The 57,635-nt window shown below is 62.4% G+C and carries 48 protein-coding genes and 3 pseudogenes; 14 read left to right on the forward strand and 37 right to left on the reverse strand.

The annotated features are described in order from the left end of the window. Positions 1–89 precede the first annotated feature (89 nt). Positions 90–746, forward strand: coding sequence for a hypothetical protein (locus ACGLHR_RS25260; protein WP_400096816.1), 657 nt, complete (start codon positions 90–92; stop codon positions 744–746). A 589-nt stretch (positions 747–1,335) separates the two neighbouring features. On the opposite strand, the gene ACGLHR_RS25265 is transcribed toward ACGLHR_RS25260, so the two are convergent. The 12 genes and pseudogenes from ACGLHR_RS25265 to ACGLHR_RS25320 all read right to left on the reverse strand — a co-directional run bounded on the left by ACGLHR_RS25265 (position 1,336) and on the right by ACGLHR_RS25320 (position 13,523). Continuing rightward, entirely contained in the window at positions 1,336–2,148 is an 813-nt protein-coding gene (locus ACGLHR_RS25265) for a c-type cytochrome (RefSeq protein WP_400096817.1), read from the reverse strand. Continuing rightward, positions 2,145–3,764 (reverse strand): cbb3-type cytochrome c oxidase subunit I, encoded by a 1,620-nt coding sequence (locus tag ACGLHR_RS25270; protein ID WP_400096818.1) that lies wholly within the window; start codon positions 3,762–3,764, stop codon positions 2,145–2,147. Before ACGLHR_RS25270 ends, ACGLHR_RS25265 begins: the two co-directional genes overlap by 4 nt. Next, the gene (locus ACGLHR_RS25275; RefSeq protein ID WP_400096819.1) at positions 3,751–4,335 is read right to left on the reverse strand and encodes a cytochrome C oxidase subunit II; all 585 of its coding nucleotides are present in this window, start codon (positions 4,333–4,335) and stop codon (positions 3,751–3,753) included. The genes ACGLHR_RS25270 and ACGLHR_RS25275 overlap by 14 nt, the downstream gene beginning before the upstream one ends. Continuing rightward, entirely contained in the window at positions 4,332–4,508 is a 177-nt protein-coding gene (locus ACGLHR_RS25280; RefSeq protein WP_400096820.1) for a hypothetical protein, read from the reverse strand. The genes ACGLHR_RS25275 and ACGLHR_RS25280 overlap by 4 nt, the downstream gene beginning before the upstream one ends. 8 nt (positions 4,509–4,516) lie before the next feature. After that, positions 4,517–5,836 carry a c-type cytochrome gene (locus ACGLHR_RS25285; protein WP_400096821.1) on the reverse strand — a complete coding sequence of 440 codons (1,320 nt, stop codon included), beginning with the start codon at positions 5,834–5,836 and terminating at the stop codon, positions 4,517–4,519. Next, positions 5,818–6,522 carry a cytochrome c gene (locus ACGLHR_RS25290; protein ID WP_267602593.1) on the reverse strand — a complete coding sequence of 235 codons (705 nt, stop codon included), beginning with the start codon at positions 6,520–6,522 and terminating at the stop codon, positions 5,818–5,820. The genes ACGLHR_RS25285 and ACGLHR_RS25290 overlap by 19 nt, the downstream gene beginning before the upstream one ends. Positions 6,523–6,788: 266 nt before the next feature. Then, on the reverse strand, positions 6,789–8,507 hold the full coding sequence (locus tag ACGLHR_RS25295) for a PHA/PHB synthase family protein (RefSeq protein ID WP_400096822.1): 1,719 nt from the start codon (positions 8,505–8,507) through the stop codon (positions 6,789–6,791). A 59-nt stretch (positions 8,508–8,566) separates the two neighbouring features. After that, positions 8,567–8,983 (reverse strand): phasin family protein, encoded by a 417-nt coding sequence (locus ACGLHR_RS25300; RefSeq protein WP_400096854.1) that lies wholly within the window; start codon positions 8,981–8,983, stop codon positions 8,567–8,569. A 54-nt stretch (positions 8,984–9,037) separates the two neighbouring features. After that, positions 9,038–9,257: pseudogene (locus tag ACGLHR_RS25305) on the reverse strand (MaoC/PaaZ C-terminal domain-containing protein); the annotation flags it as partial. A 10-nt stretch (positions 9,258–9,267) separates the two neighbouring features. After that, a complete protein-coding gene (locus ACGLHR_RS25310; protein WP_400096823.1) occupies positions 9,268–9,912 on the reverse strand; it encodes an acetate uptake transporter in 645 nt (214 codons plus the stop codon). 156 nt (positions 9,913–10,068) lie between these two features. Further along, positions 10,069–11,852: pseudogene (locus ACGLHR_RS25315) on the reverse strand (acyl-CoA dehydrogenase). Between the two features lie 30 nt (positions 11,853–11,882). Beyond that, positions 11,883–13,523: an acyl-CoA synthetase gene (locus ACGLHR_RS25320; protein ID WP_400096855.1), complete on the reverse strand. Its 1,641-nt coding sequence runs from the start codon at positions 13,521–13,523 to the stop codon at positions 11,883–11,885. A gap of 422 nt (positions 13,524–13,945) precedes the next feature. Here ACGLHR_RS25320 and ACGLHR_RS25325 point away from each other — a divergent pair, with 422 nt between their 5' ends. Beyond that, positions 13,946–14,992, forward strand: coding sequence for a zinc-dependent alcohol dehydrogenase family protein (locus ACGLHR_RS25325; protein WP_400096856.1), 1,047 nt, complete (start codon positions 13,946–13,948; stop codon positions 14,990–14,992). Here the strand turns inward: ACGLHR_RS25325 and ACGLHR_RS25330 are convergent. The 11 genes from ACGLHR_RS25330 to ACGLHR_RS25380 form a co-directional block, all read right to left on the reverse strand. Continuing rightward, entirely contained in the window at positions 14,923–15,459 is a 537-nt protein-coding gene (locus ACGLHR_RS25330) for a F0F1 ATP synthase subunit gamma (RefSeq protein ID WP_400096857.1), read from the reverse strand. The two genes, ACGLHR_RS25325 and ACGLHR_RS25330, sit on opposite strands and share 70 nt — an antisense overlap. Then, positions 15,365–16,486: a F0F1 ATP synthase subunit beta gene (locus ACGLHR_RS25335; RefSeq protein WP_400096824.1), complete on the reverse strand. Its 1,122-nt coding sequence runs from the start codon at positions 16,484–16,486 to the stop codon at positions 15,365–15,367. The genes ACGLHR_RS25330 and ACGLHR_RS25335 overlap by 95 nt, the downstream gene beginning before the upstream one ends. 364 nt (positions 16,487–16,850) lie before the next feature. Beyond that, positions 16,851–17,120: a chaperone modulator CbpM gene (locus ACGLHR_RS25340; RefSeq protein WP_400096825.1), complete on the reverse strand. Its 270-nt coding sequence runs from the start codon at positions 17,118–17,120 to the stop codon at positions 16,851–16,853. After that, positions 17,074–19,047 (reverse strand): acetate--CoA ligase, encoded by a 1,974-nt coding sequence (gene acs, locus ACGLHR_RS25345; protein ID WP_400096826.1) that lies wholly within the window; start codon positions 19,045–19,047, stop codon positions 17,074–17,076. Before acs ends, ACGLHR_RS25340 begins: the two co-directional genes overlap by 47 nt. Positions 19,048–19,201: 154 nt before the next feature. Then, positions 19,202–20,320 (reverse strand): DUF294 nucleotidyltransferase-like domain-containing protein, encoded by a 1,119-nt coding sequence (locus ACGLHR_RS25350; protein ID WP_400096827.1) that lies wholly within the window; start codon positions 20,318–20,320, stop codon positions 19,202–19,204. 10 nt (positions 20,321–20,330) lie between these two features. Further along, positions 20,331–22,493, reverse strand: coding sequence for an exonuclease domain-containing protein (locus ACGLHR_RS25355; RefSeq protein ID WP_400096828.1), 2,163 nt, complete (start codon positions 22,491–22,493; stop codon positions 20,331–20,333). Next, positions 22,490–22,876, reverse strand: a complete 387-nt coding sequence (locus ACGLHR_RS25360; protein ID WP_400096829.1) for a response regulator transcription factor — start codon at positions 22,874–22,876, stop codon at positions 22,490–22,492. The genes ACGLHR_RS25355 and ACGLHR_RS25360 overlap by 4 nt, the downstream gene beginning before the upstream one ends. Continuing rightward, entirely contained in the window at positions 22,873–25,626 is a 2,754-nt protein-coding gene (locus ACGLHR_RS25365) for an ATP-binding protein (protein ID WP_400096830.1), read from the reverse strand. Before ACGLHR_RS25365 ends, ACGLHR_RS25360 begins: the two co-directional genes overlap by 4 nt. Position 25,627: 1 nt before the next feature. Beyond that, complete coding sequence (locus ACGLHR_RS25370) at positions 25,628–25,876, reverse strand: hypothetical protein (protein WP_318236597.1); 249 nt, start codon at positions 25,874–25,876, stop codon at positions 25,628–25,630. A 46-nt stretch (positions 25,877–25,922) separates the two neighbouring features. Beyond that, the gene (locus ACGLHR_RS25375) at positions 25,923–27,587 is read right to left on the reverse strand and encodes a cation acetate symporter (protein WP_267602614.1); all 1,665 of its coding nucleotides are present in this window, start codon (positions 27,585–27,587) and stop codon (positions 25,923–25,925) included. Continuing rightward, positions 27,587–27,892, reverse strand: a complete 306-nt coding sequence (locus ACGLHR_RS25380; protein WP_267602615.1) for a DUF485 domain-containing protein — start codon at positions 27,890–27,892, stop codon at positions 27,587–27,589. The genes ACGLHR_RS25375 and ACGLHR_RS25380 overlap by 1 nt, the downstream gene beginning before the upstream one ends. 534 nt (positions 27,893–28,426) lie before the next feature. Between ACGLHR_RS25380 and ACGLHR_RS25385 the strand changes: the two are divergent. After that, positions 28,427–28,699, forward strand: a pseudogene (locus tag ACGLHR_RS25385) (MFS transporter); the annotation flags it as partial. Between the two features lie 650 nt (positions 28,700–29,349). On the opposite strand, the gene ACGLHR_RS25390 reads toward ACGLHR_RS25385, so the two are convergent. The 3 genes from ACGLHR_RS25390 to ACGLHR_RS25400 all read right to left on the reverse strand — a co-directional run bounded on the left by ACGLHR_RS25390 (position 29,350) and on the right by ACGLHR_RS25400 (position 34,088). Next, positions 29,350–30,420 carry a porin gene (locus tag ACGLHR_RS25390; RefSeq protein WP_400096831.1) on the reverse strand — a complete coding sequence of 357 codons (1,071 nt, stop codon included), beginning with the start codon at positions 30,418–30,420 and terminating at the stop codon, positions 29,350–29,352. A gap of 1,374 nt (positions 30,421–31,794) precedes the next feature. After that, positions 31,795–32,091, reverse strand: a complete 297-nt coding sequence (locus ACGLHR_RS25395) for a hypothetical protein (RefSeq protein ID WP_400096858.1) — start codon at positions 32,089–32,091, stop codon at positions 31,795–31,797. 665 nt (positions 32,092–32,756) lie between these two features. After that, positions 32,757–34,088 carry a PLP-dependent aminotransferase family protein gene (locus ACGLHR_RS25400; RefSeq protein ID WP_400096832.1) on the reverse strand — a complete coding sequence of 444 codons (1,332 nt, stop codon included), beginning with the start codon at positions 34,086–34,088 and terminating at the stop codon, positions 32,757–32,759. A 90-nt stretch (positions 34,089–34,178) separates the two neighbouring features. On the opposite strand from ACGLHR_RS25400, the gene ACGLHR_RS25405 reads away from it, so the two are divergent. From ACGLHR_RS25405 to ACGLHR_RS25435, 7 genes are all read left to right on the forward strand, one after another. Next, positions 34,179–34,784, forward strand: coding sequence for a DJ-1/PfpI family protein (locus ACGLHR_RS25405; protein ID WP_400096833.1), 606 nt, complete (start codon positions 34,179–34,181; stop codon positions 34,782–34,784). Between the two features lie 570 nt (positions 34,785–35,354). Beyond that, complete coding sequence (locus ACGLHR_RS25410; RefSeq protein ID WP_400096834.1) at positions 35,355–35,744, forward strand: MAPEG family protein; 390 nt, start codon at positions 35,355–35,357, stop codon at positions 35,742–35,744. Positions 35,745–36,008: 264 nt separating this feature from the next. Continuing rightward, positions 36,009–36,797, forward strand: a complete 789-nt coding sequence (locus ACGLHR_RS25415) for an alpha/beta fold hydrolase (protein WP_400096835.1) — start codon at positions 36,009–36,011, stop codon at positions 36,795–36,797. A 60-nt stretch (positions 36,798–36,857) separates the two neighbouring features. Next, positions 36,858–38,216, forward strand: a complete 1,359-nt coding sequence (locus ACGLHR_RS25420) for an epoxide hydrolase family protein (protein WP_400096836.1) — start codon at positions 36,858–36,860, stop codon at positions 38,214–38,216. A gap of 168 nt (positions 38,217–38,384) precedes the next feature. After that, complete coding sequence (locus ACGLHR_RS25425) at positions 38,385–38,570, forward strand: hypothetical protein (RefSeq protein WP_400096859.1); 186 nt, start codon at positions 38,385–38,387, stop codon at positions 38,568–38,570. A 79-nt stretch (positions 38,571–38,649) separates the two neighbouring features. Then, complete coding sequence (locus ACGLHR_RS25430; protein ID WP_400096837.1) at positions 38,650–39,774, forward strand: sterol desaturase family protein; 1,125 nt, start codon at positions 38,650–38,652, stop codon at positions 39,772–39,774. Positions 39,775–40,126: 352 nt separating this feature from the next. Next, on the forward strand, positions 40,127–40,591 hold the full coding sequence (locus ACGLHR_RS25435) for a cupin domain-containing protein (protein WP_400096838.1): 465 nt from the start codon (positions 40,127–40,129) through the stop codon (positions 40,589–40,591). Positions 40,592–40,781: 190 nt separating this feature from the next. Here the strand turns inward: ACGLHR_RS25435 and amrS are convergent, their stop codons facing one another. The 4 genes from amrS to ACGLHR_RS25455 form a co-directional block, all read right to left on the reverse strand. Further along, complete coding sequence (gene amrS, locus ACGLHR_RS25440) at positions 40,782–41,858, reverse strand: AmmeMemoRadiSam system radical SAM enzyme (RefSeq protein WP_400096839.1); 1,077 nt, start codon at positions 41,856–41,858, stop codon at positions 40,782–40,784. 192 nt (positions 41,859–42,050) lie between these two features. After that, positions 42,051–42,530: a YbhB/YbcL family Raf kinase inhibitor-like protein gene (locus ACGLHR_RS25445; RefSeq protein ID WP_400096840.1), complete on the reverse strand. Its 480-nt coding sequence runs from the start codon at positions 42,528–42,530 to the stop codon at positions 42,051–42,053. 243 nt (positions 42,531–42,773) lie between these two features. Then, complete coding sequence (locus ACGLHR_RS25450) at positions 42,774–43,343, reverse strand: SRPBCC family protein (RefSeq protein WP_400096841.1); 570 nt, start codon at positions 43,341–43,343, stop codon at positions 42,774–42,776. A gap of 165 nt (positions 43,344–43,508) precedes the next feature. Then, the gene (locus ACGLHR_RS25455; RefSeq protein WP_400096842.1) at positions 43,509–45,038 is read right to left on the reverse strand and encodes a PLP-dependent aminotransferase family protein; all 1,530 of its coding nucleotides are present in this window, start codon (positions 45,036–45,038) and stop codon (positions 43,509–43,511) included. Between the two features lie 189 nt (positions 45,039–45,227). Between ACGLHR_RS25455 and ACGLHR_RS25460 the strand changes: the two genes are divergently transcribed. From ACGLHR_RS25460 to ACGLHR_RS25470, 3 genes are all read left to right on the forward strand, one after another. After that, positions 45,228–45,980, forward strand: a complete 753-nt coding sequence (locus tag ACGLHR_RS25460) for an SDR family oxidoreductase (protein ID WP_400096843.1) — start codon at positions 45,228–45,230, stop codon at positions 45,978–45,980. Positions 45,981–46,168: 188 nt separating this feature from the next. Next, positions 46,169–46,648, forward strand: a complete 480-nt coding sequence (locus ACGLHR_RS25465; protein ID WP_400096844.1) for a carboxymuconolactone decarboxylase family protein — start codon at positions 46,169–46,171, stop codon at positions 46,646–46,648. 4 nt (positions 46,649–46,652) lie between these two features. Then, a complete protein-coding gene (locus tag ACGLHR_RS25470) occupies positions 46,653–47,057 on the forward strand; it encodes a cupin domain-containing protein (protein ID WP_400096845.1) in 405 nt (134 codons plus the stop codon). A gap of 249 nt (positions 47,058–47,306) precedes the next feature. Here the strand turns inward: ACGLHR_RS25470 and ACGLHR_RS25475 are convergent, their stop codons facing one another. The 7 genes from ACGLHR_RS25475 to ACGLHR_RS25505 form a co-directional block, all read right to left on the reverse strand. Next, complete coding sequence (locus ACGLHR_RS25475; protein ID WP_400096846.1) at positions 47,307–48,260, reverse strand: LysR family transcriptional regulator; 954 nt, start codon at positions 48,258–48,260, stop codon at positions 47,307–47,309. A gap of 45 nt (positions 48,261–48,305) precedes the next feature. After that, positions 48,306–48,497, reverse strand: coding sequence for a hypothetical protein (locus tag ACGLHR_RS25480; protein ID WP_400096847.1), 192 nt, complete (start codon positions 48,495–48,497; stop codon positions 48,306–48,308). Between the two features lies 1 nt (position 48,498). Continuing rightward, positions 48,499–49,965, reverse strand: a complete 1,467-nt coding sequence (locus ACGLHR_RS25485) for an amidohydrolase family protein (protein WP_400096848.1) — start codon at positions 49,963–49,965, stop codon at positions 48,499–48,501. 39 nt (positions 49,966–50,004) lie between these two features. Further along, entirely contained in the window at positions 50,005–51,120 is a 1,116-nt protein-coding gene (locus tag ACGLHR_RS25490; RefSeq protein WP_400096849.1) for a DSD1 family PLP-dependent enzyme, read from the reverse strand. Between the two features lie 11 nt (positions 51,121–51,131). Next, positions 51,132–52,103, reverse strand: coding sequence for a Bug family tripartite tricarboxylate transporter substrate binding protein (locus tag ACGLHR_RS25495; RefSeq protein ID WP_400096850.1), 972 nt, complete (start codon positions 52,101–52,103; stop codon positions 51,132–51,134). Positions 52,104–52,918: 815 nt separating this feature from the next. Next, positions 52,919–53,506, reverse strand: a complete 588-nt coding sequence (locus ACGLHR_RS25500; protein WP_400096851.1) for an SCO family protein — start codon at positions 53,504–53,506, stop codon at positions 52,919–52,921. 47 nt (positions 53,507–53,553) lie between these two features. Beyond that, a complete protein-coding gene (locus ACGLHR_RS25505; protein ID WP_400096852.1) occupies positions 53,554–55,254 on the reverse strand; it encodes a multicopper oxidase family protein in 1,701 nt (566 codons plus the stop codon). Positions 55,255–56,014: 760 nt separating this feature from the next. On the opposite strand from ACGLHR_RS25505, the gene ACGLHR_RS25510 reads away from it, so the two are divergent. Continuing rightward, positions 56,015–57,238: a hypothetical protein gene (locus ACGLHR_RS25510; RefSeq protein ID WP_400096853.1), complete on the forward strand. Its 1,224-nt coding sequence runs from the start codon at positions 56,015–56,017 to the stop codon at positions 57,236–57,238. The last annotated feature ends 397 nt before the right edge of the window (positions 57,239–57,635 follow it).

The raw sequence follows: 57,635 nt of genomic DNA on the forward strand, positions 1-57,635 counted from the left end.
ATGGAAGGGATGAGTAACCCGGAACGATTGCATCCCACCGGTCAGATCACGTGTAGTTGACTGCTTTTGAGAAGGGCCGCGTGGAACGGATGAATAGCACGCTGCAGGACCGTCTGGTCAAGGAACTGCGGCTGTGTGGTATCTCGTCTCAGGCGGACGCCAACGCCTTCGTACCAGCCTTCTTGGTCGACTTCAATGGGCGCTTTGTCAAGCCGCCCGGAAGCGACTTTGATGCGCATCGCGCAGTGCGAGCCGATGAGGACCTGGAGCGAATCTTTACCTGGCACAAGTGGCGCAAGGTGTCACAGAGCCTGACGCTGCAGTACGATAAGACGCTATATTTGCTGGCAGACCAGCCCGACCATCGCCGCCTGATTCATCGCTATATCGAAGTGGCAGAGTACCCGGATGGGCGCATCGAGATCTGGGCCGATGGCGCTACCCTGCCCTACACCACCTATGACCGTCTATCAGAGATTGACCAAGGCGCGATCGTCGAGAACAAGCGTCTCGGTCACGTACTGCGCGTGGCGCAGGAGATGCAGGCCAAGCGGGATAGCCGGCGCAGCGCCGGCGCCCCCGCCAGAATCAATGCAGGCAAGCCGCCGCGGCCTCACAAGGCCGCCCTGGGCAAGAAGCCTCAGCGACAGCTCAGCGCCACCGACTTTGCATGCTGTGCTCGGAACAGCCTTCAAAGCCGGATGGACGTGGGTGCAACATCGGTTTATCGCTCGATCCCCCCGTGATCACCTTGGAGGGCTGCGTTCCCTCCCCTTCAATGCATGCCTGGATCGCGACGCGCATGGAGATTCTCCCATAGTGTCAGTAATCCATCGCGCCCTGGCGAACTGACGCGGCGCCTTGATGTAGCCTGCAGCGCGACCGTTGGACCGCTCAACGGCGGTCGTCGAGAAGGGGCGGTCACCACTGAGTTTCCTGCTCCAGGCGCTGCCCGACGCTCCTCACATTGACCTTGACGCTGGAGTTCGGAAGTTTCCGCCCGCCCCGATACGCTTGGCGCAGAAAGATCTGCGCCAAGCGATAAGACATCACGCTGGCATACCGGCACTGGAGCCAGTCCACCGTCTGGAACTGTTGAAGCAGTTCGTGCCTCTCGCGTATGAACAAGCCCAAGCCGGATGCAGGTGCGAAATCGGCTTTGCGCTCGAGCACTCCGACCGTGATGACCTTGGAGGGCTGTCCCTGGTGACCTGCCCCGCCGTGCTTGATGATCGATAATCTATGCAATTTGCCATCGCCAGAAACACGGGCTGCCGATGGCGTTTGGGTTGCGCGAGCATGAGCGCTTCCATCAAGCCAGGTTCTCCCGCGGCTCTATCTGCCTTCCGCCGGACTGGCTTTGCGCGCGTAAAAGGCCGAGACCTCTTCCATTTCCTGCGCGGTCATCCCACGCACCATGTTGCGCATCTGCGCTTCTGGATCGTTGTGGCGATTGCCTTGCGCGAAGGCCTTGAGTTGCCCTACCAGGTACTCCTTTGGCATGCCTTCCAGCCAGGGGGCGCCCAGTTTCTGGTCAACGCCGCCGTGGCAGGAAATGCACGGGGCGATATTGCGCATCGGGTCGCCCACGCGCACCAACGGCGGGAGCGACTCGTCGTAGGTGGTCGGGGCGGTTCTTGCCTTGGGCAGGGACGCAAAGTAAGCCGCGAGGTCTTCGATATCCTTGTCGGGCAGACGCGTTGCCAGAGCCTCCATGATCGAACTTGCGCGCTTGCCGCTCTTGTAGTCATGCAATTGCTTGATGACCACCTCGGGATATTGCCCGGCAAGATTGGGCGCGTTCGAGATACTTATGCCTTGCGCGCCATGGCACATGGTGCAGTTAAGCGCGAGCGTTGCGCCCCGGCCAATCGAGTCGCTGGCGCCAGCCCGCGCCATGTCTCGCTCGAGTACGACATTGGATGAGCCGGGCCCGGCCTTCACGGCTGCCCCGCTGCTCCAGGAGGCGGGTACGCCCGCCGCGCGGCAAATGCTGGCCCAGATTCCCTGGGCGGTGAAATCGCCATGGACGGACGGCAGCCATACGAACCCTACGAGTATCGACAGTACGGTAAAGATTGAAAGGGACAACAGGCTCCAACGGAACCACGGGTTGCGCCATGCATACATGCCGCCTTCGTGCATCATCGGCTCCCGATTGGTACGACCGGCACGGATGCTTCCTTCAAGGACGCCAGTTGCACGATGGGGTATCCATAGTTGACGACGGTTAGACCAATCATCATTGCGACCCAAAGGCCAAGTCCATTCAATGCCACCGGTGCCGGAGCACCTGCATGGACAGGCTCGCTGAAGGTATATGGCGCGGGAACTGCCGTGCCCTTGCGCGCTCGCGCCAGAACGAAGACAAAGAGAAATACGGAAATGACAAGCAGCAAGCCGCCCGCTGCCGATGCTGTCACTGTCCACGCCTGCGGGTGGATAGCCGGATGCGTGTAGTCGTAGTAAGCCATGCGCCGCGGCATGCCAAGCAGCCCCACCAGGTGCCACGGCAGCGATAAAACCAGCATGCCAACGAACCATAGCCACAGTTGCAGCTTCATAATTCCTTTTGACAGCGGCTTGCATTGCATCAGTTGTGGCCATAGGTCGTACGCGACTACCATGTACATGATGACGATGGCCCCGGCAAAGATGAGGTGAAAGTGGCCGGTGACCCACTGCGTGTTGTGGATGGTCTCGTTGAGCTGGTAGCTCATGTTGATGAGTCCCCCTGCACCGCCGAAGCCCAGCATAATGAAGGAAAAGGTCACCGCCAGCATCACGGGGTTGTCCCAAGGCAGCGCCTTGACCCAACCGAACAACCCTTTGCCACCACGCAGCCGACCGGCAATCTCGACCGACGCGACGATGGTGAACACAGTCAGCAGCGTCGGCACGGACACCATGGCGGTCATCGCCGCGTGCACAAACTTGAACCCGGCACCCACCTGCGGGTCGGCGAACAGATGGTGGATGCCGATGGGCATCGAGAACACCAGAAAGAGGACGAATGCGACGCGCCCCATCGTATCGCTATACAGGCGTCCTCCAATCGCGCGCGGCACGATCGTATAGAACGCGATATACGCCGGCATCAGCCAGAAGTAGACGATGGCATGCAGCGTCCACGAAAAGAAGACTCGTGCCAGGCCCGCATTGATGGTGTCGGTCAGGCCCAGCGATGCGGGAAGGATAAGCACGAGCACTTCAATGGCGGCGCCCAACGAAGTCCAGGCCCAAAGGTAGGCACCCGCAACGTTACCAAACATCGCCAACGGAACGGTTGCGCCGGGATTGTCGTCTTTCCAAGACCTCAGGTTGATGGCCATCAGCGCCACCCAGATCCAGGAGCCTACGACCACCAGCACGACGCCAAGGTAGTAGAACGGGCTTCCGATCATGGGCGGGTAGAAGGTGTACAGGATCGACGCCTTGCCAATCGCCATGGTGACGGCTGCCATGGCGGTGCCGCCCACCACCAGCCAAAAGCCGCCCCAGGCCCATCGCACGCCGATCAACGGCCTTTTCAGCGCAAGTTCCGTGATGGCGTAGCCGAAGCCCATGGCTACCAGCGTGGGCAGCACGTAAGCCATCACGGTGCCGTGTGCCGTCACCGATCGATAGTAGTGCTCCGGGTTGTTGACCCACGCATGCAGCGGACTGCGAATGTACATCTGCCATTCGCCAAGCAGGATCGCGCCGAGGAAGGCGACGAAGGCGACCCAGAAATGGGCCAGCACGAGTCTTCTAGCGAGGAACACAGGTCAGCCTTTCTTCTGTACGCGTCTTGGCGAGAAACTCGTCGCGCGGTAGCACTTGCACGCGACCCCACATGGCTTCATGTCCGGTGCCGCAGTATTCATGGCACGGCATCAATTGCTCGCCCGTAGTGCGAAACCTGGTGGTGAACGTCGACACGAAACCCGGGATCAGCATTGTGTTGGCATTGGTTGTTCCGACGATAAAGCCGTGTACGACGTCGGTGCTGGTGGCGCGGAAGGTAATGGGCAGGTCCGCGGGTACGACGATGCATTGCGGCACGAAGGAGTACTGCTGGGCTACGACGCGGACAATCACCTTGCCGTCATTGTCCATCGCGGTGCCTAAGTTGCTTTCAACGAATTCGCCCCGGATGTGCAAGGTTTTCACGTCGATGGTCTCTACCCTGGACGGCGGCATGGCCGCCCAGTGAAGGCTGGTGATGATCATCATCACCACCAGGGAAGCGACGATGATCCCAACGATGATGGCCCAGCGGCGTTCTGCCGCGACGGCGACAAATTCCGCGTGGTGGCTGCCATCGGGCGCCGGGGAGTTGGTATCGGCGCTCACCGAACCGCGCCTCGTGGCAGATAGACAAACAGATAGAAGCCGAAATAGATAGCAATCACGATGGCGGTCGCGACGCCGGCTATCGCAAACGTTCCCGACGGGCCGCGGCTGACGATCCGGGCGACCTCCTCGTCCAGTCGTCTTGCTTCCTCACTCTCAATGGGATCGGCCATCTCTTTCCTCACTCAGGAAGCAGCGTACGAAGATCGTTGGCCTGGGCCGGTGTCACGGGCGTACCGCTATTGCCCCATGCAACACGGATATACGTGACTACGGCAGACACCTCTTGATCGTTCAGGATATGCGAGAAGGGGGGCATGCCATGAGGCCGCGGGTTCTTCGCGGTACCGGGCGCATAGCCGCCGTTGAGCACCATGCGAATGGAATTGACGGGCGACAACATGGTGAGGGACTGATTGGCCGCCAGTGGAGGAAATGCCGGCGGCTGCCCTTTGCCTTCCGCGCCGTGGCAGACAGCGCATTGCAGTGCGTACACCTTGCGGCCCAGTTCCATCACAGCCGGATCGACCAGGCGCGCCTGGCTGGTGGGAGGCGTTTCGGCATCCCTTTGCGGCAGTGCCTTGAGATAGACTGCCGTCGCCTCGACGTCGGCATCGCTAAGATACTGAAGGCTGTTGTAGACCACCTCGGCCATCGGGCCGTACACCGTCGCCCGGTGCGAAACGCCTATTTGCAGGAGATCCGAGATGTCCTTGATGGCCCAGTTTCCTAGCCCGGCCTCCTGGTTGGAGGTGAGTGAAGGCGCATACCAGTTCTGGTTGGGGATCATGCCGCCTTCGAACGCCTTCGACTCGCTCGAACCGCCCAACATGTTGATGGCCGTATGGCACATCGCGCAATGCCCCAGGCCCTGTACCAGGTACGCGCCGCGGTTCCATTGCGTGGATTGCTTGGGATCGGCGACGTACTCGCCCTCCTTGAAGTACAGCGTTCTCCAGCCGATCAACAGTTCGCGCTTGTTGAAGGGGAAACGCAGCTCGTGCGCGCGATTGGCCTGCTTTACCGGCGCAACGGACATGAGATAGGCAAAGATCACATCCGAGTCGGCCCGCGTCACTTTGGTATAGGAAGCGAACGGCATGGCGGGATACAACAGCGCCCCGTCACGCGAGACGCCGGTGTGCATCATTCGGTAGAAGTCGTCGGCGGTCCATTGGCCAATGCCGGTTTCATCGTCTGGCGTGATGTTAGGGACGAAGAGGCTGCCAAACGGCGTGGCCATCGCCCGGCCTCCCGCGAAGGGCTTGCCGTTCGGCGCCGTATGGCAGGCCACGCAGTCGCCGGCGCGGGCGAGATACTCTCCGCTGTCGATGATCTGTGTGGTCGCATTGACTGGCCGGACGCCCATTTTTTCAGGAAGCTTGCCGGGACGGAACCAGTACACGGCGACCACCGCGGCCACGGCTGCGGCCAGCAGGACGGCAATTCCGATCCCAATACGCGCGCTCGTTCGCATACGGCTTATCGCTGGCTGCCGCATGCCAGAGGCATGCGCACAAGGTTGGACGACTCGGGCGACAGGTCCTTCGGCGCGGGCTGCAGCGACAACCAAGCCGCTACCGCCGTGACGTCGCTATCGGAAAGCCGCGTAGCGATGCGCTTCATGCAATCGGGCTCGGCGGCATGGCGGTCGCCGACCCGCCAGCGCGTCAGCTGGGCCACGATATAGGTCGGACGTAGCCCGATCAAACCTGGAATGCCCGGCTCCATGCCGGTCAGCCCGGCCCCATGGCATGTCGCGCACGCGGGGACATTCTTGCTGGCATCGCCGGCGCGTACCAGGGCCTGGCCTCGTGCCACCGTGGCGGGATCCGTGGTTCCGGCCTCCTGGGCCGCGAACGGCGGCCTTTGTTTGGCGAAGTGGTCGGCGATTTCCCGCAGGTAGGCGTCGGGCAAGTAGGCGACCAGGTAGTTCATGGGCGGGTACTTGCGCGTGCCGTCCCGGAAGGCCACCAGTTGATTGTAGAGATAGCCCGCGGGCTTTCCGGCGATGCGCGGGTAGTAGCCGTTGCTCGTGCCTTGTCCGCTCTGGCCGTGACAGGTCACGCATCCCTGCACCCTGGCCTCCAGCGAGTCGACCTGCTTGAACGCGGGGACAGCCTCGGCCGTAGCCTGTGCCAGCGCCCATCCGGGAGCGCCAAGCAGGCATGCGAGGAAAGCCGCCATTCTTGGTCTTCGCATTGGATTGTGACGTCGTCACCCTTTGGCGAAACCTCTGCCGCTGGCAGAGGCGGACGCCGGACGCCGCCAATATGCCGCCTGAGAGTTGCGCTGCGTTGTGTTTGCTGCGCTATCAGCGTAGGCGGTCACGACGGTTAAAGTCAATGTACGCTTGGCGGCCCATCGCGTGGAGCGTAGGATCGCTGGCGTACGTCGTCCTGGAACCGGGCGGCCTTATGGACCTCCTTTGCCCCGGGAGATCCGCTCGTCACTCATTCAGCCCGCACCTTGACGTAGCGGCCGGGCGCCGGCTCGATCACGGCGTACTTCTTGCTTCCGAGCTGACTGCGCGCGTCGACGGGCTTGCCTGCCTTGGGCGCGAGCCACTTGATCCAGTGGGGCCACCAGCTACCCGGTGTCGCTTCGGCACTGGCAAGCCATTGATCGGCATCGTCGCCCAGCGTACCGCCGGTCCAGTAGCGGCGCTTGTTCTTGGACGCCGGATTGATAACGCCCGCGATGTGGCCGCTCGCGCCAAGCACAAACTGGGTCTTGCCCCCGACCAGTTGCGTCGTTCGGTAGGCGGACTTCCAGGGCACGATGTGGTCGTCCTGCGTCGCCAGCACATAGCTGGGCAGATCGATACGGCCCAGGTCCACGGGCGTGCCGCACATTGTCAGCCGGTCCGCCACGCACAGGTTGTTCTCGAGGTACATATTCCGCAGGTACCAGGCGTACATCGGCCCCGGCAGGTTGGTGCTGTCGGCGTTCCAGTAAAGCAGGTCGAATGCCTCGGGCGACTTGCCCTTCAGGTAGTGGTTGATGACGTTCGGCCAGATCAGGTCATTGGCGCGCAGCGTCTGGAACACGAAGCCGAGTTCGGCGCCGGGGTAGATGCCGCCCTGCCCGATCGCCTGCTCGCGCGATGCCACGCCTTGCTCGTCGATGAATACGCCGAGGTCGCCGGGGTCCTGGAAGTCGAGCATGGTGGTCAGCAGGGTCAGGCTGGCCACGGAGGTGTCTGCGCGCGCACGCAGCACCGCGAGCGCGCAGGAGAGGATCGTGCCACCCACGCACCAGCCGAGCGCGTTGAGTTTGTCGGCGCCGCTGATGGCCAGCGCCACCTCGATCGCTCTCATGACGCCCTGGCTCAGGTAATCATCCCAGGTAATGTGGCCACAAGTGGCGTCGGGGTTGCGCCACGACACCAGAAAGAGCGTGTGGCCTTGTTCGACGGCGAACCGCACAAACGAGTTCTCTGGCTGCAAGTCCAGGATGTAGAACTTGTTGATGGACGGCGGCACGATCAGCAGCGGGCGCGTTGCCACCCGTTCGGTCAGCGGCGCGTACTGGATCAGTTGAAAAAGCGCGTTCTCGAACACAACCGCGCCTTCGGACACTGCCACGTTCTTGCCGATCTCGAACGCAGTCTCGTCGGTGATCGACAGCCCGCCTTTGCGCATGTCCGCCAGGAGGTTCTTGAGGCCGGCCTGCAGGCTCTCGCCACGCGTCTCGAACGCGAGTTGCATCACCTCCGGATTGGTGGCGGCGAAGTTGGCCGGGCTCATCGAGTCGATGAACTGGCGCGTGTAGAAGCGCAGCCGTTGCTTGGTGGGCTCGTCAAGCGCCGCGGCCTCGACCATGTCGCCGGCTAGTCTGGCGTTGAGCAGGTAACTTTGCTTGAGCAGGCTGTAGGCGGGATTGTCGCGCCATTCGACGGCGCTGAAGCGGCGGTCGCCCCGCTCGGGCGCGACCACCGCGTCGGGCAGTTGACCGGCCATGTTGGCTATCATCCGCGTCCACAGCGCGAGCTGCTGCTGGAAATAGTTCAATTGCAGATCCGCGAACGGTCCGGCGCCGGACTGCGCAGATGGAGCGCCGGAGCCGGGGACCTGTGCGGCTGGGTTAAGCATCATGGCCTGCCACAGGCTCTGTCCCGACTTGATGAAACCCTGAATATATTCGTCAGGAACCTTGTGGGGCGATGCCATTGTTTTCTCCATGGTGTCGGGTGCCGTGGCGGCCCTCGGCCGGCGCGTCCATGCCTGGCCTACTTGGGCTGCATCAACTTCTTCATCTCCTCCATATGCTGCGTGGCCCGCTGCGTGATGGTAGCCAGCGCATCGACCTGCGACCTGCGTGCCATCTCCGCGAGATCCTTCATATCGGTCAGCGCTGTCTGGTAAGGCACGCCAATCATCTCCGCCTGCTTGGCAGGGTCGATCGAGCCAGCGCCGCCGGCCTGGGCCTTGGCAAAGTCCTGAATTCCCTGCATGGTCCGGGTCAGGATCTCGGTTTGCTTCTGTGCCATTGCCTGCATCGCCTCATAGGCGACCTTGTTGCTCTCGGCTAGCGCTTCCATGTCCTTGCGCCGCGACTCGATGATCGGCGACATATCAAGCCCGGGGATCTTGAATTGCTGAATCATCTTGGTCACGTCGGCGAAGGGGTTGGTTTCGGTAGTCATGTTTGTCTCCCGTTGAATGGGACCGTTGCGGGTTCGCAGGCTGGCAGCGGCGATGATCGCCGCCGAGATCACGCTGGCGGTCAGCATGCCATGGGCAATCCGCCCGCCCCTTGAACTGGGTGGTCCGGGCGAATTCCTCGTTGATGTGCACCGCGTTGTTGTCGCCCGAGACGGCGGCGAACAGGACGATGTCCGCCTCCGTGATCGTCCTGGGGAAGGTGGCGGTATGCCCGGTTCCAAAATCCTCATAGTCGTAGCCGTCGAGTACGTTCATGACTCCTGCGTTACGCGGCCTTGGGCAGGACGGGGATATCCGCCGCTTGCAACGCGCCCTTGCGTTGTCCCCCCGCGCCCTTCTTGATAAAGCCGAAAGGCTTCCCTAGCGGCAGGAGCACCCGGCCAAAGTAGGTGTTTAGGAACACGGCGCCGGCGCAATACAAGCCCAGGAACGAAATGAGCAGTTCGGAATAGGCGGCAAGCTGGGAGAACAAGCCTCGGTGGAGGTCCAGTATCGACAGCCCCAGCGACGGCAGCAGAATATTGATCAGCACCAGGATGGCCGCGAACACCTTGTTCGCCTCGAACGCGGCGACCATGATAAACAGCGAGAAGATCGTATAGCCGAAGCAGGCGAAGGCAAGCTGCCTGGGATCCGCCTTGTCGCCGACAGCGCCGAACCAACCTACGCTGATCGCCCAGTGCATTGCGACCGCAATCCAGAACAAACCGTACGCGCCCAGCACAATCGCGCCGAAATAGTTGTTCTTCTTGAAATCAACGAACGATGCCCAGATCTGCGCGACGGATCCCAGGAACAATGCCCAAGGGATGAGATAGGTAACGCCGGTAGTCCATCCCATCTTCTGGGACGCCGCCACGAAGGTCACCATGGCCAATCCGAAGACACCCAGCGCGGTGGGGTCGGACATCAGAATTTTCGTCTCTGTGACGTTTGGCGAGGCATGCATTTCAGATACTCCCCAGACACTTCTGCGGTCAGCGCGACCGGCCATCGATTGAGAGGCCTTCGGTGTCATAGCCGTTGACCTCGTTCCTTCCTTCTGCCTCCCGTGAACAGGTCGAGGTCAGAACAGCGTTTCGTCCAGCGCGAGTACCGAACTGGCACCGTTGACAATCGCCTCGCGGTAGGCCTGTGCCAGCGGCAATACGTGCTCCGCATAGAAATGTGCCGTGACCATCTTGGCCCGGTAGAATCCTGCGTCGGGCTCCGCCAGCTTCGCCTTGGCGATCAATGCGGCGCGGGCCATCAGCCAGCCTCCCACGACCGTGCCGAATAGCATCAGATAAGGCACCGCGCCGGCTGCCGCGCGGGCGGGCTCGCGATCGTAGGTCGCGAGCAGCCAGTCGGTTGCCTTCTCCAGCGCTACCGTGCCGCGCTGCAAGGATGCCGCGATGCCATGGAGTTCCTTGCCGCCCGCAGCTTCGAGCGCAGCCAAGGTCTCGTTCATCTCGCCGAGCAGGACGTTCAGCGTGGCACCCCGCTCGCGCGCCACCTTGCGCCCGATCAGGTCGTTGGCCTGAATGCCAGTCGTACCCTCGTAGATGGTAGTGATGCGCGCATCGCGCATATGCTGGCAGGCGCCGGTCTCTTCGATGAATCCGACCCCGCCGTGCACTTGAATGCCGAGCGACGTGATGTCGAGCGCGTTTTCCGTGCACCAGCCTTTGACCACGGGTGTCAGGAGATCCGTCAGCGCCTGGCACTTCTGGCGTTCGGTCGCATCCGGATGGGAATGCGCCTTATCCATCTGGGCGGCGGTGAAATAGGCCAGTGCCCGCATCGCCTCGATGCGGGCTTTCATGCTCATCAGCATGCGGCGCACATCGGGATGCCGGATGATGGGTACGGGCGGGCCGGATGTCGCCCCGATGGGGCGGCTTTGCACGCGTTCCCGTGCGTAGCCCAACGCCTGCTGGTAGGCACGCTCAGAAATGGCCACGCCTTCCAGGCCGACGTTGAGGCGGGCGTGGTTCATCATCGTGAACATGTATCCAATGCCGCGGTTCGCCTCTCCCACAAGGTAACCAATGGCGCCCTCGTTCTCCCCAAAAACCATGACCGCCGTGGGACTGGCGTGGATGCCCATCTTGTGCTCGATCGACGCACACGTCAGGTCATTGCGCTGGCCCAGGCTGCCATCCGGTTTCACCAGGAACTTGGGGACGACAAACAGCGAAATCCCCTTCGTGCCCTCGGGCGCGTCGGGCAGGCGTGCAAGCACCATGTGGATGATGTTCTCCGCCATGTCATGCTCGCCCCAGGTGATGAAGATCTTCGTGCCGGTGATGCGGTAGTGGTCGCCCTCGGGTTCGGCCTTGGTGCGGATCGCGGAGAGGTCCGAGCCAGCCTGCGGCTCGGTGAGATTCATGGTGCCGGTCCATTCGCCCGAGACCATCTTCGGCAGGTAGCGTTGCTGGTCCCGCGCCGAGCCATGATGCGCGATCGCCGCCACGGCGCCCAGCGTCAGCATCTGGCACAGAGAGAAGGCCATGTTGGAAGCCTTCCACATCTCAAGCACCGGGGTGGACACCAGCGAAGGAAGGCCCATGCCACCGAAGTCGGGACTCGCCGGCATGGCGTTCCAGCCGTTCTCGATGAACTGGCCGTAGGCCGCCTTGAATCCGTCCGCTGTCGTTCTCCATCCGTGCACGCACTGCCCTGGCGATCGCCCTGGGCGTTTATGGGCGCGAGCACCTCCGTCGCAAATTTCGCCGCCTCGAGGAGGATCGATTCTACAACCTCGGGTGTGGCTTCCTCGTTGCCCGGCAGCGCGGTGATCTCGGCCAGACCCGCCAATTCGTTCATCGCGAAAAGCATGTCGCGTATGGGTGCCACGTACGTGGTCATCTTGGTGTCCTTCATATGCCAGGTTCAACGCTAGAGTGCCTTTACCTGTTCGCGCAAAATGAACTTCTGAATCTTGCCGGTCGCGCTCTTTGCCAATGGGCCGAAGATAACCGTCTTCGGTACTTTGAAACGCGCCATCCGTTCGCGGCAGAAGTCGATGATCTCGCGCTCCGTGGCCTGTCCGCCCTCCTTGAGTTCGATAAAGGCGCACGCAACCTCTCCCCATTTCTCGTCGGGGCGCGCCACCACCGCAGCGCCTATCACGGCGGCATGGCGGTAGAGGACATCCTCCACTTCGAGCGAGGAAATGTTTTCACCGCCCGAAATGATCACATCCTTCGAGCGGTCCTTGATCTTGACGTAGCCATCGGCGTGGACCACCGCCAGATCGCCGCTATGGAACCAGCCGCTGGCAAACTCCTTCTCCGTCGCATGGGGGTTCTTGAGATAGCCCTTCATGGTCAAGTTGCCGCGGAACATGATCTCGCCCATGGTCTCGCCATCCCATGGTACGGGCTTCATGCTTGTCGGATCCATGACCGTCATGCCTTCCTGCATCGGCGCCCGCACGCCCTGGCGGCCATTGAGCTCGGCACGCTGCTCCAGAGGCAGTGCGTTCCAGCTTTCTTGCTTGGCGCATACGGAGGCGGGGCCGTAGGTCTCGGTCAACCCGTAGACGTGCGTAATGTCGAAGCCGATCCGCTCCATGCCCTCGATGACCGAGGCCGGTGGCGCGGCGCCGGCGATAAGGGCGTAAACCTTTTGCTCGATGCCGCTGCGCATCTCTTCCGGCGCATTGATCAGCATGCTGTGCACGATGGGCGCGGCACAGAAGTGCGTGACCTTGTGACGCTTGATCGCATCGAATATCGCCTTTGTATCCACCCGCCGCAGGCACACATTGACGCCGGCGTTGGCCGCCATGGTCCAGGGAAAGCACCAGCCATTGCAGTGGAACATGGGAAGCGTCCACAGATACACCGCATGGTGCGGCATGCCCCAGGACAGGATGTTCGATATCGCGTTGAGATAGGCGCCGCGATGGTGGTAGACCACACCTTTCGGGTTGCCGGTGGTGCCGGATGTGTAGTTCAGCGCTATGGCATCCCATTCATCCGCGGGGAGCGACCAGGCGAAGTCCGCGTCCCCTTCGAGGAGGAATGCTTCATAATCCATTTCGCCGAGTAGCTTCCCACCTTGATATTCAGGGTCATCGATGTCGATAACCAGCGGCCGCTCCTCGAGCATTGGAAGCACGTGCTCGATGGTTGCCGAGTACTCGCGGTCGGTGATCAGGACCTTCGCCTCGCCATGCTGCAGCATAAACGCAATGGCTTCCGCGTCGAGGCGAAGATTCAGGGTATTCAATACAGCACCGATCATCGGTACTGCGAAGTGCGCTTCGTACATGGCCGGCACGTTGGGTGCCATCAGCGCCACCGTATCGCCAACTCCGACACCGCGCTTGTTGAGCGCGGAGGCCAGGCGCCGGCAGCGGCGGTAGCATTCTTTCCACGTCATGCGCCATTCCCCGTGAATCATGGCGATGCGGTCCGGGTAAACGAAGGCAGCCCGTTCCAGGAAACTAAGGGGGGACAGCGGAACATAGTTCGCGCTGTTCTTCTCGAGTCCGAAGTTGAAAGGGTCGATGTGCGTCACAACGGTCTCCATTCGATTTCCGGCTGAGTCACCGTCCTGTACTTCTGCAAGTACATCCGAAATGATCAACCCTCGTTTCTGCAATTGGTCTGATTGATCCATCTCTATTTCCGGCTTGACGACTCTCTTGAATCACCTTAATCCATTTTCATCAAGGCGATTTCGCACGCCAGGACACAGAAACATCTTGCGTGAAACAGCCATGGAAATCGGTACGGTCGCGTACCTCGACCTAGAAGATCGCTGTGCCTGCCGTACCGGTTCTCATGAAAACCGGTACGGCAGCGTACCGACTTCCATCTCCGTTGCAGGCAAGTTGCAGGCACCGTGTCGGCTGTGCCCGAACCGTCGTTTCGCTGGTGCTCGCAAAGGTCGCGCGCGGAACCATCCCCGTCGGCCGTCCGCGCCAGGACCAACATGATCAGGATCGAAGAATGAAAGCGCTTGTCTATCTCGGCCCGGCGAAGAAAGCGCTGGAGGATCGGCCGAAGCCCACCATCATGGCGCCCACCGACGCGGTGGTCCGGATCAGCAAGATGACAATCTGCGGCACGGACTTGCACATTCTCAAGGGCGACGTTCCAAGCTGTCTGCCGGGCCGCGTCCTGGGTCATGAGGGCGTGGGCGTGGTCGAGGAGGCCGGCCCGGCCGTCGAAGCATTCAAGGTCGGAGACCGGGTCTTGATCTCCTGCATCAGCGCCTGCGGCAAGTGCACCTATTGCCGCAAGCTCATGTACTCGCATTGCACCAGCGGCGGCTGGATCCTCGGAAATACCATCGACGGCACGCAGGCTGAATTCGTCCGCATCCCCTATGCGGATACGAGCCTCTATCGCATCCCGGACAACGCGGACGAAGAGGCCCTGGTAATGCTGAGCGACATCCTGCCCACCGGCTTCGAATGCGGCGTTCTCAATGGGCAGGTCCAGCCCGGAAGTACCGTGGCCATCATTGGTGCCGGGCCAATCGGGTTGGCCGCCCTGCTCACCGCCCAGTTCTACTCGCCGGCCGAGATCATCATGATCGATCTCGACGAACACCGCCTGGGGGTGGCGAAGCGCTTCGGCGCGTCAGCCGTGGTCAACGGCACCGGCGGCAAGGCCAGGGAAATGGTGATGAAGCTAACGGGCGAGCGTGGCGTGGACACCGCTATCGAGGCTGTCGGCATTCCAGCGACCTTCGAACTGTGCGAAGACATAATCGCGCCGGGTGGCACCATCGCCAATATCGGCGTGCACGGGAAGAAGGTGGATCTCCATCTGGAACACTTGTGGGATCGCAACATCACCATCACTACGCGGCTTGTCGACACCATCAGCACGCCAATGCTGCTAAGCACCGTGCGGTCTCACAAGATTGACCCGAAACTCCTGATCACGCATCGCTTCAAGCTCGATCAAATCCTGGATGCCTACGAGACTTTCGGAAACGCCGCGGACACACGAGCGCTCAAGGTAATCATCGAGGCCTGGCGGCCGTGAACGGGCTCTCCATTCGACAATGCCTCGTACCCGGCCGTCACATCGAACAGTTTCTCGTCGATCGAACCTTGGCGCTGGCGTTGAAACCTGCCGTGAAGGCTGGCGAGCAGCTCGTCGATGTTCTTGTCGGCACGTTCCATCGCCGCCAGGCGGCTGGTGTTCTCGCTCGCCAGCGATTGGGCGCAAGCACGGAACAGGGAGATGAAGAGATGCTCGCGGATCAGTGCGCGCAGCGCCATGGTGCCGCGGCCCATCACTTCGGGCGGGTTCGGCGTTGGCCAGCGCTGCGCCACCAGGTCCGCTTCCCATTGCGCGTCAAGCGGCAGCAGGCGCTGGTCCCCCGGGTGGTAGAGGCCTCCTGGCTTCGGCCGGTTATAGAAGACGTGGATACGTGGTTGCGACTCCTGGCTTCGGTGCGTTTCCGTATCGACCTGGAGCCGGTCGACGAGCGGGGCGATGGTCTCGATCGAATTCGGTACCGCATAGGTGCCCGTCACGGCGACGCCCGCCTCCATCCGCCAGGCTGACGGTCTTGCCCTTGATGCCGGTGAACTGTTCGGTCGTGAAGAACGGCTGCGTCAGGAAGCGTTCCAGCCGGCGCGCGCGGGCGACCACGTTACGGTCGGCTGGCGAGAGTTGTTCGAGCCCCAGCATCGCGATGATGTCCTTGAGTTCCGCGTACTGCGCCAGCGTACGCCGGATGTCCTGCGCCAGCTGGTAGTGGTGCGTGCCGACGATGCCCGGCGTGGCCATCTTCGAGTTCGATTGGAGCGGATCCACGGCCGGGTAGAGGCCTTCGCTCGCGCGCTTGCGCGACAGGACGATGGACGCCGACAGGTGCGAGAAGGTGTGCACCGCCGCCGGGTCAGTGAAGTCATCCGCCGGCACATAGACAGCCTGGATCGACGTGATGGCACCGGTATCGGTGTTAGCGATCGTCAGCGCCGCGTGGCCAGCGCGGAAGCGCGCACCTGGCGGTTCGTTCATCTGGCCGAACACCATCACCATGTCCGGCAGGACGCCCGCTTCCTGCATGTCTTGGTAGAGCTCCTGCGCCTCGCGGCAACGCTCGCCGATGCCGCAGAAGAGGCTCAAGCCCTGGTGGTGCCCGACCATGTTGTGGATCAACTCGGTGAGCAGCACCGTCTTGCCGACACCCGCGCCACCGAACAGACCCGCCTTGCCTCCGGTTTCCAGCGGCAGCAGGACGTCGATGGCCTTGATGCCGGTCTCGAAGACCACCGACTGCGTGGAGCGCCGGGCTAGCGGCGGCGGCGCCCGGTGCACCGAGCGCCATTGAACATTGCGCGGCTCTGGCAGTTGGTCAATGGGATCGCCGAATACATCGAACATGCGCGACAAAATGCTCGCGCCGACTGGTGCTTGCAAGGGCGCGCCCGTGTCCTGCACGGCCATGCCTCGCGCCAGCCCCTGGGTGGAGGTCAGCGCAATACAGTGCACGTGTTGGCCATCGAGTTGCGCCAGGACTTCCATGGCGATCCGACCATCGGGCCCGGCACGGAGCAACGTGCGTATCGGCGGCAATCGTGCCGCGAACGACGACGCTGCCACGAACCGCGGCGACCGCGGCGACCGCGGCGACCGCGCCCCGGATCGTCGTCATCGGCAGCCCCTTCGTCAATCTGTGGATATCGCCCGCCCCACAATCCGGGGGTAGAAACTGGCGGGGCAACGCCGGACATCTTCCGAAAAATCCCGTGCCGACTTTGGTCTGTTGCGGCGTGCGCGCCTCCTACATCCGTTTTACAGCCTGTTCCGGGCACAAATGCTGTCCGCAAGCGTGCCGTCTGGCGGAATTATCTGAGCGACGCACCAGTTGTCCAGTCGAAGGCACCAATCAAGCCAGGTTCGCGCGCCGCAGTCTCGCCCGGAGCGAATCGATCTCGTCCAGCAGATCGAGTACCAAGGCAACGCCAACGGCGCCCAGTTCCAGGTCGCGTGTCAGCCGCTGTGCGGCCGTCGTGCTCGGCGCAGGACCGATACGAGCGGGAGACGCGGCTCCTAGTCCGCGAGTCCCGTCGTCAGGCGTCGCATGATACGGCATGCGGCTCCGCTTCGGCTCAGCGGAGCTGCTCGAGAATCGCTGGATTCTCAAGCGTCGACACATCTTGCGTGATCTCCTCGCCCTTCGCTAGCGAGCGCAGCAGCCGGCGCATGATCTTGCCCGAACGCGTCTTCGGCAAGTTGTCACCAAATCGAATGTCCTTCGGTTTCGCAATCGGTCCGATCTCCTTGCTCACCCACGCCCGCAACTCGTTTGCGATCTTCTCCGCTCCTTCGCCCTCGGGGCGCGCCCCCTTCAGCACCACGAACGCGATAACGGTTTCGCCGGTGACCTCGTCCGGCCGGCCGACCACGGCAGCCTCGGCCACAAGCACATTCGCAGCCAGCGCCGACTCGATCTCCATGGTGCCGAGCCGGTGGCCAGACACATTGAGCACATCGTCGATGCGCCCCATGATCGTGAAATAGCCCGTCTCAGGGTCACACACGGCGCCATCGCCGGCAAGGTACAGCTTGCCGCCAAGCTCATCCGGGAAGTAGCTCGACTTATAGCGCTCGGGGTCGCCCCAGATGGTGCGCAGCATCGCGGGCCACGGGCGCTTGATCACCAGGATCCCGCCCTGGCCGGCAGGCACGTCCTGCCCGGTTTCATCAACGACCGCCGCCATGATGCCCGGCAGCGGCAGCGTGCACGAGCCCGGCACAAGCGGCGTCGCGCCGGGCAGCGGCGAGATCATGTGCCCGCCCGTCTCGGTCTGCCACCAGGTATCGAGAATCGGGCAGCGCGCGCCGCCGATGTTCGTGTAGTACCACATCCACCCTTCCGGATTGATCGGCTCGCCGACGGTGCCAAGGATGCGCAGCGACGACAGGTCATAGTTCGACGGATGCACATTTTTGTCGACAGCTGCTGCCTTGATGAGCGAACGGATGGCGGTTGGCGCGGTATAGAAGACCGTGACCTTGTGCTTCGCGATCATGTCCCAGAAGCGGCCCGCGTTCGGGTAAGTCGGCACGCCCTCGAACATCAGCTGGGTGCCCCCGACCGCGAGCGGGCCATAGGCGATATAGCTGTGGCCGGTGATCCAACCGATGTCGGCGGTACACCAGAACACATCCGCCGGCTTCCAGTCGAAGGTCCATTTCATGGTCTGCGCGGCCCACAGCAAAAAGCCGCCGGTGCTGTGCTGGACCCCTTTCGGCCTGCCGGTCGAACCGGAGGTGTACAGGATAAAGAGCGGATGCTCGGCGCCAACCCATTCCGGTTCACAGGTGCCGGCCTCGGCTTGCGCCAGTTCATGCATCCACAGGTCGCGATCCGCGTTCCACTGTATCTTGCCGCCCGTGCGCTGGTACACGATCACGCTCTTCACGGCTTCGCAGCCGCCCAGCGCGAGGGCCTCGTCCGCGATGTTCTTCAGCGGCAGGGCCTTCCCGCCGCGCATCTGTTCATCCGCGGTGACAAGCGCAACGGCACCCACATCCACAAGCCGTTCGTGCAGCGATTTCGCCGAGAAGCCGCCGAACACAATCGAATGCGTCGCGCCGATTCGCGCGCACGCCTGCATGGCGACCACGCCCTCCACCGACATCGGCAGGTAGATCACGACGCGGTCGCCCTTCTTCACGCCACGCTTCCTGAGCGCGTTCGCGAAGCGGCACACGCGTTGCAGGAGATCCTGGTAGGTGACGGTGGCCACGGTGCCATCGTCGGCTTCGAAGACGATGGCAACGCGCTTGCCGTTGCCGGCCTCGACATGGCGATCGAGACAGTTGTACGAGGCGTTCAGCTCGCCATCCTCGAACCACGTGTAGAAGGGCGCGTTCGACTCGTCCAGGACTTTGGAGAAAGGCGCCTTCCATGTCAGCGTCTCGCGCGCGAGACGCCCCCAGAAGCCGTTGTAGTCGCCTTCAGCTTCGGCGACGAGCGTCTTGTACGCATCCATGCCGGAGATAGACGCATGTGCCGCAAGATCTGCGGGCGGCGGGAACAGGCGGTGTTCGTGGAGAACCGATTCAATGGATTGCATTTCTTACTCCTGCATGCATATTGCGCATGGGGCCACGCCGCGCCATCCGCTGCCTCACTCTTTGAGACAAGAGGCTCAAGGCATTCGCTAAACGGTGCACGCAATCGCCTTTGAAGTCGGTACGCTGCCGTACCCGGTGCCGGCTCCGGCGGGATCAGATGCCCTGGCGGGAGTCCAGGTAATCCAGTGCCAGGTGCTTTTGCAATGCACGGGCCTGGCGCAAGGCGTCGAGCAATGCGCGCCGCTCGCCCGCCTCCAGTTCGTTCGGGGCCACATGATTGTGCATGGCCATGCCGCGTTCGAAGCAGCGCTGCTGTGTCTTCAGGCGCAACATCTGGATGCAATCGAAAGCGAGGATCCACGCTTGCACATCCTGCGGCTCCAGGCGTCCCGCCTCGCCGGCCCGCCTGAGGCGATCGGCCGTATTGCTGGCGCGGGCGCCGCAAGCCAGACCGTAGATGCGGGCCGCATCGATGAACAGCGTGGCGGCGTCCAGCTTCAGATCGATCGTTCCGGCGAACTCGCCGCTCTTTGGCACCACGAAGTCGCGCAGCAAGCCAAGCGGTACTTTGCGCCGCAGTGCATTCGCGGTCATCTGGAACAGGAAGCGCGGGTTGTCCGGCGCCATCTGCGCGAGCCAACCCGTCAACGCCTGTGCCAGATCGTCGGCGCCGTAAAGCGGCCGCAAGTCGAAGAAGATAGTGGCGTTAAGCAACGCCAGCGGATCACCTTCTATGATCCAGCTCGCGAAGCGCTCCCGCCATTCATGAAGGTCGAGGCACCACTGCGGATTGCTCGCCATGATCTGGCCGGTGCACAGCGGGAACCCGCAAGCATCGAGCGCTTCGTTAATGCGCAGCGCCAGCGGCAGCATCCGGCCGCGCATTGCCTCTGCCCCGCCGCTGCCCGCCAGGATCATCCCGTTGTCCTGGTCGCTCGACAGCGTCTGTTCCTGGCGGCCTTCGCTGCCGAGGGCGATCCAGCACCAGCGCATGCTCTCCATATCCTCCCCGGCACAAGCGAGATCGATCACGCGCCGCGTCAACGCATCGTTGAGCGTCGAGATGAGCCGGGTAAGCGGCTCGGCTGCCGCCTGGCCCGCCACGCGATGCCATAGCGATCGAATCTCCACGGCTGCCCGCTGCAGGCCACCCTCGTCCTGCGCGTCGGCGATGCGGAGCCTGGCCCCCTCGATGTCGCGCGTGAACGCGCCGGCCTCGACGCCGGTCGGGTCGAATGCGGCATCGGGATGGATCGTGGGCGGATCACTCATGGACGATTCCTCAGTACCGGATCCGCGCATAGTGGGTCTGTTGCGCGGCATCGCGTGCCTCCTTCAGGGTGCAGATGCCTATTTCCGCGAGCAAGGGGGTCATCTTGAGAAAGACCTCGCCGGTGACGATCGCGTCGCCCAGCGCGGTATGGCGGCCGATTATCGCCACGCCGAGACGGCCGGCGATCGCCTCCAGCGTGTGCTCAGCCTGATGGGGGTGGATCACTTGCGATAGCAGCAGCGTATCGAGGACCGGCTGCGTGAAGGCCGTGCCGGTTCTTGCCTCCAGCATTTGCAGGAACTTCATGTCGAACGCGGCGTTATGCGCGACAAGCACGGTGTCAGCGGCGAAACGGTGGAACTGCGGCAGCACGGTTTCGATCGGTGGCTGGCCATTGAGCATGGCGTGCGTGATGCCGTGAATCGCAATCGACCCGGCGCTCAATGCGCCACGCGGCTGGATCAGCTGGTCGAAGCTCTCCCGCTGCAGCAGACGGCCATTGACGATGCGCAAGGCGCCGATGGAGATGATCTCATCGCCGGCGGCAGGATCCAGCCCTGTGGTCTCGGTATCGAACACCGTGTAGTTGAGTTTCGAGAGCTGGCATTGGTCGATCTCGGCGCTCTGTCCCGGCCGGTGGAACAAGTCGAAATCGTAGAATTCCGGGCGGCCTTCCTGTGCCGGCGGGATGTCCAGCGCCGACCCGGGCTCGGAGACCGGCAGCATCAGACGGTAGCGAGCGACATCAGGCGACTCCCCGGCGGAACACACTGCCTCGCCGCCTTGACGCGCGATAAGGGCGCTCAGCGAAAGCGCTGCGCCGGCCGCGTTGATCGGCAACGGCGCGTTCTCCCACACCCGCAGCGTGTCGGCGGTCAGCGGCGTGCCGCGCCAGGTGAGATCGAGATAGGCCAGCCGGCCGGCACGATATAGCCCGAAGTGCAACTCGGTGACGCTGGCTTCGGTGGCGAGCCGCTGCGCAAGATAGGCCAGCGCCTGGGTCAATGCGTAGCTGTCCACCTTGAGCCACAACGTGGCGTCGACCGTATCGCTGGTGGCGACGCTAAGCGAGGGGCTGCCGATTCGTCGCAGCAGCAGCGCGAGCAGATCGGCGCCGCGCATCTCTTCGAGTTCCTGATGGCTGTCCATCCCGGCGCCGCGCTGATCCACGGCACGGCCGATCTGGTGCACCAGGCGCTGCGACTCGTCGTCGATGATGCCGGTGAGCTGGGTTCGCTTCGCAGCGCTCATTTCCGGGTACGCCTGGATGGCTTCCACCGCCGTACGGATATTCGCCAGCGTGGCGCGCGCATCTTGCGTGAGCGACTGCAGCAACGCGTCGCGGCGGCTGTCGGCCTCAACGTTGCGGGTGATGTCTTCCAACGTGAGCACGAAGCCATTGAGGGCGTGCGCGCTGTCGAACACGGGCGCCATGTGCGCGCGCACGATCTGGCCCTGCGCAAGCGTGGCGACAAATCCGGATACGGGTCTCGCCGCGCCGTCCCCGCTGTCCCGGAGTTGCTGCTGGATCTGCTCCAGCGCATGCAGGATGAGCCCACGCTCGATCGCGCCGAACACAGAACGGCCCAGCCCGATTGCCGCCATGCCAGCCGCAGGCGCGCCGCCCCGGCCGGTTTCGAGCAACTGCCTGGCGCTGTCGTTGTAGAGCAGTATTCGCCCTTCGATATTGCAGACCAGCACGCTCAAGGCAAGCTCCGCCATGAGCGCGGCGAGCCGGTTCTTTTCTTCGGCCAGCGCGCGGTTCGCCAGCTCGATTTTCTGCTGCACGCCGTCGTGCAGCGTCTGATGGGAAGCTGCCAGCAGGTTGAGCTTTTTGACGAGGATGCGCACGCCGCGCGCGCCCTGTGGCGCGATGCGGTGGCCAGGGTTGGCCGCAAGCAGCGCGGCGTCTTCGGCCAGGCGCGCGACCGGCGTCAGGTAAGCGTCGAACAACACTTTCAGGCCAAAGCCCAACGCTAGCAGCAGCAGCGCCGCGAGCGCAATCCATAGCGCACCGCGCTGCAACACCAGCGCGCTTAACCACGCGCGCTGCGCCTCCGGCAGATCGATTGCAAGCGGTAAGAGAATCGCGCCGACGACTAGTAGCTGCAGCAGGAAGAGCAGCGCCAATGTCACGCCAAAGCGGTGTCGCGCGATCCACTTTTGAATCATTCGAGGTCTCTCTGACAGCTCGCGAGCAATGCGCTCACCTGCTCGACCAGCGCCTTGGTGGAAAACGGCTTGGTGATGTACGCATCGGCGCCCAGCGCGAGGCCCTTGGTCACCTCCAGGTCTCGTCCCTTCGCCGAGAGCATGATCACCTTGACCCGATCCCACGCTTTGTTTTCCCGGATCTTCTGGCAGACCTCGAAGCCGCTACGCAGCGGGAGCATGATGTCGAGCAGAACAAGATCGGGCTGGAACGCGGTCATCTGCGCCAAGGCTGCCTCCCCATCGCGTGCGATGCCAACTTCGTAGCCGCTTTGCTGCATCAGGAATTCCAGGGAGATGACGATGTTCGGCTCGTCGTCGACGATGAGGACTTTGTAGGTCATGACGTTGTCTCCGGTGCCTTCGGCAGCGGCAGCGTGAATACGAACACCGCGCCGCTATCTGGCGTCGTTTCCAGCCACAGCTTACCGCCGAAATGACGGATGATTTCCCGGCTGATCGGCAATCCTAGCCCGGTGCCCTGGGGCTTGCCCGCCAGCCTGTCGCCGCCCTGGCGGAACTTGTCGAAGATAAGCTCCCGGTCCTGCGGACGCACGCCGCAACCGTTGTCTCGCACCGCAACACGCAAATCGCCGCCCACCGCCTCCAGGCTCACCGCGACGCGGCCGTCCACCCGGTCGCAGAACTTCACCGCATTCGACAGCAGGTTGAGCATCACCTGCATCAGCCGGTCGGGGTCGGCCAGTAGCCGGGGGACCTGCGGGGGCAACTGCAACTCAAGCTGAATGCGTTGATCCAGGAACAGTTGCCGGGTAGCGTCCACCGCATCCTGGATCACCTGTTTCAAGTCTAGCGGTACGGTGTGCCATTCGGTGCTACCGGATTCGATCTTGGCTAGGTCGAGCACGTTGTTGATGAGGCGTGTGAGGCGCTCGCTTTCCTTGATCACAATGTCGAGGTATGCGCTGCGTTTGGCAGCGGCAAGATCGGGATGGTCGCGCAGGATTTCCGAGAACGCACGGATTGACGTCAGTGGCGTGCGCAGCTCGTGGGTCACAGTGGAAATAAAGTCGTCCTTCATGTGGTCGAGTTCGGTGAGCCGCACGTTGGCTGCCTTGAGTCCGGCCGACACTGTCTCGAGCTCAAGCGATTTCTGTTCCAGCTGCCGGCTGTAGGCGACCGCTTGCGAGGTCTCATCCAGTATCGCCATGACCTCGTCCAGGCCGAGCGGTTCCTCATTCACGGCAGAGGCGATCATTGCCCGCGCCGATGCGGTGCCAATAGCGCCGGCCAACTGGATCTCCGCGAAATGCACCAGGTCGGCGTCGGCGGACAGCGCGTTCGCCCTGCCTTGCTCACGGAATCGCGCGTAGGCTTCATCGGCACGCGCGGCGCCAAGGAAACGCCGCAACAACGCGAGTACCGTAGCGGCCGAAGCGCTGCCGCGCCACACATGGGATCCCAGCGCGCTGCCGCTGTGCGCGTAGGCATCGACGAACAGGACAGCCTGCACCCCCTCCCCCGCGCTTTGCGTAGTCGTGAGCGACACACCGACATAGCCGCCGACGTTCGCCAGCATGCTCCAGAACAGCGCATGCGAGACTGGGTCCAGGCCGCCCAGGCCAAACAGCTGCCGCGGCCTTAGCCACCCTATGCCGAACGGCCCGTATTCGACAAAGCTGGCCGGCAGCCAGCCGGACTGCGCGAACGATGGCAGCAGGAGCGTGTATGCCCAGAGCAGGAAGCCGGCGCCCAGCCCGACCAGCGCGCCTTGCCGCGTGCCGTTTTTCCAGTAGATGGCGCCCAGCATCGCCGGCGCGAACTGCGCAACGGCCGCGAACGAAATCAAGCCGATCGAAACCAACGCGTAGGCTTCGCCGGCCACGCGGAAGTAGGCGTAGCCAAGCATCATCAATAGCACGATTGCCGCGCGCCTGATGGTGAGCAGCAGCGCGCTGATATCTGCGCGATGGCCAAACCGCAGCGGCTTAAGGCGCAGCAGCAACGGCATCACCAGGTCATTGCAGACCATGGTGCTGAGTGCGATGGTCTCGACAATGACCATGCCGGTGGCCGCCGACAGCCCGCCGATAAACACCAGGAGCGTGAGCGCCGGGGACCGTTCCCGCATGGGCAGGGCTAGCACGAACATATCCGGGTCGACTTCGCCACCCGGGAAGTGCAGGATCCCCGCGAAGGCGATGGGCAGGACAAAGACATTGATGGCCAGGAGATACAAAGGCAATAGCCAGATGGCCTTCTTCAGGTGGTTTTCGTCGATGTTCTCGACCACCGCGATCTGGAACTGGCGCGGCAGGAGCAGCATCGAGAACATCGACAGCACGATCAGCGAGGCCCATGAGCCAAAGGTTACGTTGCCGGCACCCACCGCATTGCCATTCAACGTCAGGAGCGCTTTCAGGGCTGGCACCGCCTCGGCACGCCCGAACAGATCCCCGAAGCCGTCGTAGATGCCAAAGGTGACAAATGCCCCCACGGCAAGGAACGCCACCAGTTTTACCAGCGATTCGAAGGCGATCGCGGCGACCATGCCCTCATGGCGTTCTGCCGCATCGAGGTGACGGGTGCCAAACAGGATGGTGAACATCGCCAGCATCAGCGCGAGGTACAGCGTCGTGTCCGACCAGATCGGCCCTGTTTCGCCGCCCCGCATGCCGACGCCGGGGGAATGCACCAGCACCGCGACACTTGCCGAGACGGCCTTCAGCTGCAGCGCGATATAGGGCACTATGCCTACCACCGACACCAAGGTGACAAGGCCGCCGAGCAGCGCGCTCTTGCCGTACCGGGAGGCAAGGAAGTCGGCAATCGAGGTGATGCGGTTGTTCTTGCTGATGCGAATGATCTTGCGCAGCAGGGTCCACCAGAGTGCCGCCATCAGCGTGGGGCCGAGGTAGATGGGCAGGAAGCCGATGCCGCTGACGGCAGCCCGGCCGACGCTGCCATAGTATGTCCACGAGGTTGCGTAGACGGCCAGTGACAACGCATACAGGTATGGGCTGTTGATGATGCTGGCACCGGCATCTGCGCGCCTGTCGCCGTAGAACGCAATCGCAAACAACATGCCGAGATACGCGAACGACGCCAGCGCGATGACCCAGCCGTCCAGCATTTCAGTCCTCCGGCACGGGTGCCGAGGGGTCAGGCTGCGAGCGTCTTCTCCGCGGCGCTTTCTGTTCTGCCGTGAACGCCAGCAGGCCGATGAGCAACGCCCATGCGGCAAACAGGTAGCAGTACAACCGCGGGATGCCGAACCAGGTGAGCGTGTCGTTGAACAGCGCCAGCAATGGGTAGTTGAACATCAGCCAGCCCAGGGCAAACAGCGCGATCAGACGGTGCCCGAGAAGGGAACGGCGCAACATGAAACGTTCCTCAGTGACTTCAATGGCTTCAGTGGCTTCAGTGGCTTCAGTGGCCGGAAGCACCCGATGCGCCGATGCCGGTTTCAGAGCGGACCTTCTGCGCCGGGTACCCTTCCCGGTCGATGCGGGCACGATCGCTGTGGTCCAGTATCGAGAACAGCCAGATGCCGACAAAACCCACGGTCATAGAAAACAGGGCGGGCGATGTGTAGGGAAAGATGGCATCCCTGTAGCCGAACACATCGACCCAGACCGACTTGGAGACAATGGTCAGGCCGACCGCGGTAATCAGGCCGAGAAAGCCGCCGATGGTCGCGCCGCGCGTCGTGCAGTCTTTCCAGAGCACAGCCATGAACAACACGGGGAAGGTCGCCGATGCCGCCACCGCGAAGGCCAGCGACACCATGAAGGCAATGTTCTGCTTCTCGAACGCGATCCCCAGAATCACCGCCACGATACCCAGTGCGACTGTCGTCACGCGCGATACGCGCAGTTCCTTGTCGCTGGCGGCCTTGCCTTTCTTGAACACGGTCGCGTAGAGATCATGCGACACCGCCGTAGCACCGGACAACGTCAGCCCCGCGACCACGGCAAGAATCGTGGCGAAGGCCACCGCAGAAATAAAGCCGAGGAAGACATTGCCTCCGACGGCATTCGCGAGGTGGATAGCCGCCATGTTGTTACCGCCCAGCAAGGCGCCAAGCGCGTCCTTGTACACCGGGTTGGTGCTGACCAGGACGATGGCCCCAAAGCCGATGATGAATGTGAGCAGGTAGAAGTAGGCGATCCAGGTCGTCGCCCAGAACACGGACTTGCGTGCTTCCTTGGCGCTTGGCACGGTGAAAAACCGCATCAGGATGTGCGGCAGGCCAGCAGTGCCAAACATCAGCGCCATGCCGAATGAAATGGCAGAGATCGGATCCTTGATGAAGGTGCCCGGGCCCATGATGGCGTCCTTCTTGGCGTGAATCTCAACCGCTTTGGCGAATAGCGCTTCGGGATTGAAATGGAACTGCGCCAGCACCATGATTGCCATGAAGCTCGCACCGGCAAGCAGCAGGCCAGCCTTGATGATCTGGACCCAGGTGGTCGCCGTCATGCCCCCAAACAGCACGTACACCATCATCAGGGTGCCGACGATCACCACCGCAATCCAGTACTCCAGGCCGAACAGCAGCTTGATCAACTGTCCGGCACCGACCATCTGGGCGATCAGGTAAAAGGCCACCACCACCAGCGTGCCCGAGGCCGCGAACACGCGGATCGGGGTCTGCTTGAAGCGATAGGCAGCCACGTCGGCAAAGGTAAAGCGACCGAGGTTGCGCAGGCGCTCGGCCATCAGGAAGGTGATAACGGGCCAGCCGACCAGGAAACCGATCGAATAGATCAGGCCGTCATAGCCGTTCAGGTAAACCGCTGCCGATATCCCGAGGAAGGATGCCGCGGACATGTAGTCGCCTGCAATTGCCAGCCCGTTCTGGAATCCGGTGATGCCGCCGCCGGCCGTGTAGAAATCCGCCGCGGACTTTGTTTTGGCGGCAGCCCATTTCGTGATGAACAGGGTAAACACCACAAAGACAGCGAACATGGATATCGCCGTCCAGTTGGTTGGCTGCTTTTGCAATTGACCAAGATCGCCACCGGCTCCCCAGGCCGCGCCACCAAGGGCAAGCAGCATCAATGCGCATAGGATATGGTTCCGGGTCGACATTACAACACCTCCTTGCGAATCTGAGCCGTCAGGTCATCGAATTCGCCGTTGGCGCGCCGGACGTAGATGCCGGTGACGACCACAGTAAATACGATCACAAAGAGTCCGATCGGGATACCCCAGGTCATCACGCCAGCGCCGATCCTGGTGGAAAGCAAGGTCTTGCCGAAGGCAACCAGAAGGATGTAGCCGTAGTACACGACCATCATCATTGCAGTGAGCACCCATCCGTAGGTGGAGCGGGTTGAAACCAGCCGCTGGTAGTTGGGATTGGACTGTATCCGTTGAACGAGATCTTCTTCCATGTCTTATCTCCTGCTCTTCGGATAAGAGGCCCTATCCGTAGCCAGTCTTGGTGTCTCAAGTCTTATGTCTTTTGGTCTTATGTGGAACAGCGGCAACCATCAATGGCGATGTGTACGCGGCCCAAAGGCAAGTGCCTTAAGACGTATTTGCCTGGCAATCTTGCCCGCTGCATCTGGCAGGGTGCGAGTGATCGAAGGGCAATCGTCGAAACGGTGCTCGCAATCGAGTGAGAAATCGGTACGGTTCCGTACCTGTTCGTCTACGCGTGGAAGGTTCCATGCGCCCGGCGTCTCAAGCTTCTGCACAACAGGCAATGCGACGAAGGCCCACCACGCATTTTCCGCATCGTCCGGTGAGAGAAGACGCTATCGCTGGCGTCCATGCCCGGTAGCGTACCGACGCGATGACGGTGTTCAAGTCGCCTCGTGGACGTTTCCCGCGGCGGCGCGCGAAGGCTGCTTGCCGATCCCCTCCCCAGGGAGAGCTGGAAATAGCACCGAGAAAAGACGTGAAACCAAAGATCGCGTACTGCGATGCAAACGCTTGTGGATCCGGCAGTGACCGCCGGCCAAGCTCGGCTCGCTCGCCTGGTACTGCCTGCAGGCGTCCATGCCAGCGCCTTGCCACTTCTCGTCGGCCGCGCCCTACGCGGCTTCTGTGACGGGTTCATCGCGGTCCCGCTGCCAGCGTACCTGCTCTCGCTCGGTTTCGCGCAACTGGCAGTGGGATTGATCAGCAGTGCAACCCTGATAGGCTCGGTATTGGCGACGATACTGGTGGGAGCCCTCGGCCATCGCTACCCACAGGCTTGGCGCTATACAAGACGATCGAAGCCAGATCCGGGCAGATAACATCAGTGCTAGGAACGGCGTTGGGGGAACGGCGACTCGTCCTGCTTTCAGCCTTGATGGAGAGGACGATCGATTTCCTGGAAAATGAGACCGCCTTTCTGCCGGACTGATGGCAGGAACATGCTCTCGACGGCCACTTGCGCCAGGCCTGCGCGCCGCTCCGGCTAGAGCATACATCCAAGCGGTTCGCGCATGCGCGCAGCCGGCACCGCCAGGCTCGCCCTATTTTTCTTCATCCGCCACGGCTTTGTCACGTTGAGGGGAACGGATGCCCTGGGCGGGCGGTCAGCGCCTTCGCTCAGAAGGCACCGGACGGATTTTGGATAACGCGGTGAATAGACGCCACGCGTCGAATCCAGTGAAGTCTGTCCGTTGACAGCTTGATCTGTCAACTGGAGACACGCCAAGCCACAGACCATGGAATAGTGATTTCTCGCTGATTACATTACCGCAATTATCCTTTCAGTTTTCCTTCAACCTGGAAACCCTTTATTCTGACTCCCGGCACCGGACGAAAAAAAACCACCCCGAAGGGTGGCTGAAAGCAAACTTCCTGCAAGCAGGAAGTGCCGATATGATCGTAATTACGCCTTAAATCGAAAATTTCAGAACTTGTGGCGAATACCCATGACAGCGCCAGTCTGATTATCTCCGGGCTGGACGCTGCCGGCCGGGCCGGACAGGGCGTTATACCCGTTCATGCCGAGCTGGGATCCCTTGCGGTTGGCGACGTAGCCCACAGTCAAATACACGTCCGTGCGCCTCGACAACGTATAGTCAGCCGACGCCACCAGCATCAGCGGGTCAGCGCCGGAGTTCTTGACGTCCGTGTAGTAGGCGGCGCCGGTCAGCGTCAGCGCCGGCGTAGCGGTGTATTTCAGGCCGGCCCAGTAGAGGTTGGAGCGGTTGACCGACAGGGTCCCTGCATTGCCATTGAACCAGCGCATGCCGGCGAAGGCCTTGGCCGGGCCAAAGGCATAGGTGCCGCCGACCAGGAAGCGCCGGTCCTTCAGGGCCTGCGTGGCCAGGCTCGAGCCCTGCAGTTCGTCGTACACCGCGCCGACCGAGAACGGGCCGGTCTCATACAACAGCGACAAGCCTATGTTGCGGTCGATGCGGAAGTTTCCCGGCACCTCGCCATTGTTGGTACGGCCGAAACTGTACAGCGCTGAGGTCGTCAGCCCGCCGAAGCGGCCGCTATACTTGACGGCGTTGTCAGCGCGGCCGGCCAGGATGGCGTCGCTGAGGAACAGCGAATACCGGTTCGCAATGGCCATCGGGTCCAGTTGCGCCGACATGTCATAAATGGGCGTGGTCTGCCGGCCCAGCGTCAGGGTGCCGTACTGGCTGCTGAGGCCCACAAACGAGGCGCGGTCGAACAGCTTGGATGTGTTGTTGTTGGCGCCGGTGTCAAGGGAAATGCCGCTCTCCAGGTTGAACAAGGCCTTCAGGCCACCGCCGAGATCCTCGACGCCGCGGATGCCCCAGCGGGAGGTCGACAAGTTGCCGGAACTCATGCGTACCAGGTTCTTGCCGCCGGAGGCCGACGGCGCATGGCTCAGGTATTCAATGCCGACGTCCGCCACGCCGTACAGCGTGACGCTCGATTGCGCGTGCGCTGCCGACGCCCCCATCATCAACATCGCGGCCAGGGATAGGCCATGATTACGCTTCATTACTTCTCCTCTAGTTAAAGCAAACAACTTGCCAAAAACGAAGATGCGAGTATATGGCCCTCAAGATTTCGGCTAGATTACGGTCGCATTACGGCGCGAATTTGTGTTGCGTTTTTACAAGTTACGAACAAATCCGCACATTGCCATGCGACGAAGCAACATGACAGTTTTGTAATAAATCTATCGAAAAACAAATAATGACCACTCGACCGATCCGCGTGACCATTAGAAAGAAAAAAAGGGGACCAACGGGCCACCACTTGTTGCGGATTTCGGAGAAAGTGATCAGTCGATTCGGTGAGCGCGATCAGGATGGGAAGGTGGTCCTGCGCGCAGGTGAATATGGTCGCCGCGTCGCTGCCGGCGCGGTGTATGTGACAAACTCGCACCCTGAGCACCCCGCGGCACGGTAGGGTGCGGCAGATTGCAATCTCGTAATCGAAAAGCCATCTAGCCGTTACCGTTGTCTGAATGAACTGCTCTCCACGTCGGCGCTAACCTGTTCATCGTTCTGGATAACGCCATGCAACAACAAAGCAATTCTAATCACTGGTATCACAATCATGTTCTCCGGCATCTCCAGCGCCGCTACTGGAGATACCGCTAGCGCGGATGCACCACAAGATGGCGGCAGTCGCGTAACCCGTAAGCGCGATCCATTCACGGACGGCGCGCATAACGGTTCACGCGCGTCGTCCATCGACAGCCCGCGATTGACTCCGGCTGGCTCGTGTTCAAGTGGACGATAAGTACGGCATGTTCCTGGCCTTCAGGCAGAGCGTCAACCATGGGAAGGCGACGGCTGCGCTGCCGCAGGAGCGGGTTCTTTCAGGACACCACAGATCATCTGGGACCGGAGAGAGATTACGGCCACAACCCGTCAAGTACTCGAAGGTGCGTCGCTTTAGAGAGAAGTTGAGGGAGTGGCCAAATCTGGGGGCGCCTTCTATAACGCAGGGATTGAAACCGCAAATCCCTCGATTCCCCTGTCTGGCGGGTACCAACGCTTGAAATTGCGTACGTGCAGGTGCGAAATCGGTTTTGCGCTCGAGCACCCCGACCGTGATGACCTTGGAGGGCTGTTTCCTCCCCATAGATAAGCATGGAGGTTCTTCGATAGTCTCAGTACGCATTGCTGGTTCACACTGAACTGAGCGATCTAAAGAAACTGATGCATTAATTTTTTCGCTTGATGTTATTGGTCGCCGCCAAAAGTGGCCGACGCGCTACGATCCGCTACATTACCGAGGCAGCCGCATTACACTGGTCCAAATGAGCCGCTGCCATCAACAGGGTCGAGTACAACACCTCCTCACTTCCTATTTTTGGAGTGGCGACGCCATCCGCAGTCGACGCGTGAGTGACATCGCGCTATCAGGCACGGTCGAAGTGCCTGTGCCCCCTGCACGTCTGCAGCCTCGCTTCGGGCCGCAAGCCGGCCAGATCGCCGGTGGCCACCTCGCTGGCGGCCTGCCAGATCGATTGCACGGCATTCGGGGTTGTATGCCGGACGTCGTGCAACATCACCTGCGCGAAGAACGAATTCGCCCCGATGGCCTCGTCATGCACCGCAGCGATCGCTGCCGCGAGTTCCTCCTTCGCCCGCGAGGATAGCAAGCCGCAGAGGCGGATACAGTGTATGTAGGCATGATGGTCTCCTTGCGGATCCATGGAAGAGACTTGCCGTGGGGTGCCACGTCGGGCCCAATCCCCCTGATGTGGTACGCGAGGCCGGCGTACAAACAGATCACAAACCAGAGCGCGCCGAAGGCAATCAGGAAGTCATCCATGATCCCTCCGTTTTCTCTGCCATGTCGGCCGCCTCGCGGGTCAGCCGTCGCGCTCGCGAGAAAGAGTTGTCAGACGATTTCAATTGAGCTCCTTCATCTCGGGTTGAGTTTGGACTGACCCCAGCAGCACTCGACGGCCCCATTTGGAATCGGTGGCCCCCCGCGCATTGGCCTACTTCAGCGTGTTCGCTGCATCGCCTGCTTAAGTCATTCTTGTCAGCGGCCACGGGAAGCGGCGGAGAAAGCCGATTCCCGGCAGGCAAGCGCCGTTCTATGAACTCTCTGGCCTGGACGGGCCGACGAATCTTCGCGTTGATGCTGCTCGCCTCACCACCTTGGCAATGCTGGCCAACTGGGCTATGGCGCCATCGTAAAACCGAAAATCAGTACATTCAAATAATTGTCATGGATACACTCTGCGATGCACTGTCCGCTCCCGGCAGCCACGCGCGGAATCTGGCAAATGTGCTCCGCAGAAGAATTGCCAGCAAACCCCGCCAGTCGGACTGCGCCCGTCGCGTCCGTCGCGTCCGTCGCGTCCGTCGGTCAGTAGGTCTGATCGGCAACAACTCGGGCCACTGCTTCCAGGGAACGCCTGAGCGTGGCCAAGCTGACGGAGCCGAGTGCCAACCGTATGGCGTGAGGCACATGAGTAGATGTCGAGAACGGATGGGCCGTCGACACTGAAATCCGTTCGCGCATCAACGCCATCGCGATCGCGTCCGCGCGAACCTCCTGTGCCAGAGGAAGCCAGACGAAGTACGACGCGGGATGGCTGATCCGTTTCAGCCCGCCCAAGACTTCAGTGGCAAGACCCTGGCGCAGCGTGGCATCCCGCCGTTTGTCGGCTTCAAGCCTGGCCACGGTGCCGTCCTCGATCCAGCCGCAGGCGATAGCCGTCATGGTCGCCGGGGTGTTCCAGGTCGTCGCGCGGATGGCTCTCTCGAGCCTGGGAATCCATTCGCGCGGTGCACAGACGAAGCCGAAGCGCAGACCCGTTGCGACACTCTTCGACAAGCTCGACACATAGACCGTCGTCTCCGGAGCAAGCGATGCCAACGGAGGTGGAGCGCCTTGCGCCAGGAATGCATAGGCGGCGTCTTCGATCAGTATCAGTCCATGTTGTCGAGCGATGGCGACAAGCTCCCGACGCCGCCTTGCACTCATCACCCAGCCGAGCGGGTTATGTAGCGTCGGCATGGTGTACACGGCCCGTACCCGCCGCCGCCTGCACAGGGCCGCCAATGCGTCCAGGTCAGGGCCGTGCCCGGCGGCGGGAATTGGCGCGAGTTCCAGCCGATTGGCCTCGGCAGCGAGCTTGAATCCCGGGTAAGTCAGGGCGTCCACTGCAACCACGTCGCCGGGCTCGAGCAAGGCCATGGCGGTTATCGTCAGCCCATGCTGTGCACCGCTCACGAGCAACGCGGTTTCGGCCGATGCGGCCAGACCCCGGCTGGCCAGGTGGCGCGCCACCGTCGCCCGCTCGTGCTCGCGCCCGCCGTGGGGCTGGTATCGAAGCAAGGCCTCCAGGTCACCTGCGGCCGCGAGCTGGCGCAGCGCTTCCCTGAGAAGGTCTGCCTGACCCGGCAAAGAGGGATAGTTGAAGCTCAGGTCCACCGTGTCAGCGCTCCAAGCCTCCAGATCAATGCCATGACCGAGAGGGAGCGCCTCCTTGACGAACGTGCCGCGGCCGGTTTCGCCGCTCACCAATCCCATGACTTGCAGCTCCGCGTAGACACGCGTGGCCGTGACCAGCGCCAGTCCTTCGCGTGCCGCGAGATCGCGGTGCGTTGGCAGTCGCAGCCCGGGACGCAGGCGCCCCGCACGGATGTCGGCCGCGAGACGGTCGACCAGTTGTTTGTAGCGGGGTTGAGGCATGTCTGAACGTATCCATGACAATTATTTGAATGTATTGATTATCGGCTCTACGATGGTGCGACACAACGTCTCCACGCGCACGAGGACCCCATGCACATCGCCATCCTGACCTTCGAAGGCTTTAACGAACTCGACTCGCTGATCGCGCTCAATATCCTCAACCGGGTCAAAAAGCCCGGCTGGCGGGTTTCGATCGCCAGTCCGGCGGCCAAAGTGCGTTCGATGAACGGCGTGGTGCTGGAGGCGCAGGCGTCTCTAAAAGATGCATGCGATGCCGACGCGGTGCTGGTGGGCAGTGGGATTCAGACCCGGGACGTCGTCGCCGATGTCGCGTTGATGTCGCAACTGAGGTTCGACCCGACGCGCCAGTTGCTGGGCGCGCAGTGCTCCGGCACGCTCATACTCGCCAAGTTGGGCCTGCTGGACGACGTTCCGGCCTGCACGGACCTGACCACCAGGCCGTGGGTCGAGGAGGCGGGAGTGGCTGTGCTCAATCAACCGCTCGTGGCCAAGGGAAACATCGCGACCGCCGGCGGGTGCCTGTCATCACAGTATCTGGCGGCCTGGTTCATCGCACGACTGGAAGGTATCGAATCTGCACGCAGCGCGATCCACTATGTCGCCCCGGTGGGGGAGAAGGAGGCCTACGTGACGCGCGCGATGGCGAACATTTCGCCGTTCCTCCAGGGCGAATAGGGTCTCTGCTTGGGACCGGAGCTACTCACTCATTGACATTGAACCGACAAGATATTGACGAGCTTAAGAGGCGCTCTTTTTTGCTTGGGACAGTTGAGACGGCTCTGTATCGAGTGGCCGCTCCTGCACCGGTCGACGGACCACAACAGGTCGGCAACGGCCGCTCGGCATTCCATTTCCTAAGTCGCTTGCCGGCCAGTGAATAGGGTAGGAAACGGCGAGCGCCGTCCCCTCCCTCCGAACCCGGTTTGCGGTTCTCCCGCGACGGGCTCTCCAGTCAATTGTTTTCACATCGGGATTGGCGCGCCAATCGATGCGCCTCGGACATCGTGAACAGCCCATGATTAACGAAGAAGGCACTTCGAGGTTCGCCAGCTCGAAGACCGAAGCGGCCGCCATGTCGAGGACCTGGAAGCCGGGGAAAGCTACAAGTCCGATTCCGTTCATGTTGTCCTGAAAAGAGGGAAGTTTGTCATTCAGGCCGTAGGCCAGGACCCTATCCTAGAACTGCCAATCAACTCACATGAAGGCTTTCCAGATGAGCTCTATCGACTACGCAAGAGGTATCGAATGAACAACATTGCACTGGCCTGCACTGCTGTCCTGGGTCTGCTCCTGTTCGCGCTTGGATTCGCCACCTCGGTCCTGCGGTCTCGGATCGGCGTGCTGAGCGGCTACACCCCTGAGCCCGATCAGCTGCTAACCAAGCTGGTTCGCGCTCACGGCAATACCGCGGAGTACGCGCCGTTCTTCGCGGTGCTTTTTCTGTACCTTGGCGCTCAGCATCCGCCTGACTGGCAGCTCTGGAGCATGGCAGGTGCAACAGCCTGCCGCCTGCTCCTGGTGGTTGCACTGCTTGCCTGGCCCACTATGTCGATGCCCAATCCGGCCCGCGCCGTCGCAGCTTTGGGAACGTACGCGTTCGGCGCGGCCCTTTGTGTGGCCGTCCTCAAGGTCTGAATTATCTCCGCGGCCTACTCGGGTGCACACAGCTGTTCACGCATCGCGGGTTGGGCGCTTCTATGTGCCAACCAAGGCAACGCCATCCATGCTGCGACCGGCAAGCGGATCCGGAGACTTCCGGTAGGCCCTGCGTCTCTGAAGACCGGCTGACATTGCCGTCCGTGTTGCGCACCGCAGGCCGGCTGCGCTGAGCACTCCCAGTCATCCAACGCGCAGCGTGAATGCGCTAGAGCGATCTGCTCAACCCTTGAGGGGAATCACATGAAGACATTGAAGATGTTTACCAGGACTGCGGTCCTTGCAGCCGCGGTAAGCAGCGTTGCGTTCGCCGCGGGCACGGCACCTCGGCCTGCTTCGGACGCCAGCAAAACCACGGTCGTGCTCGTGCACGGCGCGTTTGCCGACGGGTCGGCCTGGGACAAGGTCGTTCCGCTGCTCCAGGCCAAGGGCCTCAACGTCGTCTCGGTCCAGAACCCGCTGACCTCGCTGGCCGACGATGTGGCAGCCACCCGCCGCGCGCTCGACATGCAAACCGGACCGGTCGTGCTCGTGGGGCACTCGTGGGGTGGCGTGGTGATCTCCGAGATCGGCCAGCATGAGCGCGTCAAGGCCCTGGTCTATGTCGCTGCGTTCGCACCTTCGGAAGGCCAGTCGGTGGCGGACCTGGCCAAGGACTACCCGACACCCGATGGGTCCAACTTTCTCGTCACCGACAAGGAGGGGTTCCTGACCCTAAGCGCCGAGGGAGTGGCGAAGCACTTCGCCCAGGACGTGCCGGCGGCCCAGACCAGAATCATGGCCGTGACCCAGGGTCCCGTCAGTGGGAAAAGCTTCGAGGAGAAGGTCACTGTCGCCGCATGGAAGACCAGCCCGTCCTGGTACGTCCTCACGGAGCAGGATCACATGATCCAGCCTGCCCTGCAGAAAGCGATGGCGCAGAAGATTTCCGCCCACGTCGTGACACTGCCGACGAGCCACGTGCCGCAGTTGTCGAGGCCGAGGCAGGTTGCGGATGCCATCTTCGCGGCCGCGGAGCAGCAGTCGAAGTGACCGCAGCTCCTGCGCCGAACATCTGGCTTGATTTCCGTCTTCTTTCTCCAAGGTACCTCCATGAACCTCGACAAACCGATCGCCTCGCCATTGTCTCGCCGTCGCTTTATTGCCTCGGCAACCGCGCTCATCGTCAGCCCCTCCGCCTTCGCCCTTCCTGACTTCACCAGGACGATGTCGTCCTCCGGAACAGACGCAATTGTCGTCGCCGCGGCATCGGTGCCGCGCCAGGCCAGCGACGATGAGCGGGTTCGCCCGTTCACCGTCCGCGTGCCCGAAGTTCAGCTTGTGGACCTGCGCCGCCGGATCGCCGCGACAAAGTGGCCGTCGCGGGAACTGGTGACGGATGCATCGCAGGGTGTGCAGCTGGCCACGATGCGCGAGCTCGCGCGCACATGGCAGACGGACTACAGCTGGCGCAAGTTCGAGGCGAAGCTGAACGCCCTGCCCCAATTCATGACAAGGATCGACGGGGTGGACATCCATTTCATCCACGTTCGTTCGAAGCATCGCAACGCGCTGCCGGTCATCGTCACGCACGGGTGGCCCGGCTCCATCGTCGAGCAGTTGAAGATCATCGAACCGCTGACCAACCCTACGGCGCATGGGGGAAGCGCGTCGGACGCCTTCGACGTCGTGATTCCGTCATTGCCGGGCCACGGGTTTTCAGGCAAGCCCACCACGCTCGGCTGGGACCCCATTCGCGTCGCACGTGCCTGGGTCGTGCTGATGAAGCGCCTGGGATACACGCGATTCGTAGCGCAAGGCGGCGATTGGGGCAATGCGGTCACGGAGCAGATGGCCCTCCTGGCGCCTCCGGAATTGGCCGGCATACATACCAACATGCCTGCCACCATCCCCGACGACATTGCGAAGGCGCTCCAGTCCGGCGGCCCGCCACCATCCGGCCTCTCGGCGGACGAGGGATATGCGTACGAGCAGCTCGACTTCTTCTATAAGCATGGCCTGGCCTACGCCCAGGAGATGAGTAACCGTCCGCAGACCCTGTACGGGATCGAGGATTCACCCATCGGCCTCGCTGCCTGGATGCTCGACCACGACGCGCGCAGTTACGCGCTCATCTCACGCGTCTTTGCCGGTCAGACGGAGGGGCTGACGCAAAACGACATACTCGACAACGTCACGCTCTACTGGCTGACGAACACGGCAGTCTCCTCGGCCCGCCTCTATTGGGAAAGCAAGCTGGCCTTCTTCGCCCCGAAAGGGGTCGCCATCCCCGTCGCCGTGAGCGCATTTCCCGACGAGATCTACACGGCCCCGCGAAGCTGGACAGAGCGGGCGTATCCCAAGCTCGTGCATTACGGCAGGCTCGAAAAGGGGGGCCACTTCGCCGCCTGGGAACAGCCGGAGGTCTTCGCGACGGAGCTACGCGCGGGGTTCAAATCATTGCGGAGTTGAGGAAAGCGACATGCGTCCAACTTCAGTTGATTCGCCTGGGCGGCCCCATTCCAGTCGGCCTCGCGCCCTATACGAAGTACTCAAAGTGCTCTCGCCCTACCGGCGGGAGCACATCAATAGGCTCGGGGACTACCTGCTGGATCTGCGGCGGCGGGTTCCGATCGGGGTTTGCCATTCGACATCGATGCAACTCGGCGCTATGCCGATCTGGCCGTGACGGCAAAGACCCGCGGCCGAGGATTCCAGGCCGGGATGGATTGCCTGTCTGCCGCAGGCAAAGCTCGCATTGCACTGCACAAAAAATTTGCCGGATTTCAGAATACACGCCATAAAAAAGGACATTTTTTGCCATAATAACGACCGTTTCTGACCAGTCCCGGCAAGGGGCCGGTCAATCGTCTGTCGGTCGTAAGGCACTTTTTGTGAATGGCTCATGGAAGAACAAATCACCGTCTACGCGTTCCCGGTATTCCTGCTATTGATGCTGGCGGAGCTGGGCTACGGCCTGTTCGTCGGTCGCAATACCTATCGCCTGAATGATGCCCTCAGCAGCCTGAGTCAGGGCTTGCTAAGCCAGCTGGTGGCCAGTGTCAGCCAGCTCTTCCAGATCGGCCTGTATATCTTGACGTGGCGCCGGGTGGCACTGTTTCCCCATGCCGGCCTGTGGGGCAGTGTCTGGGGCTGGCTGCTGGCGATCGTGATGTTCGATTTCTGCGACTACTGGCTACATCGGGTCGGGCATGAAAGTGCGGTGTTCTGGGCCGCCCATGCCGTGCATCACCAGAGCCAGGATTTCAATCTGTCCACCGCGCTGCGGCAGGAGAGTACCGTTGCCTTCCTGGGATGGCCGTTTTACTTGCCGATGGCGCTGGCTGGGGTTGCCCCGCAGCAGTTTGCGCTGGCCGGCCTCATTGTGCTGCTATACCAGTTCTGGATCCACACCGAGCACATCGGCAAGCTGGGCTGGTTTGACCGGGTGTTTTCCTCGCCGTCCAACCATCGTGTGCATCATGCGGTCAACGACCAGTACCTGGACAAGAACTACGGCGGGATGCTGATCATCTGGGACCGGCTGTTCGGCACTTTTGCCGAGGAGGAGGAGAAGCCGGTGTATGGTACCCGCAACCCGCTCAACAGCTGGAGTCCGCTATGGGCGGTGGCTTCCGGCTATGTGCCGCTGTGGCAGATGGCGCGCCGTGCGCCACGCTGGCAGGACAAGCTCAAGGTGTGGTTCAAGGCGCCGGGCTGGCTGCCGCCCGGCGTGAGCGATGATAGTGCGCCCTTTGACTTGCAGCGTGCAAGCCAGCGCTTCGATCCACCGCTAGTGGCCGGTGCCGTGCCAGTGGCCCTGCTGCAGTTCGCTCTGCTGATGGTGGCAGGTGCCGGCTATCTGTGGCAAAGCGATGCGCTGGGGAGCGGCCTGCGGTGGGGGCTGGCACTGTTGCTGATCGCCGGTCTGACTGGTCTGGGCGGCCTGCTGCAGGGGAGGATGCGACCACGCAGCCTGCTGGGGCTGGATGTGCTGCTGTTGCTGCTGGCCGGATTGCTGTTGCGCTGACTGGCACCCAGTCGCCAAGTGGCAAAGCGGCTGGGCAGGCCATGGCTCTGCTTCCATCTTCGGTACAGCACCGCAGGCTCTCACCTGCGTTCGTGCCGCCCCCCGGCCATCCTCGTAACGATCCCTACTGGCTCGCCAACCCCGCCCGCCGTTTGCTCAAGCCAATGCGTCGGGAGCGCGCGTTCCATTTTTGAAATAGCGCAGCGATGCAGAGACCACCCGCAGGGTTTCCCCTAGTGCTATATGAACTGTTCGCCGGTGCGACAATTCGACGGCAACACAGGCGCGCCGGGCTGCTGTGGCGTTGCATAACACGCGCAGACAAAAAGACAAAACGAAAGGAGAAAAGACCATGCATCGCTATGCCTCGCTTGCAGCTATTCCGGCCGCGTTTGCTTGCGGCCTTTTTGCATCCCACCTGACCACGCCGGCAGGGGCTCAGACGCCGCCATCGACGATATCGGCCCAGATCATAGACCTGGCGGCCATGACCGATGCCGAAATCGGCGCACAGGTTCCGAACTTGGGGACTTTGCGGACAAAGGGCCTAGTCGCGACGCCGTCTGGAACCATCGCGGTGCAAGCCGGCAACGTGCCCAAGCATACGCATATGGGCTCCGATGAAATCCAGTATGTCATCTCGGGAAGTGGCACGTTCTGGTTGGGGAACGAGCAGCGCCAAGTCCACGCCGGCGACCTGATCGTTATCCCGAAAGGCACGGTTCATGCTGGATCCGTACCGACCAGCGGCGAATTCAAGGTCCTCGCGATCAAGCTGCCGCCACAGGCTCCGGGCGACATCCAGCTGGTACCGTGAGGCGCAGAAAGGGACCGGACTGCATCGCGGCGACGATATGGAGGAATTGACCGTCCGACTTCGCGCCCAGGCTTTTTCTGGCCCATCCCCTCGCTGGAAAGCATGCTGGCATAAATTCCTGTACGAGCGCCTGCGAAAGCACACGCAGCATTCGTGATCACAGCGCGGTTGGAACCTTTTGCCGGAGGGTCTACATCCCGATGCGAATTGGAATTCGCCGGCGGCCGAACTGGCGGTCGAACTGTTCGAACCGCCCTGCAATCGTCGCGAAGCAGTCGGGACAGGTGCCTGCGTGAGTCAGGCGGTAATCTTCGATGTCATGCCAGTCGCGCACGATGAGCGGCGTGTGACACGCTGGGCAGTAGGTAGTGGCGCCGTCGGCGTCATGGACGTTACCGGTGTAGACGTATTGCAGTCCTTCCGCAGGCGCGATCTCGCGCGCACGGGCAAGCGTGGGGGACGGCGTCGGCGGCACATCGGTCATTTTGTAGTCGGGATGGAACGCCGTGAAATGCAGCGGTACGTCGCTGCCAAGTTCCTTCGCGATCCACTGCACCTCAGCGCGAATTTCGTCATTGCTGTCGTTCTTGCCGGGAATGAGCAGCGTTGTGACTTCGAGCCAAACATCGGTCTCATGCTTCAGATACTTGAGCGTCTCCAATACCGGCTGCAAGCGAGCCCCGGTGAGCTTGAAATAAAATTCGTCGGTGAAGGCCTTCAAGTCGACGTTCGCCGCATCCATCTTGGCGTAGAAGTCGCGCCGTGCTTGTGCACCCATGTAGCCGGCGGTCACCGCCACCGTCATGATGCCCCGCTTGTGGCAGGCGTCGGCCACGTCCATGGCGTATTCGGCGAAGATCACCGGGTCGTTATAGGTGAAGGCCACGCTTTTGCAGCCATAGGCCGCTGCCGCCTCGCCGATCGCTTCGGGCTTGGCCACGTCGGCGAGCGTCTCCATCTCGCGCGATTTACTGATGTCCCAGTTCTGACAAAACTTGCATGCCAGGTTGCAGCCCGCCGTGCCGAAGGACAGGACGCTGGTGCCAGGGTAGAAGTGGTTGAGCGGCTTCTTCTCGATCGGATCGATGCAGAAACCCGATGAGCGGCCATAGGCGGTAAGGATCATCTGATCACCGACCCGCTGGCGCACGAAGCAGGCGCCGCGCTGGTCGGCGTGCAGGCGACAGTTGCGCGGACACAGGTCGCACTGGATACGTCCATCATCCAGGAAATGCCAGTAACGGCCGGGGTAAAGAGCTTCCTTCATGGCAGTGACAGCGCTGACGGTTGGTCCAAAAAAAACTGGGCGCCGTGTCGGGTGGATCGCTAGGGTGTATCCAAAGCGACAAGCTCGCATTACGTAACTATCTATCGAACTGATCCAGTCTGCGCCCCAACCCACCCAAGATAAGCAGCTAGGGAAAGCTGCCCGGCGCGCCATATCCGGGCGCTGGCCCCGCTAGCGCCTGAGCTTCTTGTAGGTGCCGACCAGTTCCGCGTGCGCCAGCACATGCCCGTGCATGGCCCGCTCCAGCGCCGCCTTGTTGGGCTTGCCCAGGTCCGGCAGCACCACATCGAGCGCATAGAGCTTGTGGAAGTAGCGATGACGGCCGATTGGCGGGCAGGGCCCGCTGTAGCCGGTGCGATGCCAGTCGTTGTGGCCCTCGCGGGTGCCCGCCGGCAGGCTGGCCGGCGCCACGCCTTCGGCCAGAGCCCCCGACTCGGGCGGAAGGTTGTACAGCACCCAGTGCACCCACGTCATGCTCGGCGCGGCCGGATCCGGCGCGTCGGGATCGTCGACGATTAGGGCCAGGCTGCGCGTGCCGGGCGGCATGCCTGTCCATGCCAGCGGCGGCGACATATCGGCGCCTTCGCAGGTCAGCTTACCGGGAATCTCGCCGCCATGGGCGAACGCCGTGGAGGTCAGGGTGAGGGGCATGACTGTCCTCGTCTGAGCATGAAGTGCCGGTGCGAATACACCGGCCCACGTCAGCAGCAGCGAAAGAAAAACATTTGGCACAGCATCGTGCTCCGCCATCGTTGCGCCACACTTTCATGGCGCCGGCCTCGAATCCGCTTGTGATGCTGGCGCGGTACACGCGGCCGGGAGCCCGGCCGACCGTTCCAACTTAGTGCAGATTCGGGGGCGATGCAAGCGCGAGCGGCGCCTGCGGCCAGTGAACTATGACGGGAATCCGGGCCGCTTTGTGCCTGACGCAGGCGCCCCGCCCTCCAGCCGTGCTTTCAGCCGGTTGAGCGTCTCGGTGGATTCCGCCTCGATACGCCGGTGCAGCATCAGCTGGTTCAGCACGGCGAAGACCAGGGTGGGAGAGGTATAGCTGAAGTCGCGCTCAAAGCGCGTACCCTGCCCCTGCGCGGTGAGCGTGTAGGCAATGGTGCCTGCCTTGCGGCCCTCGATCTCGCCTTCGATTACCCATGCGGCCGGGCGGCGGCGGTCTGTCACGGTCCAGATCACTACGCCGCCACCGCCCGCCACCAGAAAGGTTTCGGTGACGCGCTCGCCGGGGCCCAGCGGATGATCCGTGGCACCCCTGACGGCAAGCGACGAGGGATGCCATGCCGGCCAGTTGTCTGGGGTGGAGACGTAATCGAACACGACCGCTGGCGGGCGGGCGATCGTTATCTCGCTGTGGATGCGCGTGACGTCCTGCGAGGGTAGAGGCATAAACCATGCCACCGCGACGGCGGCCATCACCACCAGCACCCAGGACAGTGTGTTGCGTAACGTCATGGCAGCGGGGCAAATGGCGCGCCCCGGCGCGCATAGCGCGATACATCCAGTGTAGCGGCCTGGATGCGCGGCAGGGCCGCGGCCTGCCGCCCTGCCGCGGGCGCCCTGGTCGGCCCTCGCTGGCGCGGTCTCCGTATTGGGGTCTCTGGGCCCATGCCCTGCGCGTCAGCCGTCCAGGCACGCGCGCAACGTTCGTGCGAGACGGCCCGCTTCACCCGCATCGACGATGTTCGCGAAGCCCATCACGAGGCCGCGCGGCGTGCGCCGCATACGGCCATACGCGTACCAGATCGAAAGTGGCAGCACCCCAAGCCCCGCCTCGCGCGCACGCGAGGCGACGGCAACATCGTCGACCGGGCCATTGGGGCCTTCGGCGAATTGCACCGCGAACTGGATCCCACCGGGTGGCAAATCGACAATCAACCGCGCGCCAAACGCCTGCTCCAGCGCGTGCGCGATCAGCATGCGCCGCTGTCCGTACAACGCACGCATCCGCTTCATGTGCCGCGCAAAATGCCCCTGCGCAATGAAATCTGCCACGGCAGCCTGAAATAGCGTCGGCGAGCCGGCGTTCATGCTGCACGCCACCCGCCCAACGCGCTCGACAGCGCGCTCCGGCACCACCGCATACGCGAGCCGCAAACCGGGAAACATCACCTTGCTGAACGTGCCGCAATAGATCACGCGATCGTGCCGGTCGAGGCTCTTCAAAGCCGGCAATGGCCGGCCCAGATAACGGAACTCGCTGTCGTAGTCATCTTCGATGATCCAGCGAGACGCTTTCTCTGCCCAATCCAGCAGCGCCATACGTCTTGCGAGCGACAGCGTGTGCCCGAGCGGGCTCTGATGCGATGGCGTGACCAGTGCGAAGCGCGCCTGCGGATCCAGTTGTATGCCGCGCTCGACGTCGATCCCTTCGCCATCCACCGGCACCGGCACGAGCTGCACGCCAGTCTCGGCCAGAAAGTTGCGCGCGAGCAGATAGCCGGGATCCTCGAACCACATGCGATCGTTCGGGCGCGCGAGACTGCGCAACACGAGTTCGAGCGCCGCGCGGTAGCCGCCGGTAACGAACACCTGTTCCGGCAGACAGGTTACGCCGCGCGACAGCCCGAGATAGGTGGCGATGTGTTCGCGCAGCGGCCGATAGCCAGCCGGATCCGGGTACGCGAGCTCCGCGCGTTCGCCGCTACGCGCGCGACGCAAAACGAGCCGGTTCCATGCCTTGCGCGGAAACGCGTCGAGCGCGGGCAGCCCTGGTTGCAACGGCCGCGGCTCGCCGCTCATGGCGACGGTGATAGCCAGCTGGCGCGGCGCCGGTTGACCACCGCGCGATGCGTCTGGCGTCTTCGGCGTGCCTGGTCCTTCAGTGCCCTGCCTGCCATGCGCGTTCTGGAGGCCTTGCCCATATGACGAGCGCATCACCGAAGCCGGTAGCGACGGCGATACGAACGTGCCCGCGGCACCGCGCATCTGCAGGTAGCCCTCGTCGACGAGGATCGTGTAGGCCAGTTCGACTGTGCCGCGCGCCGTGTTCAGTTGCATGGCGAGGCTGCGCAACGCGGGCACGCGATCGCCGGGACGCAGATGCCCTGCCGCGATCGCCGTCCGGAAACGCTCGCAAATCTGCAGATAGATCGGCAACTGCTGCTGCCGATCGACTTCAATGGTCAATGTGGGAGTCGGTACGGTCATGACGGTTCGCGGGCATGGGGGAGCGGAAACGACTTGGACTAGTCATATCGACAATTCTTGGCCCTTTTCTATAGGCCATGATTATTCCACAATGGCGTCAAGCAATGCGACGCAGACGGACACTTTCACGCGATACCGCGCCTGCCAAGCGCCCCGCGCGTTCATCAACTCTTATCTGGAGAATCTGCCATGAAGATCGTCGTAATCGGTGGTTCCGGCCTGATCGGCTCGCGTCTCGTATCGCTGCTCACCAAGGCAGGCCATACGGCGCTAGCCGCATCGCCGCGTAGCGGTGTCAATACCGTGACGGGCGACGGCCTGAGCAACGCACTAGTGGGCGCGGACGTCGTAGTGGATGTGACGAACGCGCCGTCATGGGAGCCGCAGGCGGTGCTCGACTTCTTCCGCACCTCGGCGCGCAATCTCGGCAAGGCCGAAGTGGCCGCAGGCGTGCGCCATCACGTCGCGCTGTCAATCGTCGGCGCCGACCGCATGCCGGAGAACGCATATTTCACCGCCAAGGTCGCGCAGGAAGAGGCGATCGAAGCGGCGGGCGTGCCGTACACGATCGTGCGCGCGACACAGTTCATGGAGTTCATCGGCGGCATCGCAGATTTCAGTACGGACGGCGGCACCGTGCGCGTCGGCGACGGACTGTTTCAGCCGATCGCCGCGGACGACATCGCGGCGATCCTCTCGCAGATCGCGCTTGCGGCACCGCTGAACGACACCGTCGAAATCGCCGGCCCGGACCGCGCGCCCTTCGCGGCGATCATCACGCGTTATCTGAAATCGGTAGGCGACGCACGTCCGGTCGTGACGGATCGCGATGCACGGTACTACGGCGGCCAGGTCGAGGAACTGTCACTTGTGCCGCTCGGTGACGCGCGTATCGGCCGCATCAGTCTCGACCAGTGGCTCGCGCAGGCTAAAGGAGGTTGATTGCAAGCTGCTATCCCGCGACGTCCATCCCTTCGTGCAACGCTCGGATCCGCGCATCACTCCGTTGTCGAGCACAACTAGTTTGACGGGCGCATTCGAGGCGCTCAAAGACGTACCGGCGAGCTTCTGCGAGATCCGCCACGAAGCGCCACCAAACACAATCTCGGTCATCTAACCAGGAGAGAATCATGACGCAACGGCTTAACTACTTTCAGCAATCCCCGGAACTGTCCAAGAAGCTCATGGAGTTCAGCGCGCTGTTTCAGAACACCACGATCGAACAGCCCATTCGCGAGCTCGTCGAGATTCGCGCATCGCAGCTCAATGGCTGCGCTTTCTGCGTCGACATGCATATCAAGATGGCGAAGATCCACGGCGAGCGCGAACTGCGCCTGCATCACGTGGCGATCTGGCGCGAGTCGACGCTGTTCTCGCCGCGCGAACGCGCCGCGCTGGCATGGACCGAGGTGCTGACCAACCTTCCCGTCCAGGGCGTGCCCGACGATATCTACGACCACGTGCGTACCCAGTACTCCGAGAAGGAGCTGTCGGATCTCACGTTCCTCGTGGGCGCGATCAACAGCTGGAACCGACTGAACGTGGCGTTCCGCATGGTGCCCGGTTCGTCCGACAAGGCATTCGGGCTCGACAAAGCCAATCTGGAGTGATGCCATGAAGACGGTCGCATCTATTGCGGTAACCCTGATGGTGTCGTGCCTCATGGTTGCACAGCCGGCCGCCGCCGCGCCGGAGGCAAGTGTCGCGCCCTTGCTCACGGAGGCGTTGCCCGAGTACCCGGGGAAGGAGGCCACGATGATCATGGTGGAATATCCGCCAGGCGCCGTCGATCCCGTACATCGCCATGACGCGCACGCCTTCGTCTATGTGCTCGAGGGCAGCATCGTCATGGGCGTCAGGGGCGGCAAGGAGGTGACGCTCAAGGCGGGCGAAACCTTCCACGAACGTCCCAACGATATCCACACCGTCGGACGCAACGCCAGCAATACACAGCCAGCAAAGTTTGTCGTGTTCCTGATCAAAAAGAAGGGCGCCCCCATCCTGACCCCGGTGAAGTAGCCGAGTCGTTCACGCAGGCACCGGCAACGCCGGTGCACCTTCCTGCGGGTAGGAATGGCTCCGCCGCAGTGTTCTTGCCGCGCGCCCTGTTTTCCAGAGGCGATCCGCCGGTCCGCACGCGACCGAGGGCGGCTCTCTGCCATTCGACGCAAGACGTGAGCAGGATCATGAGCATGTCGACAACGAATCCCTCGCGCCGCGATCTGCTGATCGCCGCATCGCCGGGCCATCGCCTGGGTAAGTGGCTCACTATCCTCTTGAGGGAAGACCTGATCTTAGCCCCCGCTTTGGGGCGCTCTCCCGCCACGGCGGCTGGGGTTTGAAGCGTGACTGCAGGAAGGAGAGGAACAGCTTGACCCGCGCCGACAAGCGCGCGCGGCTCGCGATCAGCGCCACAACGTCCGCATCCGGTAAGACCCAGTCGGGCAGCAGACGCACAAGGCGGCCGGAGGCCAGGCTTTCGGCCACGTCCCATTCCGACCGCAAGATCACGCCCTTGCCCTCGAGCGCCCATTGTCGGGCGACCTCGCCGTCGTTGGTGCTCAGGATCGCAGGCACGCGCACGGCGGCTTCAGTGCGCAGCTTGCGAAAGCGCCAAAGGGTCACGTCCTCATGGTTCTCGCGCAGCACGATGCAGTCGTGTCGCGCCAGGTCCTTGGGTTCATGCGGCGCGGGGCGGCGCGCGAGATAGCGCGGGGATGCGCAGAGCAGCCGCGAGTTCGGGGCGATCGGGTAAGCGACCATGCTCGAATCCGGCAGGCTGCCGATATGGACGATCAGGTCGAACCGATTGGCCTCTGCCGCGGACACGACGTCGCTGAGCGTCAACGACACCATCAGCTTGGGATGCTGTGTGTGGAAGTCAGCGATGGCCCCCGCCAGGTAGTGCCGGCCGAAACCGAGCGGGCCGCAGACATGCAGCGTGCCAGCCACGTCACCCGAGCGCTCGCGCACCGTGTCAACCAGGGCATCCAGGTCCGCCAGCAGCGCGACGGCGCCGGCATGGAACAACTCGCCCTCCTCGGTCAGGCTGAAGCGCCGTGTGCTGCGGTGGGCCAGCTGGGTGCCGAGGTTCAACTCCAGCTGCTGTAGCCGCTGCGATACCGCCGAAGGTGTCACGTCCAGCCGGCGCGCCGCCTCCGCCAGGGAGCCGCTCTCGGTGATGGTGACAAAAAAGCGCAAGTCGTTGATGTCATGTGGCATGGCCCGAATGTTACGCCCGTCCCCCCCGCATCGTCGACTCCCGCGTTAGCACTCGGCCATGCTGCCGCAGCCGCGCTCCTCATACGGCGCGTCGCATCTAAGCACTTGTTCGTCTTGAAATGGGCGGAAGGAAACGCCCAACTGCCGCACGCGGTTGCGCATGCGTTCGATGTTGAGATTCATCCGCGCCTCGTCGAGCAGCAACGCGGGCGTTTCCAGTTGTTCCACCATTGGCATGTCAGCTCTGCGCTTCCTGCGGCTCGCGCGCCAGCACCCGCCCTGGCCGCGCGCCGGTCGACCGCCCGCCTTGCCAGACGAGGGCGCCGTTGACGATGACCGTATCGATACCATGCGCCGGAGCCATCGGCGCCTCGTAGGTGGCGGCCGCGTCGATGGTGTCGGCGTCGAACAGGGCCAGGTCGGCGAACGCGCCTTCCTTGAGCACGCCGCGGTCCTTCAGGCCGAAATTCTCCGCGGTGAGACCGGTCATCTTGCGCACGGCAGTCTCCAGGGGGAACAAGCCGAGGGTCCGGCCGTAGTGGCCCAGCACGCGGGGGAAACTCCCCCACAGACGCGGATGCGGAGATGCGTCGTGCGGCAGGCCGTCCGAGCCGATCATGACTTTGTCGTGCTTCAGGATGCGCTGCACGTCGGCTTCGTCCAGCCGAAAGTAAATCCCGCCCGCGGGGCTTAGGCGGCGGATCGCTTCGTCCTGGTCCACGCCCAGCTTTCGGGCGATGGCGTCTAGATCCTGCCCGGCGAATTCCGGGAGCGCCTTCGACCAGCTCACGATGACGCGAGTCGAACTGGCCGCGCGGTCTGCCGACAGGACCGTGGAGCCGGCGGTGTAGGGATAGCAGTCGATGCAGATCGGCTGAGTCGCCATGTTCCGCTCAATGAAGGACAGCGCTTCCTGCGACCGGCCCTTGTTCCTTTCGCCGACCACCTTGAGGTGCGAGATCACCACCGGCACGCCGACCTCGCGGCCAATGCGGAAGGTTTCCTCCAGCGAATCGATCACCCGGTCCGCCTCATCACGCATATGGGTGCAGTACACGCCGCCGAATGCCTTGAGCGGGCCGCAGACGTCGATCACCTCCTCGGTCGGTGCCGCGATCGAGGGCTCATAGAACAGGCCGGTCGAGACGCCGATGGCGCCGGCTTCCAGCGCTTCGTACACCAGGCTGCGCATCTGCTCGATCTGCGCCCGCGATGCCGGCTGCTCCAGATCATCCACGGTCGCTACGCGCAGCGTGGTGTGACCCACCAGCAAGGCGCAGTTGGTGGCCGCGGGCTTGCCGCGCAGCGCCGCGATGTAGGAGGCAAATGTGGGGAAAGCGAACCAGTCGCCCTTCTCGTCGAGCAGGTTTAGTGGCGGCGTGACCGGCTGCGGGATCGGCCGTGGCATCGGCGCGAGCGAGATGCCGCAGTTGCCCGCGATTACCGTGGTGATGCCCTGGCTGACCTTGGGCGCCATGTCGGGGCTGGACAGCATCAGGCGGTCGTCGTGTGTGTGGGCGTCGATGAAGCCCGGGGCCGCGATGCGGCCTTTGAGGTCGATCTCCAACTCGCCGCGCGCGCTCCACAAATCGCCGATGCGGGCGATGCGGTCGCCGCGGATGCCGATGTCACCCGCGTAACGCGGCGCACCCGTGCCGTCCACGATGCTCGCGTTGCGGATCAGCAGATCAAATTTTTCGTGCATGGGACTTCCTAAAGAAACTTCCGTGGCGCACACCGGCGCTCACAACAGCGCGCCGCGCGCGGCAACCGGCCAAAGGGCCTCCACTCTGTCGCCGCGCACGCACACCAGTTCGTCGTAGAGATTGACGGTCGGGTCGCAGTGGCCCGGCACCAGCATCAGCGCTTCGCCCAGCGACACTGCGGCCGCATCGCCGGTGGCCAGGACGCCATGTTCGTCGGCGGCCTTCACATAGCGCAGGTCGGGCCGCTGCCAGACGGCGGGCATGCCCGAATCCACGCTCGACGCCTTCAGGCCGGCATCCACGATCGCGCGCTGCGGAGTCGCCCGGCTCATGACGGTCGTGCGCACGAACAATGCGTGCTCGAAAGGCACATCGCCCTCGCCGCGTTCGTTGTCGCCGTAGTCGCGGTCCAGGAATATATAGGAGCCTGCCTGGAGCTCGTTGAAGACGCCGCTGTCGCGTTCATGCAAGAAAGTGCCGGTGCCGGCGCCCGTGACACGCTCGACCGCGATACCGCAGGCCTCGATGGCGTCGCGCGTCATGCGCGCCGCCTCGATGGCCTCTTTGATAGACGCGGTGCGTTGCTGCGGCGACCGCAAATGCTGGGCGGGACCGTGGTAGCACTGCAGCCCGGCGAAGCGCAGTCCCGCGCTGCCTGTGATCTGCCGGGCCAGCTGCGCCGCCTCGTCGCCCGGCGCCACGCCGCAGCGGTTGGCGCCGACGTTGACCTCGACGTAGACGTCGAGCGTGACGGCATGCGCCTGCGCGGCGGCGGCCAGCGCCTGCACCTGCCGCGGATGATCGGCCAGCACGCCGATACGCGCCTTGCGTGCGAGCAGAGCCAGGCGGCGCAGCTTGGCGTCGCCGATCACCTGGTTGGTGACCAGAATGTCGCCAATGCCCGCTTCCACGAACACGGCTGCCTCGCTGACCTTCTGGCAGCAGATGCCCACCGCGCCCAGCGCGACCTGCCGCAAGGCGATCTCCGGGCACTTATGGCTCTTGGCGTGGGCTCGCAGGCGCACGTTGCTGCCGCGCAATGCGTCAGCCATGCGCTTCAGATTGCGCTCGAACGCATCCAGGTCGAGCACGAGCGCGGGTGTGTCGATGGCAACGACGGGATCGCCAGGTTGGGCAGCTTTCCAGGGACTCATGGGGATTTCCTTCAATCGATCTTGGCGCCGGAGAACTTCACGATCTTGGCCCACTTGAGCGTCTCGCGGCGGGAGAGATCCAGGAACTCCTCGGGAGTGCTAGGCGCGATTTCCGCCCCCAGCAACTTGAATCGCTCTCGCACGGCGGGGCTCTCCAGCGCGATGCGGATCTCGCGGTTGAGGCGGGTGACGATATCTTTGGGCATGTGGGCTGGGCCGATGATTCCGCCCCACGCCGACACCTCGAATCCGGGCACGCCGGATTCGGCAATCGTGGGAAGGTCCGGATACGCAGCCGAGCGCTGCGCCGATGAGATGCCGAGCGCCCGCACCTTGCCCGTCTGGGCCATCGGCGCGGAAACCGGCGTGTTGATCATCATGAGCTGGATGCCACCGCCGATCAGGTCCGTGATGGCCGAGGTCGCCGCGCGGTAGGGCACATGCAGCATGTTGACGCCGGTCATCGCCTTGAAGAGTTCGACGCCCAGGTGCGCCGTGGTGCCGTTGCCATCCGATCCGAAGGCCAGCTTGCCCGGGTTCTTTTTCGCATAGGCGATCAGTTCGGGAACGGTCCTGACGGGCACGCTGTTGTTGACGATCATCATGTTGGACAGGCGCAGCGTGTTCGCGATCAGTGTCAGGTCCTTCTCGACGTCATATGGTACCGAGGGCAGCAGCGACTTGTTGGTCGCTAGCGAGACGATATTGCCGTAGGCCAGCGTGTAGCCGTCGGGTGCGGACTTCACCAGGTCCATGGTGCCGATCACGTAGGAGCCACCGGGCTTGTTGTCGATCACGATGGGCACGCCCAATTGCTGTGCCAACTGTGGACCGAGGGCCCGCATCAACGCGTCCGGAGCACCGCCGGGAGCCGACGGCACGATCAGGCGGATCGGCTTGTCGGGATAGGCCGCGACGGCTGGCGCCGCGGCGACGGCCATGACGGCAAGGACGAAAATGGGGGGCAACAGGCGTCTAAACATGGCACTGGGTTCCTTTTGGCGGTAGAGCCGCCGGCTACCACACGCTTGCGACTTGCGTGTGAGCGAACGGTAAGCCTTCGCACTCAAAACAGAAACTAGCCCCAGCTACATTCAGTATTCAGCCGCGCTTACGAATAGCCGGTGTCGCAGCGTGCTAACTTCGGGATTCTTGGAGAAGCGGGACACCCCTGCCCTACGCTGCCGAAGGCATCGCCCAAAACTGGAAGCGATCTTCAATTGGTGAGTGCCGCGGACTTCGGGCCCAGGCCGCCGAACGGCTGGTGCGAGCGTGGCCATCGATGGCAGCACCCAGAGCATATGCACTTACTGACCGAGGTCGTTGGGGTAGCTTTGATTTCGGTGCAATGTGCGACGGTTCGCAAGCCCAGCAGCAGCGCGGTCGGCGCCTCGTAAGCTGTTGATTAATAGAGGATTTCTGTTGGGTCATCATCAACCGCAAACGACGTCATCGGGAGCTCGATTTCAGCCCACGGCGCTTGTCCCTATCGAGCCCCGCATTCTGCGCTTCGGGACCCGCGATAGCGATGCACAAGCGCAGTGATCTCATTGCGGGCCAAGCGCGACCGGTCAGTTGATGGGGAAAGGAGGCGCCATGACCCCTGCTCAGCGCAGCGATCGGAAAGCGGAACGTATCCCAGCGCTGAACAGGCTGGGTTCTTCCCAGGCCGCGATTCGAACGAACGCCGGGCCCCAGGTCGCAGTGCAGCCGATGCTCCTTCGGATGCTCGAGCAGGCTGCCGCCGGCGCCGTGCAAGATGCACTTCGGCTTACCGGTAGTGATCATCAAGGTGAAATTACACACTCAAAATGGTACTCACGATCTGGCGCGGTGAGCTGAGCGCGGGCATCATGCACCAGTGATCATGCGGCTCGTCGCCAATGCGCAACAAGCCGGTGTGTTGCCCCACATCGGCATCCACCTTTGGGTCCAGGTCGTAGAATCCCAGCTTGCGCCGAATGATTTCAGTGTCTTGCGGCTCGCCCCGCAAGAAGGTCCAGCCCGGCTTGACACCAAACTGCCTGGCATACGCCCTCAATACCAGCGGCGTGTCAAACTCCGGCCGCAGCGTGATCGAATACATGAAGATGTCGCGACCAACGCGCTTGCCCAAGGCCTCTTGCACGCGCACCAGGTTGGCCGTCATAGTAGGACAAAGTCCTTCGCCGCATTCAGTCAGCAGCATATTGATAACGACCAGCTTGCCCTTGATCAGATCATCGTAAAACCGCACCTTGCGACCGTCGTGGGTGTCGAGAATCGCGTTGGGAAAATAGCCTACGCGCTGGCCCGCGGCCCCCTGAGACTGAGGTGGGGCGGCGGCAAACACTGGGCTCAATGCGCCCGCGCCCAGGCCGCTGAGTACAAGACGTCTAGTTGTCATGATGGCATCTCCGCGTATCGGCCAGGGCCGCCCAACCTAGACCCAGTTTAGGGAACAATGTCAAAGCGCGACATCATCGCGTGGTCTTCGTGGATCAAGTTATGGCAGTGCGCCGGGTATTTGCCGAAGAAGTCTCTAAACCGAAAAAGCACGCGTAGTTCTTCGCCGGGGCCCACCACGAACATGTCCTTGCGTCCCCGCTCGTGCGGCGGCGGCGGCTTGCCATTGCGCGACAGGATCCGTCCTTCCTCAAGATGAAGATGGAATGGATGCGACCAATCCCCATTTGATTGCATCACCCAGATCTCAGCGGTGCCCTGTTTGGGAGATGCGCTCGGCCGCTCGGGGTCGAAAATTTCACCGTTAATGGTCCATTGCCCGTTGGATCGATCGAGTCTGACCGTTCTGGTCTTGACCACCTCCGCAAGATTGACAGGAGGCAAATCGCGCAGCTTTGCCGGCACAAGGCTCGTGTCCGGGCTGGCCGGCTCGCGCTCGACATCGAAACGCAGGATTTGCGTACCCGGTAACAGGATATTGCCGGTTGGTCCCCTGCCATTGACTTGCTCCAGGCGGTTGACTAGAAATAATTGACTGCCCAGCGGATACCGGGAAAAATCGATCACAATGTCCGCGCGCTCGGCCACGCTTAACCTGACTTTCTTCATGCTCAACGGCGCCGGCAGCAGATTGCCGTCGTTCGCAATATACGTGAATGCCTGGTCAGCTCCGTTGTAGCTTAAATAGAATTCATAGAAGCGTGATGGCCCGCCATCGAGCAGGCGGAAGCGATACTTGCGGCGTTCCACCGAGAAGAATGGCTGCACTTTGCCGTTGACGCAAAATTTGTCCCCCAGGATGCCATCGCTATTAAATTGGTCGAAAAACAAGAAACCGCTGGAATCGAATTGCTTGTCCTGGAACACCAGCGGGATGTCATATACGCCCACGCCGCTCGGCAAGCGTAGTGCGTTCGGGCTGGCGTCATGTTCATTGCCGGAATCGATGTCATCAAACAGCAGATAAAAGCCGGTCAAGCCTTTGTACACATTTTGCGCGGTAAAATCGATCCGGTGATCGTGATACCACAACGTGCCTAAGGCTTCGCGCGGATCACCGCCCGCGTATATATTCGGGTAATGGTGGTCTTTGTAGCGGCCTGGATTCGTCAGGAATCCTCTGGGGTCAACTTTTGCCGCACTGTACCAGTCGCCGGGGAAACCATCGCTTTCGGACGCGGTATGCCCATTATGGAGATGGGTGGAGATCTCCGGCATGCCGAATCCGACATGGTTCAACGGCAAGTCGTTGTAGATGCGCACCAGCGCTGGCTCGCCGTAGCGGGCCACGAACGTGGGGCCAGGGAGCTTGCCGTCATAGCCCCAGATAGGTTGCGTCGGCAACTCCGGGTGAAACGAATGCAGTTCTTCTCGCACGTGCAATGCGTAGAATTTCTTAGGCAAGAATTCGTCCCATCGCTGATGCGCCACGCGTCCGACCTCGCCCACACCGGGGTTGATGCCTGGTGCCGGATCAAGTGCCGCCACCGCCTTGGGAGGAGACACCGGCAGCGAGACGACAAAAGGGGTCGTCGGTGGGCTGCGCGGGAGATCGGACGATCCGCCGTCTTTTGCAACTGATGAACCTGGTTGCGCGCAGAGCAGTCCCGCGCCTGTTGTGGCAACGCCCAATTTCACCAGTCGGCGACGACCCGTGTCCGGGGGCATTCCGCCAGGGACCTTGGACATAGCCCGTTCCTCCCCGCCATCGTTGATGTTTCGCACCGCCGCTCCACCCCGGCAGCGTTGTTGCTTTAATGAAGGTCCGGCCGCTCCTGGGTACACCGGGGCCATCGACTCCTCGGCCTATTTACCCTCGGCCTATTTACCCTCGGCCTATTCACGCGACCATCGGCACGATTCATCAACCGAATAGGCCCTTATAGCTGTGCCCCGACACCTAATCATTTGTTGAATGTTCGCGCCTTGTCCATCCTTCTGATAGATGAGGAATGTATGGGAACATTGCCGGCACCTGCGGAAAGCTTTCGTCGGTGGTTGAACGCCTGTTGTCCAGGGACGTGCTAGCACATGGCAATCCGCTGTCGTCGCTGACCACGACGATCTTCTCACGGATCCGTGCTTCCTCACGGACCCGCACAGCTTCGGATCGATGATTCAATGCAAACAGAAGTCATATGAACCCATTTCTCATACATCCGTCAGGAGGATGGCGCAGGCAAAGACAATCAATAAATGATTGGGTGTCGGCGAGAGCTATAGGGAACTTCTCGGCTATTGATGAATAGTGCCGATTGCCTGAAGGCGGCACGCTGACGTCGGGGCGGCAGGACGTCTATTAAAACAACAACGCTATCTGCGAGTGCTGGCGGTGCCCGGCGCAAAGGATGGTGCGGGGAGAATTGCGATGCCTTGCGAAGCGGCAAGACGGCTTGCTTCAGGCCGCCTGTCACTACGGCTAGCCATTGTCTCGAAAAGGAGGAGTCCCATGTTCAATTCCAGAGTCGTGTCACGGTCCAAATACGGCCGCGGGCAAATCCTCAAACTCGGGGTCGACCGCGCGGGCGCGGGTTTCGACGTCAGGCTGCTGGTCTGCTTGTTTCCGTGCTTGCCGGAAGCCGCGCACGCGCACATTAAGTGGTTCGCCAATGTCGATTTGCACAATACGCCCAGGTCGCCGTTTGCTGTAATGGACTCCTCGCCCTTTCTCGCGCTTGCGACAGCGGCCGTTGTCGTGATGGCAGCGGTCGCGTTAATCGACGCGTGGCTGGCACCCGGCAGGACTTCTGGCAAGTTCCCCGCGGCACTGATTGATCTCGACATCGGTGACAAGGCAACGACCATCATGCGCCTGGGAATGGCGGCGTTCCTTGTTGCCATTGTCTGGTTCTTCAGGGAGACGCCGGTCGTCCTTACACCCGAACTGAAGGCGAACGCATGGTGGCTTGCGCCCTTGCAACTTGGCATTGCGGTGGCCGCTGCAAGCGGCCGGTCCGCGCTTGCAGGGCTCGGCATTGCCTTGCTCTACGGCTACGCCGTCGCGACATTCGGCGTGTTTCATCTGCTCGACTATCCGATTTTCATCGGCATTTCCGTTCTTCTGTGCGCGACGAAAGCCGATGCGGGCCGGCGGCAAGCCGCGCTCAATGCGCTGCGGATCGCTACCTCGCTCACCCTGATGTGGGGCGGTGTCGAAAAATGGCTGTATCCAGAATGGACATTTCCCCTGTTATGCGGCAGCGGGCGCGCCTTGCTGATGGGATTCAGCCCGGACTTCTTTATGCAAAGCGCCGGATTCGTCGAATTCTGTGCCGCGTTTGCGGTCCTGGCGGGCGGCGTCGCCGCACGGATCGCCGCTGTCTTCCTGATTTCCATTTTTGCCGCTGCGATTCCGCTGTTCGGTATGGTGGATGCCGTCGGCCACGCGCCGTTCCTGCTGGCCCTTGCCGTGTTGGCCTTGACTCCGAACCCGCTGGCCTTGCATCGTGGGCACCCTGACAATGCGTGGCGCAACGCGCGCCGTTGGACAGTGGTTTTTACCGGCACGATCTGTAGCTTACCGGCGATTTACTACAGTGGCCATCGGATCGCCTACGGCCCCATCAATGCCAGCGTGCTGGAAGCGCTAGGCGTCGTTGCGCTGTTCGCGGCGCTCGCATCGCTCCGCCTTGCGGGGGAGAAAATCCACAACCTGATTTTTGATGAGATTTGAAGGGGGAAGCGGAACTGCCGAGCCACTGTTCCACCTCAGACGCTTCGACTTCCGCGAAGTCCTGTCCATCCACACCCGGCGCGCCCTTGTTGGCGCGGCATTGGGCATAGGCGTGAACCAGAATGTCGTCGCGGCTGATCTTGTCGTATAGGGCGTAGAAGCAGCAACCGGCTTCTGCCTTCGCTTTCGCGTGTAACGCCATCTGCAGCTTCTGAACACTGATAGGAGTTGACAGGTTGCCTAACCTCCAGTCCCCCACTACGTCTTGCGTCTGTCTTGACTGAGGCCCCTTCCCTCCACCGGCATTACCCGGCTTCCCCGGTGTCGGGTCGGAGGAGGCGCGCTTGCGCGCTGGCCTCCGTCCGCCGCTCAAACCGTGCGTGCAGTTCTCCCGCAC

Source organism: Cupriavidus sp. CuC1 (assembly GCF_044627735.1).
Classification (GTDB): domain Bacteria; phylum Pseudomonadota; class Gammaproteobacteria; order Burkholderiales; family Burkholderiaceae; genus Cupriavidus; species Cupriavidus ulmosensis.

Coding starts and splice junctions, on each gene's coding strand:
- ACGLHR_RS25260 (WP_400096816.1), top strand. CDS start 90: ATGAATAGCACGCTGCAGGACCGTCTGGTCAAGGAACTGCGGCTGTGT.
- ACGLHR_RS25265 (WP_400096817.1), bottom strand. CDS start 2,148: ATGATGCACGAAGGCGGCATGTATGCATGGCGCAACCCGTGGTTCCGT.
- ACGLHR_RS25280 (WP_400096820.1), bottom strand. CDS start 4,508: ATGGCCGATCCCATTGAGAGTGAGGAAGCAAGACGACTGGACGAGGAG.
- ACGLHR_RS25285 (WP_400096821.1), bottom strand. CDS start 5,836: ATGCGGCAGCCAGCGATAAGCCGTATGCGAACGAGCGCGCGTATTGGG.
- ACGLHR_RS25290 (WP_267602593.1), bottom strand. CDS start 6,522: ATGGCGGCTTTCCTCGCATGCCTGCTTGGCGCTCCCGGATGGGCGCTG.
- ACGLHR_RS25295 (WP_400096822.1), bottom strand. CDS start 8,507: ATGGCATCGCCCCACAAGGTTCCTGACGAATATATTCAGGGTTTCATC.
- ACGLHR_RS25300 (WP_400096854.1), bottom strand. CDS start 8,983: ATGACTACCGAAACCAACCCCTTCGCCGACGTGACCAAGATGATTCAG.
- ACGLHR_RS25310 (WP_400096823.1), bottom strand. CDS start 9,912: ATGTCCGACCCCACCGCGCTGGGTGTCTTCGGATTGGCCATGGTGACC.
- ACGLHR_RS25320 (WP_400096855.1), bottom strand. CDS start 13,523: ATGGAGACCGTTGTGACGCACATCGACCCTTTCAACTTCGGACTCGAG.
- ACGLHR_RS25325 (WP_400096856.1), top strand. CDS start 13,946: ATGAAAGCGCTTGTCTATCTCGGCCCGGCGAAGAAAGCGCTGGAGGAT.
- ACGLHR_RS25335 (WP_400096824.1), bottom strand. CDS start 16,486: ATGGAAGTCCTGGCGCAACTCGATGGCCAACACGTGCACTGTATTGCG.
- ACGLHR_RS25340 (WP_400096825.1), bottom strand. CDS start 17,120: ATGTGTCGACGCTTGAGAATCCAGCGATTCTCGAGCAGCTCCGCTGAG.
- acs (WP_400096826.1), bottom strand. CDS start 19,047: ATGCAATCCATTGAATCGGTTCTCCACGAACACCGCCTGTTCCCGCCG.
- ACGLHR_RS25350 (WP_400096827.1), bottom strand. CDS start 20,320: ATGAGTGATCCGCCCACGATCCATCCCGATGCCGCATTCGACCCGACC.
- ACGLHR_RS25355 (WP_400096828.1), bottom strand. CDS start 22,493: ATGATTCAAAAGTGGATCGCGCGACACCGCTTTGGCGTGACATTGGCG.
- ACGLHR_RS25360 (WP_400096829.1), bottom strand. CDS start 22,876: ATGACCTACAAAGTCCTCATCGTCGACGACGAGCCGAACATCGTCATC.
- ACGLHR_RS25365 (WP_400096830.1), bottom strand. CDS start 25,626: ATGCTGGACGGCTGGGTCATCGCGCTGGCGTCGTTCGCGTATCTCGGC.
- ACGLHR_RS25370 (WP_318236597.1), bottom strand. CDS start 25,876: ATGTTGCGCCGTTCCCTTCTCGGGCACCGTCTGATCGCGCTGTTTGCC.
- ACGLHR_RS25375 (WP_267602614.1), bottom strand. CDS start 27,587: ATGTCGACCCGGAACCATATCCTATGCGCATTGATGCTGCTTGCCCTT.
- ACGLHR_RS25380 (WP_267602615.1), bottom strand. CDS start 27,892: ATGGAAGAAGATCTCGTTCAACGGATACAGTCCAATCCCAACTACCAG.
- ACGLHR_RS25390 (WP_400096831.1), bottom strand. CDS start 30,420: ATGAAGCGTAATCATGGCCTATCCCTGGCCGCGATGTTGATGATGGGG.
- ACGLHR_RS25395 (WP_400096858.1), bottom strand. CDS start 32,091: ATGGATCCGCAAGGAGACCATCATGCCTACATACACTGTATCCGCCTC.
- ACGLHR_RS25400 (WP_400096832.1), bottom strand. CDS start 34,088: ATGCCTCAACCCCGCTACAAACAACTGGTCGACCGTCTCGCGGCCGAC.
- ACGLHR_RS25405 (WP_400096833.1), top strand. CDS start 34,179: ATGCACATCGCCATCCTGACCTTCGAAGGCTTTAACGAACTCGACTCG.
- ACGLHR_RS25410 (WP_400096834.1), top strand. CDS start 35,355: ATGAACAACATTGCACTGGCCTGCACTGCTGTCCTGGGTCTGCTCCTG.
- ACGLHR_RS25415 (WP_400096835.1), top strand. CDS start 36,009: ATGAAGACATTGAAGATGTTTACCAGGACTGCGGTCCTTGCAGCCGCG.
- ACGLHR_RS25420 (WP_400096836.1), top strand. CDS start 36,858: ATGAACCTCGACAAACCGATCGCCTCGCCATTGTCTCGCCGTCGCTTT.
- ACGLHR_RS25430 (WP_400096837.1), top strand. CDS start 38,650: ATGGAAGAACAAATCACCGTCTACGCGTTCCCGGTATTCCTGCTATTG.
- ACGLHR_RS25435 (WP_400096838.1), top strand. CDS start 40,127: ATGCATCGCTATGCCTCGCTTGCAGCTATTCCGGCCGCGTTTGCTTGC.
- amrS (WP_400096839.1), bottom strand. CDS start 41,858: ATGAAGGAAGCTCTTTACCCCGGCCGTTACTGGCATTTCCTGGATGAT.
- ACGLHR_RS25445 (WP_400096840.1), bottom strand. CDS start 42,530: ATGCCCCTCACCCTGACCTCCACGGCGTTCGCCCATGGCGGCGAGATT.
- ACGLHR_RS25450 (WP_400096841.1), bottom strand. CDS start 43,343: ATGACGTTACGCAACACACTGTCCTGGGTGCTGGTGGTGATGGCCGCC.
- ACGLHR_RS25455 (WP_400096842.1), bottom strand. CDS start 45,038: ATGACCGTACCGACTCCCACATTGACCATTGAAGTCGATCGGCAGCAG.
- ACGLHR_RS25460 (WP_400096843.1), top strand. CDS start 45,228: ATGAAGATCGTCGTAATCGGTGGTTCCGGCCTGATCGGCTCGCGTCTC.
- ACGLHR_RS25465 (WP_400096844.1), top strand. CDS start 46,169: ATGACGCAACGGCTTAACTACTTTCAGCAATCCCCGGAACTGTCCAAG.
- ACGLHR_RS25470 (WP_400096845.1), top strand. CDS start 46,653: ATGAAGACGGTCGCATCTATTGCGGTAACCCTGATGGTGTCGTGCCTC.
- ACGLHR_RS25475 (WP_400096846.1), bottom strand. CDS start 48,260: ATGCCACATGACATCAACGACTTGCGCTTTTTTGTCACCATCACCGAG.
- ACGLHR_RS25480 (WP_400096847.1), bottom strand. CDS start 48,497: ATGCCAATGGTGGAACAACTGGAAACGCCCGCGTTGCTGCTCGACGAG.
- ACGLHR_RS25485 (WP_400096848.1), bottom strand. CDS start 49,965: ATGCACGAAAAATTTGATCTGCTGATCCGCAACGCGAGCATCGTGGAC.
- ACGLHR_RS25490 (WP_400096849.1), bottom strand. CDS start 51,120: ATGAGTCCCTGGAAAGCTGCCCAACCTGGCGATCCCGTCGTTGCCATC.
- ACGLHR_RS25495 (WP_400096850.1), bottom strand. CDS start 52,103: ATGTTTAGACGCCTGTTGCCCCCCATTTTCGTCCTTGCCGTCATGGCC.
- ACGLHR_RS25500 (WP_400096851.1), bottom strand. CDS start 53,506: ATGACAACTAGACGTCTTGTACTCAGCGGCCTGGGCGCGGGCGCATTG.
- ACGLHR_RS25505 (WP_400096852.1), bottom strand. CDS start 55,254: ATGTCCAAGGTCCCTGGCGGAATGCCCCCGGACACGGGTCGTCGCCGA.
- ACGLHR_RS25510 (WP_400096853.1), top strand. CDS start 56,015: ATGTTCAATTCCAGAGTCGTGTCACGGTCCAAATACGGCCGCGGGCAA.